Annotated in this window: 50 protein-coding genes and 1 tRNA gene (1 of these 51 running past the window's edge); 17 read left to right on the top strand and 34 right to left on the bottom strand. The window is 68.7% G+C overall.

The annotated features are described in order from the left end of the window. The 3 genes from MKP05_RS11555 to folE form a co-directional block, all read right to left on the bottom strand. On the bottom strand, positions 1-659 hold the beginning of the coding sequence (locus MKP05_RS11555) for an NAD-dependent succinate-semialdehyde dehydrogenase (protein ID WP_110283774.1). It extends 799 nt beyond the left edge of the window; the window shows 659 of its 1,458 coding nt (coding positions 1-659); its start codon is at positions 657-659; its stop codon lies off the left edge, out of view. Positions 660-774: 115 nt separating this feature from the next. Beyond that, positions 775-1,185, bottom strand: a complete 411-nt coding sequence (gene folX, locus MKP05_RS11550; RefSeq protein ID WP_110283773.1) for a dihydroneopterin triphosphate 2'-epimerase — start codon at positions 1,183-1,185, stop codon at positions 775-777. 25 nt (positions 1,186-1,210) lie between these two features. Beyond that, positions 1,211-1,768: a GTP cyclohydrolase I FolE gene (gene folE, locus MKP05_RS11545; RefSeq protein WP_110283772.1), complete on the bottom strand. Its 558-nt coding sequence runs from the start codon at positions 1,766-1,768 to the stop codon at positions 1,211-1,213. A gap of 317 nt (positions 1,769-2,085) precedes the next feature. Here folE and MKP05_RS11540 point away from each other — a divergent pair, with 317 nt between their 5' ends. Then, on the top strand, positions 2,086-2,634 hold the full coding sequence (locus tag MKP05_RS11540) for a hypothetical protein (RefSeq protein ID WP_240568415.1): 549 nt from the start codon (positions 2,086-2,088) through the stop codon (positions 2,632-2,634). A gap of 70 nt (positions 2,635-2,704) precedes the next feature. Here MKP05_RS11540 and MKP05_RS11535 read toward each other — a convergent pair whose 3' ends face one another. Both MKP05_RS11535 and MKP05_RS11530 read right to left on the bottom strand, forming a co-directional pair. Next, a complete protein-coding gene (locus tag MKP05_RS11535) occupies positions 2,705-3,691 on the bottom strand; it encodes a serine/threonine protein kinase (RefSeq protein WP_240568414.1) in 987 nt (328 codons plus the stop codon). 32 nt (positions 3,692-3,723) lie between these two features. Beyond that, positions 3,724-4,443, bottom strand: coding sequence for a ComFC family protein (locus MKP05_RS11530; RefSeq protein ID WP_240568413.1), 720 nt, complete (start codon positions 4,441-4,443; stop codon positions 3,724-3,726). 70 nt (positions 4,444-4,513) lie between these two features. Between MKP05_RS11530 and bioB the strand changes: the two genes are divergently transcribed. The 7 genes from bioB to bioA all read left to right on the top strand — a co-directional run bounded on the left by bioB (position 4,514) and on the right by bioA (position 10,594). Continuing rightward, complete coding sequence (bioB, locus tag MKP05_RS11525; RefSeq protein WP_240568412.1) at positions 4,514-5,662, top strand: biotin synthase BioB; 1,149 nt, start codon at positions 4,514-4,516, stop codon at positions 5,660-5,662. A 7-nt stretch (positions 5,663-5,669) separates the two neighbouring features. After that, on the top strand, positions 5,670-6,848 hold the full coding sequence (gene bioF, locus MKP05_RS11520; protein WP_240568411.1) for an 8-amino-7-oxononanoate synthase: 1,179 nt from the start codon (positions 5,670-5,672) through the stop codon (positions 6,846-6,848). Further along, a complete protein-coding gene (locus MKP05_RS11515) occupies positions 6,845-7,570 on the top strand; it encodes an alpha/beta fold hydrolase (RefSeq protein WP_240568410.1) in 726 nt (241 codons plus the stop codon). The genes bioF and MKP05_RS11515 overlap by 4 nt, the downstream gene beginning before the upstream one ends. Continuing rightward, the gene (locus tag MKP05_RS11510) at positions 7,567-8,364 is read left to right on the top strand and encodes a methyltransferase domain-containing protein (RefSeq protein ID WP_240568409.1); all 798 of its coding nucleotides are present in this window, start codon (positions 7,567-7,569) and stop codon (positions 8,362-8,364) included. Before MKP05_RS11515 ends, MKP05_RS11510 begins: the two co-directional genes overlap by 4 nt. Before the next feature lies 1 nt (position 8,365). Beyond that, entirely contained in the window at positions 8,366-9,067 is a 702-nt protein-coding gene (gene bioD, locus MKP05_RS11505) for a dethiobiotin synthase (protein ID WP_240568408.1), read from the top strand. A 44-nt stretch (positions 9,068-9,111) separates the two neighbouring features. Continuing rightward, positions 9,112-9,196, top strand: a tRNA-Leu gene (locus MKP05_RS11500). Positions 9,197-9,322: 126 nt separating this feature from the next. Continuing rightward, positions 9,323-10,594: an adenosylmethionine--8-amino-7-oxononanoate transaminase gene (gene bioA / locus MKP05_RS11495; protein WP_110283764.1), complete on the top strand. Its 1,272-nt coding sequence runs from the start codon at positions 9,323-9,325 to the stop codon at positions 10,592-10,594. A 9-nt stretch (positions 10,595-10,603) separates the two neighbouring features. Here bioA and MKP05_RS11490 read toward each other — a convergent pair whose 3' ends face one another. After that, on the bottom strand, positions 10,604-12,628 hold the full coding sequence (locus MKP05_RS11490; RefSeq protein ID WP_240568407.1) for a CocE/NonD family hydrolase: 2,025 nt from the start codon (positions 12,626-12,628) through the stop codon (positions 10,604-10,606). 52 nt (positions 12,629-12,680) lie between these two features. Continuing rightward, entirely contained in the window at positions 12,681-13,985 is a 1,305-nt protein-coding gene (locus MKP05_RS11485) for an ATP-grasp domain-containing protein (protein ID WP_240568406.1), read from the bottom strand. A gap of 229 nt (positions 13,986-14,214) precedes the next feature. Here MKP05_RS11485 and MKP05_RS11480 point away from each other — a divergent pair, with 229 nt between their 5' ends. Continuing rightward, on the top strand, positions 14,215-14,517 hold the full coding sequence (locus tag MKP05_RS11480; protein ID WP_240568405.1) for a winged helix-turn-helix domain-containing protein: 303 nt from the start codon (positions 14,215-14,217) through the stop codon (positions 14,515-14,517). A 13-nt stretch (positions 14,518-14,530) separates the two neighbouring features. On the opposite strand, the gene MKP05_RS11475 is transcribed toward MKP05_RS11480, so the two are convergent. Then, complete coding sequence (locus MKP05_RS11475; protein ID WP_110283760.1) at positions 14,531-14,791, bottom strand: hypothetical protein; 261 nt, start codon at positions 14,789-14,791, stop codon at positions 14,531-14,533. A gap of 229 nt (positions 14,792-15,020) precedes the next feature. Between MKP05_RS11475 and MKP05_RS11470 the strand changes: the two genes are divergently transcribed. Continuing rightward, complete coding sequence (locus tag MKP05_RS11470) at positions 15,021-15,575, top strand: thioredoxin family protein (protein ID WP_240568404.1); 555 nt, start codon at positions 15,021-15,023, stop codon at positions 15,573-15,575. A 75-nt stretch (positions 15,576-15,650) separates the two neighbouring features. On the opposite strand, the gene MKP05_RS11465 is transcribed toward MKP05_RS11470, so the two are convergent. Continuing rightward, positions 15,651-16,799, bottom strand: coding sequence for a hypothetical protein (locus tag MKP05_RS11465; protein WP_240568403.1), 1,149 nt, complete (start codon positions 16,797-16,799; stop codon positions 15,651-15,653). Further along, positions 16,796-17,638 (bottom strand): hypothetical protein, encoded by an 843-nt coding sequence (locus MKP05_RS11460; RefSeq protein WP_240568402.1) that lies wholly within the window; start codon positions 17,636-17,638, stop codon positions 16,796-16,798. The genes MKP05_RS11465 and MKP05_RS11460 overlap by 4 nt, the downstream gene beginning before the upstream one ends. A 230-nt stretch (positions 17,639-17,868) precedes the next feature. Between MKP05_RS11460 and MKP05_RS11455 the strand changes: the two genes are divergently transcribed. After that, positions 17,869-18,345: a nucleoside deaminase gene (locus MKP05_RS11455; RefSeq protein ID WP_110283756.1), complete on the top strand. Its 477-nt coding sequence runs from the start codon at positions 17,869-17,871 to the stop codon at positions 18,343-18,345. Between the two features lie 40 nt (positions 18,346-18,385). On the opposite strand, the gene MKP05_RS11450 is transcribed toward MKP05_RS11455, so the two are convergent. The 4 genes from MKP05_RS11450 to MKP05_RS11435 all read right to left on the bottom strand — a co-directional run bounded on the left by MKP05_RS11450 (position 18,386) and on the right by MKP05_RS11435 (position 23,722). Beyond that, on the bottom strand, positions 18,386-20,197 hold the full coding sequence (locus MKP05_RS11450) for an acyl-CoA dehydrogenase C-terminal domain-containing protein (RefSeq protein ID WP_240568401.1): 1,812 nt from the start codon (positions 20,195-20,197) through the stop codon (positions 18,386-18,388). Between the two features lie 249 nt (positions 20,198-20,446). Further along, positions 20,447-21,214: an SDR family NAD(P)-dependent oxidoreductase gene (locus MKP05_RS11445; RefSeq protein WP_240568400.1), complete on the bottom strand. Its 768-nt coding sequence runs from the start codon at positions 21,212-21,214 to the stop codon at positions 20,447-20,449. 19 nt (positions 21,215-21,233) lie between these two features. After that, positions 21,234-22,904, bottom strand: coding sequence for an AMP-binding protein (locus MKP05_RS11440; protein ID WP_240568399.1), 1,671 nt, complete (start codon positions 22,902-22,904; stop codon positions 21,234-21,236). A gap of 248 nt (positions 22,905-23,152) precedes the next feature. Further along, entirely contained in the window at positions 23,153-23,722 is a 570-nt protein-coding gene (locus MKP05_RS11435; RefSeq protein ID WP_240568398.1) for a TetR/AcrR family transcriptional regulator, read from the bottom strand. A gap of 249 nt (positions 23,723-23,971) precedes the next feature. On the opposite strand from MKP05_RS11435, the gene MKP05_RS11430 reads away from it, so the two are divergent. Further along, positions 23,972-25,159 carry an acetyl-CoA C-acyltransferase gene (locus MKP05_RS11430; protein WP_240568397.1) on the top strand — a complete coding sequence of 396 codons (1,188 nt, stop codon included), beginning with the start codon at positions 23,972-23,974 and terminating at the stop codon, positions 25,157-25,159. A gap of 60 nt (positions 25,160-25,219) precedes the next feature. Here the strand turns inward: MKP05_RS11430 and MKP05_RS11425 are convergent, their stop codons facing one another. After that, entirely contained in the window at positions 25,220-26,023 is an 804-nt protein-coding gene (locus MKP05_RS11425) for an ABC transporter permease (protein WP_240568396.1), read from the bottom strand. After that, positions 26,014-26,649: an ABC transporter ATP-binding protein gene (locus MKP05_RS11420; protein ID WP_240568395.1), complete on the bottom strand. Its 636-nt coding sequence runs from the start codon at positions 26,647-26,649 to the stop codon at positions 26,014-26,016. The genes MKP05_RS11425 and MKP05_RS11420 overlap by 10 nt, the downstream gene beginning before the upstream one ends. Before the next feature lie 149 nt (positions 26,650-26,798). Between MKP05_RS11420 and arsB the strand changes: the two genes are divergently transcribed. Together arsB and MKP05_RS11410 are read left to right on the top strand one after the other, a co-directional pair. Next, complete coding sequence (gene arsB, locus MKP05_RS11415) at positions 26,799-27,878, top strand: ACR3 family arsenite efflux transporter (protein ID WP_240568394.1); 1,080 nt, start codon at positions 26,799-26,801, stop codon at positions 27,876-27,878. Positions 27,879-27,941: 63 nt separating this feature from the next. Beyond that, on the top strand, positions 27,942-29,150 hold the full coding sequence (locus MKP05_RS11410) for an MFS transporter (protein WP_240568393.1): 1,209 nt from the start codon (positions 27,942-27,944) through the stop codon (positions 29,148-29,150). Between the two features lie 84 nt (positions 29,151-29,234). Here MKP05_RS11410 and MKP05_RS11405 read toward each other — a convergent pair whose 3' ends face one another. The 8 genes from MKP05_RS11405 to MKP05_RS11370 all read right to left on the bottom strand — a co-directional run bounded on the left by MKP05_RS11405 (position 29,235) and on the right by MKP05_RS11370 (position 38,054). Further along, positions 29,235-29,612 (bottom strand): metalloregulator ArsR/SmtB family transcription factor, encoded by a 378-nt coding sequence (locus tag MKP05_RS11405; RefSeq protein WP_240568392.1) that lies wholly within the window; start codon positions 29,610-29,612, stop codon positions 29,235-29,237. Between the two features lie 138 nt (positions 29,613-29,750). Further along, a complete protein-coding gene (arsJ, locus tag MKP05_RS11400; protein ID WP_240568391.1) occupies positions 29,751-30,980 on the bottom strand; it encodes an organoarsenical effux MFS transporter ArsJ in 1,230 nt (409 codons plus the stop codon). After that, positions 30,973-32,037, bottom strand: a complete 1,065-nt coding sequence (locus MKP05_RS11395; RefSeq protein ID WP_240568389.1) for an ArsJ-associated glyceraldehyde-3-phosphate dehydrogenase — start codon at positions 32,035-32,037, stop codon at positions 30,973-30,975. Before MKP05_RS11395 ends, arsJ begins: the two co-directional genes overlap by 8 nt. 144 nt (positions 32,038-32,181) lie before the next feature. Continuing rightward, positions 32,182-33,018, bottom strand: coding sequence for a phosphate ABC transporter ATP-binding protein PstB (gene pstB / locus MKP05_RS11390; protein WP_439108984.1), 837 nt, complete (start codon positions 33,016-33,018; stop codon positions 32,182-32,184). Positions 33,019-33,044: 26 nt separating this feature from the next. After that, entirely contained in the window at positions 33,045-34,211 is a 1,167-nt protein-coding gene (pstA, locus tag MKP05_RS11385; protein ID WP_240568388.1) for a phosphate ABC transporter permease PstA, read from the bottom strand. Positions 34,212-34,229: 18 nt separating this feature from the next. Next, a complete protein-coding gene (gene pstC, locus MKP05_RS11380; protein ID WP_240568387.1) occupies positions 34,230-35,486 on the bottom strand; it encodes a phosphate ABC transporter permease subunit PstC in 1,257 nt (418 codons plus the stop codon). 109 nt (positions 35,487-35,595) lie between these two features. Further along, a complete protein-coding gene (locus MKP05_RS11375) occupies positions 35,596-36,621 on the bottom strand; it encodes a substrate-binding domain-containing protein (protein ID WP_240568386.1) in 1,026 nt (341 codons plus the stop codon). Between the two features lie 248 nt (positions 36,622-36,869). Next, positions 36,870-38,054 carry a multidrug effflux MFS transporter gene (locus MKP05_RS11370; RefSeq protein ID WP_240568385.1) on the bottom strand — a complete coding sequence of 395 codons (1,185 nt, stop codon included), beginning with the start codon at positions 38,052-38,054 and terminating at the stop codon, positions 36,870-36,872. 140 nt (positions 38,055-38,194) lie between these two features. Here MKP05_RS11370 and tal point away from each other — a divergent pair, with 140 nt between their 5' ends. Further along, on the top strand, positions 38,195-39,139 hold the full coding sequence (gene tal, locus MKP05_RS11365) for a transaldolase (RefSeq protein ID WP_240568384.1): 945 nt from the start codon (positions 38,195-38,197) through the stop codon (positions 39,137-39,139). Positions 39,140-39,223: 84 nt separating this feature from the next. Here tal and MKP05_RS11360 read toward each other — a convergent pair whose 3' ends face one another. The 9 genes from MKP05_RS11360 to MKP05_RS11320 all read right to left on the bottom strand — a co-directional run bounded on the left by MKP05_RS11360 (position 39,224) and on the right by MKP05_RS11320 (position 52,042). Next, a complete protein-coding gene (locus tag MKP05_RS11360; protein WP_240568383.1) occupies positions 39,224-39,736 on the bottom strand; it encodes an STAS domain-containing protein in 513 nt (170 codons plus the stop codon). Beyond that, positions 39,723-40,937 (bottom strand): PP2C family protein-serine/threonine phosphatase, encoded by a 1,215-nt coding sequence (locus tag MKP05_RS11355; protein WP_240568382.1) that lies wholly within the window; start codon positions 40,935-40,937, stop codon positions 39,723-39,725. Before MKP05_RS11355 ends, MKP05_RS11360 begins: the two co-directional genes overlap by 14 nt. Positions 40,938-40,948: 11 nt before the next feature. Further along, complete coding sequence (locus MKP05_RS11350; protein ID WP_240568456.1) at positions 40,949-41,740, bottom strand: MlaA family lipoprotein; 792 nt, start codon at positions 41,738-41,740, stop codon at positions 40,949-40,951. Further along, the gene (locus MKP05_RS11345; protein WP_240568381.1) at positions 41,740-42,900 is read right to left on the bottom strand and encodes a beta-ketoacyl-ACP synthase III; all 1,161 of its coding nucleotides are present in this window, start codon (positions 42,898-42,900) and stop codon (positions 41,740-41,742) included. The genes MKP05_RS11350 and MKP05_RS11345 overlap by 1 nt, the downstream gene beginning before the upstream one ends. Then, positions 42,897-46,841, bottom strand: a complete 3,945-nt coding sequence (gene hrpA, locus MKP05_RS11340; protein WP_240568455.1) for an ATP-dependent RNA helicase HrpA — start codon at positions 46,839-46,841, stop codon at positions 42,897-42,899. Before hrpA ends, MKP05_RS11345 begins: the two co-directional genes overlap by 4 nt. 250 nt (positions 46,842-47,091) lie before the next feature. Further along, the gene (locus MKP05_RS11335; protein WP_240568380.1) at positions 47,092-48,768 is read right to left on the bottom strand and encodes an AMP-binding protein; all 1,677 of its coding nucleotides are present in this window, start codon (positions 48,766-48,768) and stop codon (positions 47,092-47,094) included. A gap of 186 nt (positions 48,769-48,954) precedes the next feature. Beyond that, on the bottom strand, positions 48,955-49,752 hold the full coding sequence (locus MKP05_RS11330) for a class II glutamine amidotransferase (RefSeq protein ID WP_240568379.1): 798 nt from the start codon (positions 49,750-49,752) through the stop codon (positions 48,955-48,957). Then, positions 49,745-51,598, bottom strand: a complete 1,854-nt coding sequence (locus MKP05_RS11325) for a vWA domain-containing protein (RefSeq protein ID WP_240568378.1) — start codon at positions 51,596-51,598, stop codon at positions 49,745-49,747. The genes MKP05_RS11330 and MKP05_RS11325 overlap by 8 nt, the downstream gene beginning before the upstream one ends. A gap of 9 nt (positions 51,599-51,607) precedes the next feature. Then, on the bottom strand, positions 51,608-52,042 hold the full coding sequence (locus MKP05_RS11320; protein WP_240568376.1) for a hypothetical protein: 435 nt from the start codon (positions 52,040-52,042) through the stop codon (positions 51,608-51,610). Positions 52,043-52,114: 72 nt separating this feature from the next. Here MKP05_RS11320 and MKP05_RS11315 point away from each other — a divergent pair, with 72 nt between their 5' ends. Continuing rightward, positions 52,115-54,223, top strand: a complete 2,109-nt coding sequence (locus MKP05_RS11315; RefSeq protein WP_240568375.1) for a S9 family peptidase — start codon at positions 52,115-52,117, stop codon at positions 54,221-54,223. 81 nt (positions 54,224-54,304) lie between these two features. Further along, positions 54,305-55,285, top strand: coding sequence for a cysteine synthase A (locus MKP05_RS11310; protein WP_240568374.1), 981 nt, complete (start codon positions 54,305-54,307; stop codon positions 55,283-55,285). Here MKP05_RS11310 and MKP05_RS11305 read toward each other — a convergent pair. Next, on the bottom strand, positions 55,282-55,731 hold the full coding sequence (locus tag MKP05_RS11305; protein ID WP_110283728.1) for a YcgN family cysteine cluster protein: 450 nt from the start codon (positions 55,729-55,731) through the stop codon (positions 55,282-55,284). The two genes, MKP05_RS11310 and MKP05_RS11305, sit on opposite strands and share 4 nt — an antisense overlap. Between the last annotated feature and the right edge of the window lie 386 nt (positions 55,732-56,117).

The raw sequence follows: 56,117 nt of genomic DNA, 5'->3' as shown, positions 1-56,117 counted from the left end.
GCGGCGGCGATCTCGCTGGCGCGCCCCGGCACCACGTTGAACACCCCGCGCGGCACGCCGGCGCGCTCGGCCAGCAATGCCAGGGCGGTGGCGGAGAACGGCGTCTGGCTGGCCGGCTTGGCCACCACGGTGCAGCCGGCGGCCAGGGCGGCACCGGCCTTGCGGGTGATCATCGCCGCCGGGAAGTTCCAGGGGGTAATGGCCCCCACCACGCCCACCGGCTGCTTGGTCACCACGATGCGCTGGTGGGGCTTGGCGGCGGGCACGGTCTCGCCGTAGACGCGCCGCGCCTCCTCGGCGAACCAGCGCAGGAAACTCGCCGCATAGGCGATCTCGCCGGCGGCTTCCTTGAGCGGCTTGCCCTGCTCATGGGTCATGATCATGGCCAGGTCGTCCTGATGCTCGAGCATCAGGTCGTGCCACTTCATCAGGATGTCGGCACGCTCCTGGGCGGTGAGCGCCTTCCAGGCCGGCCAGGCCGCATCGGCCGCGGCGATGGCGCGCTCTGTCTCGACCCGCCCCAGGCGCGGCACATTGCCCATGCTCTCGCCGGTGGCCGGGTTGAGCACGTCGATCTGCTCGCCGCTGTCGGCGGCGACCCAACTGCCATCGATATAGGCGAAGGGGCAATAGAGCTGCGTTTCCTTGAGGGCTTCCATGTTCGTCTCCTGCCGCGGTTGCGGCTCGTTGTCGGTTTGCCTTCATGCTAAGCGTAAAGGCCCCGGTGCACCAAGCACCGGGGCCACTCCATTTCGGCAGGGTAGCGCAGCGGGGTCAGCGCGGGCGTCGCGGCTCGCGGGACTCGGAGAGGGTGATGGAGACGGAGTCGGCGAAGCGCAGGGCATGGGGCTTGTCGATCTCGACCTGGGCGGTGAGGACCTGCTCGTGGGCCATGATCAGATCGAGCACCTCGCGGGTCATGCGCTCCAGCAGCAGGAAGCGGTTGTCCTCGACATGGGCGATCACCTGCTTGGTGATGGTGCGGTAGTTCAGCGCCTGCTCGATATGGTTGAAGGCCATCGCCTTGTCGGCGCGATAGCGGATCACCGCATTGATCACCACGTCCTGGCGATTGCGGATCTCGTCGTCCTTGATGCCGATATGGGTACGCAGCCGCAGGTTCTTGAGGCGGATGGTCGCCAGGTCATGGTCGAAGTGCTGATCGTCGATGGCGTGCAGCGTCATGGCAGGACTCCTTGCGTAGCGGGCCTCAGCGGCTGTTGACCAGGGTCAGGAATTCCTGGCGCGTTGGCTGATTGTCGCGGAAGGACCCCAGCATCACCGAGGAGGTCATGCTCGAGTTCTGCTTCTCCACGCCACGCATCATCATGCACAGGTGGCGGGCCTCGATCACCACCGCCACACCGCGGGCCCCGGTGACCTGCTGGACCGCCTCGGCGATCTGGCGGGTCAGGTTCTCCTGGATCTGCATGCGTCGGGCGTACATGTCGACGATGCGGGCGAACTTCGACAGGCCCAGTACACGTCCCTTGGGCAGGTAGGCGATATGGCACTTGCCGATGAAGGGCAGCAGGTGGTGCTCGCACATGGAGTAGAGCTCGATGTCCTTGACCAGCACCATCTCGTCGGTCTCCGACTCGAAGACGGCACCGTTGACGATCTCCTCGAGCGACTGGTTGTAGCCATGATTGAGAAACTGCATGGCCTTGGCGGCCCGCTTCGGGGTGTCGCGCAGGCCCTCCCGCTCGGGATCCTCCCCCAGTTCGAGGATGATCTGGCGATAGTGGTTGGCGAGTTCTTCGGTCATCGTCGGGCCCCGTGGCATTGTCGGTTGTCGTGGTGCACGCCGTCAGTGGTGATGGTCACCGGCCCCGCTGGAGGCCGGTAGCGTCATGCCATGCAGCAAGCCATGTACAAACTCTATACATAGCCAGTCGAGTGTACAATAACGGCACCCACGAACCCTGCATTCTAGCGCAAGGCACAGGCATGCGCAGGCCCCGGCGCCCCTCGGGGTGACAGTATGTCGCGCCGGGAGGGCGCGGCCCTGGCTGCTCGCCCCTGCCCGCTGTGGTAGCATATGCATTTCTTCATGCTGTGCCCCAGTCATCCTCGAGAGCCGACATGATCAAGACCCCCACCCTGCTGCTGGCCACGGCCCTGCTGATTCCCTCCCTGGCGCTCGGCGCCACCCTGGAGCTCCCTGGCGACGCCCGGGTCGAATTCCAGGTCATCGACTCACTGCACCTGAGCGAGGACGAGCCGCGTCACGACGACCTCGCGATGCGGCCGGTCGCCAACGGCAACGGCACCCACCAGTTGCCGGAGTACTGCGTGGCGATCGGCGATGCCCGCCTGGACGGTGAGCGCATCCGCGTCACCGCCAAGGCCCTGACCTGCATCGAGACCGACGGCAGCGACAGCGAGATCTACAGCGGCGAGATCTCGGCCGCCGCCTACGAGGATGACGGCAGCTACGGCGTGGCCGCCTGCGACGAGGGTCGCTGCGTGCTGGAGCCGTCCGAGGGCTTCCTGCTGCAGTTTGCCGAGGCGCTCGCCATCGAGCAGCAGGACAACCCCTCGGCGCAGATCAACGAGCAGCGCCGCCAGGCCGAAGGGGCCGGCGTGGCCAACCCGATTCCCGCCGAGTCGCCGGACCCCGACGACGACTGAGGCCGGCCCCCTCCGCGCCCCGCCACGACGCTCCCCTCGGGGAGCGTCGTGCGTACCGGTGCGGTGAGCGTCACGCCAGCCAGCGGGGCTTCTGCTCCAGCAATTGCCGCTGCTGCTCCAGCATGCGGATATGCCCGTCCCAGTAGCCGGCATCGGCCAGCCAGGGGAAGGCCGGCGGAAAGGCCGGATCATCCCAGCGCGCCACCAGCCAGGCGCTGTGGCGCAACAGGCGCAGGGTGCGAAGCGGCTCCACCAGCGCCAGCTCGCCACGGTCGAAGTCCAGGTGCTGCTCGTAACCCTCGATCACCTCGGAGAGCTGCATCTGGCGCTCCTCGTCGTGCTCGGCGGTGAACAGCATCCACAGGTCCTGTACCGCCGGCGCCATCAGGCAGTCATCGAAATCGACCAGGGCGAAGTGCTCGTCGCGCCCCAGGATATTGCCGATATGGCAGTCGCCATGGACACGGATCGCCCGCTCGGGCTCCCAGGCATGGGGCGCGAGGCGCCGGTGGAGCGCCTCGGTGATCCGCTCGTAGGCCCGGCGCTGACGGCGATCCAGCCAGGCGCTGCCCAGCACCCGCTCGCGGGCCTCGACCACCATGGCGTCCAGGTCCAGGGTCCGGCGGTGGGCGAAGGTCGAGCGCCGGCCCACCTCGTGGACGGCACCGATCAGCTCGCCCAGCACGAACAGGTGGGCGGGGTTCTCGAGCTCCGGGGCCTGACCCGGCAACTGGGGGTAGAGCGCGAAGCGGAAGCCCTCGGCCCGGTGCAGGCTCTCGCCCGCCTCGTTGCGCCAGGGGGCCGCCACCGCCACCCCCGCCGCCTCGAGCTCGGCCAGGAAGTCATGCTCCTCCTGGATCTGGGCATCGCTCCAGCGCTCGGGGCGATAGAACTTCACCACCCAGCGGCGCCGCTCCTCGTCGTGCACCAGGAAGACGCGGTTCTCGTAGCTGTTCAGCGCGAAGGGCTCGCCGGGCAGCCACAGGCCGAGCGACTCCACCGCCGCCACGATCCGGGCGGGCTCCAGGCGGGCGAAGGGATGTGGGATGGTTGCCATGGGCGCTCCGAAGGGGGAAAGAGTGCATCCTATCAGAGGTGGAGGTGCTTCGGGGTGCGGGCCACCGCCCACGCCTCCACCTCCTCGGCGCCGGCCTGGCGACAGGCCGCCGCCAGGGCATCCAGGGTCGCCCCGGTGGTCATGACGTCATCGACCAGCACCACTCGGGGTGGCAGCGCGGTCTCGACCCGGAAGGCGCCACGCAGGTTGGCCCGCCGCTCGCGGCGATCGAGCCCGCGCTGGCTGCGGGTGTCGCGCCGCCGCTCGGCTCGAATCAAGGGCCGCCCCAGCCGCCGCGCCAGGCGACGGGCCAGCCAGCCCGCCTGGTCGAAGCCCCGCTCCCGGGCTCGACGGGGATGCAGCGGCACCGGTATCACCGCCGCGGGCCAGTCCAGCGCCTCGGCCGGCAACCCGGCCGTCAGCAGGTCGAGCAGCACCGCGCCCGCTCGCGGCGAGGCGTGGAACTTGAAGCGCTGCACCAGGCCGGCGATCTCGCCTTCATAGCGCAGCGGGACCCGCGCCCGGTCGAAGGCCGGTGGCAGGCGCAGGCAGAGGCCGCAGCGGCGACCGGCCAGCTGCCCCGGCTGGGGCTCGGCGCAGCACGGGCAGGCCGGCAGGTTCCAGGGCAGGGACGCGAAGCAGGCCCCACACCAGGGGCGGTCACGGCTGTCCGGGGCCAGGCAGAAGGCGCAGCGGCCGGGCAGCGCCCGACGCAGGGCCTCGTCAACCAGGTCGACCCACGCGGTTGACAAGCCGCGTCGAGCCCGTAAGCTGTCCGTCAACCTGGTGATTCCGACAAAGTTGACCATAAGCGAGCCCGCCATGTCCTCCGTGCCGCACGACTCTTTCGCCGACACTCGCGCCGACACCCTGACCCTAGCCGCCCGCCCGGCGGTTCGCCACGATGCACCGCCGCGTCACGACTGGTCCATCGACGAGATCGAGGCGCTCTTCGCCCTGCCCTTCAATGACCTGCTGTTCCAAGCCCAGCAGGTGCACCGCGCCCACTTCGACGCCAACGCCGTGCAGGTCTCCACCCTGCTCTCCATCAAGACCGGCGCCTGCCCCGAGGACTGCAAGTACTGCCCGCAGTCCGGCCACTACAACACCGGGCTCGGCAAGGAGAAGCTGCTGGAGATCGAGAAGGTGGTGGAGCAGGCCCGGGCGGCGAAAGACGCCGGCGCCAGCCGCTTCTGCATGGGCGCGGCCTGGAAGAGCCCGCGCGAGCGCGACCTCGAGGTGGTGCTGGAGATGGTCGGCCGGGTCAAGGCGCTGGGGCTCGAGACCTGCATGACGCTGGGCATGGTCGACACCGACCAGGCCAGGCGCCTGTCCGAGGCCGGGCTCGACTACTACAACCACAACCTCGACACCTCGCCGGAGTACTACGGCGAGATCATCACCACCCGCACCTACGGCGACCGCCTGGAGACCCTGGCCAACGTGCGCGAGGCCGGCATGAAGGTCTGTTCCGGGGGCATCCTGGGCATGGGCGAGGCGCCCCGCGACCGTGCCGCCCTGCTCCAGCAACTGGTGAAGCTCGAGCCGCACCCCGAATCGGTGCCGATCAACATGCTGGTCAAGGTCCCCGGTACCCCGCTGGAGAATGCGGAGGATCTCGATCCCATCGACTTCATCCGCGCCATCGCCGTGGCCCGCATCCTGATGCCGAGGAGCCATGTGCGCCTCTCCGCCGGTCGCGAGCAGATGAACGAATCGACCCAGGCGCTGGCCTTCCTGGCCGGGGCCAACTCGATCTTCTACGGTGATCAGCTGCTGACCACGTCCAACCCCCAGGTGGAGCAGGACCGGGCGCTGTTCGCCAAACTCGGCCTCCACCCGGAACGCCGCGAGACCTGTGCCGACGACGACCGCCAGCGAGAAACGCTGGAGGCCGCCATGGCGCGCCAGGCCGGCCAGGCCCGGGCCGCCGCCCTGGCCTACGACGCCACTGCCACCCCCGAGGCCTGAGGTCCACATGGTGGCACCACGCAGCGACTGGACGACGTGGCTCGCCGAGCGGGCGGGCGAACGCCGGGCCCGCGGGCTGTGGCGCACGCGCCGCTGTCATGCCCTCGAGGGCGTCCTCGACTTCGCCGGCAACGACTACCTGGGCCTGGCCCGGGACCCGCGACTGGCGGAGGCCCAGGCCGCCGGTGCCCGCCGCTTCGGCGCCGGTGCCCGGGCCTCGCACCTGGTCAGCGGCCATCTCGAGGTGCACGAGGCCCTGGAGGAGCGCCTGGCGGCACTGACCGGCCGGCCGGCGGCGCTGCTCTTCTCCACCGGCTACATGGCCAACCTCGGTACCCTCCAGGCACTCTGCGACGGTCGGACCCAGGTCTTCCAGGACCGCCTCAACCACGCCTCGCTGCTCGACGGTGCCACCCTCGCCGGTGCCCGCTCGCGGCGCTTCCACCACCGCGACCTCGAGGATCTCGAACGCCTGCTGGCCCGCGCCCCCGAAGAGGCGCTCCGGCTGGTGGTCAGCGACGGGGTGTTCAGCATGGATGGCGACGTGGCCGACATCGCCGGCCTGGCCGCAACCAGCGAGCGCCACGGCGCCTGGCTGATGATCGACGATGCCCACGGCCTCGGCGTGCTCGGCAGCCACGGCGACGGCTGCGTGGGCCGCGCCCACGGCATCGACCGGGTACCGGTGCTGATCGGCACCCTGGGCAAGGCGCTGGGCACCGGCGGCGCCTTCGTGGCCGGCAGCCGCGAGCTGGTCGCGCACCTGACCCAGTTCGCCCGGCCCTATGTGTACACCACCGCCCAGCCGCCCGGGGTCGCTGCGGCGACGCTCGAGGCGCTCGACATCCTCGCCGCCGAACCCGAGCGCCGCACCCGGCTCGTAGCCCTGGTCGAACGCTTCCGCCGCGAGGCCGGCCGGCTCGGCCTGCCGCTGGCCGACTCCGACACGCCGATCCAGCCGCTGGTACTGGGCGACAGCGAGCGCGTCATGCGCTGGGCCGGGCGCTTGAGCGAGCGCGGACTGCTGGTCGGCGCCATCCGCGAGCCCACCGTCCCCCGCGGCCAGGCGCGGCTGCGCATCACTCTCAGCGCCGCCCACACGGATGCCGACCTCGACGCCCTGCTCGAGGCGCTGGCCGCGCTCCAGGCGGACGCTGACGGCGGCCGGGACGGGGTCGCCCCATGAGCCGCCTGGTGCTGCTCTCCGGCTGGGGCATCGACGCCCGCATCTGGCGCCCGCTCGAGGCCCACTGGCCGGCCGGCCTCGAGGTGACCACCCCCGACTGGCCCGGCTATGGCGCACGCCCGAGCCTCGACGATCCCGCCGACCTCGCCGCCCTGGCCGCGGCCATGGCCGGCGATCTGCCGGCGAATGCCGTCTGGGTCGGCTGGTCGCTGGGCGGCCTGCTCGCCGCCGCCCTCCTCGACCACCTGCCCGCGCCCCGGGCGCTGGTGCAGCTCGGCATGGGGCCGCGCTTCTGCGCCGAGGGCGGCATCCCGCCACGGGAGCTCGCCGCCTTCCGGCGCGCCTTCGCCCGCGACGGCGAGGCCACCCGACAGCACTTCCTGCGCTGGCAGCTGCAGGGCGAGCCTGCCCCGCGAGCCGCCCATCGCCGCCTGCTCGACCTGATCGGTCGGGGGCCGGGGGGCGAGGCCGCCACCCTGGCCGTCGGCCTCGAGCAACTCACCACCCTGGATGTCTCGGCCCGGCTGAACGCCCCGCCATGCCCGGTACGACGTACCGCCGGCGAACGGGACCCGCTGCTCGCTCCTGCGCTGCGGCAGTCCGCCGATCATCGGCTAGCCGGCGCCGGCCACTGCCCGATGGTGTCTCGCCCCGACGCCCTGGCGGCCTGTCTCGCCCGTATCGTCCGGCAGCCGGCCCCGACCGAGGAGCGCCCGTCATGACCGCCTCGACCGCCCGTACTGCGCCGCCCCCGCCCCCGGACTGGCAACGCCGGGTGGCGCACGCCTTCTCCCGCGCCGCCGACCGCTACGAGCGCCTCGCCCACGCCCAGCAGGCCATGGGCGAGGCGCTCTGGGCCCGGCTGCCGGCCCGGGCCGAGCGCGTGCTCGACCTGGGCTGCGGGCCGGGCCACTGGAGCGCCCGCCTGGCGGATCGCTATGGCCCCGACTGCCGGGTGACCGGGCTCGACCTGGCGCCCGGCATGCTCGAGGTAGCCAGGGCTCGCCACGCGGCGAGGGCCCGCTGGCTGTGTGCCGATGCCGCCGCCCTGCCGCTGCCCGCTGCCAGCCTGGACCTGGTGTTCTCCAACCTGGCGATCCAGTGGTGCCCGGACCTGGAAGCCGTGCTCGCCGAACTCCGCCGGGTACTGCGCCCGGGCGGGCGGGCGCTGATCAACACCCTGGGGCCGGGCACCCTGGCCGAGGTGAACGAGGCCTGGTCGCGCCCCGCGCAGCCCGCTGCCCTGCTGGCGTTCCGCTCCCGCGAGCGCCACCTGGCGGCGGCCCGGCTGGCGGACTTTGCCGGCGTCACGGTGGAAGCCGCCACCCGGCGCTTCCACTACCCGGACCTGGCCGCGGTGATGGCCTCGATCAAGGGCGTCGGCGCCCAGCCCCCCCGCGGCGAGCGGCTCACCCGCGCCGACCTCGCCCGCGCCCGGCGACGCTACGAGGCCCTGCGCGAGCCCGATGGCCTGCCCGTTTCCTACCGGCTGCTGACCCTGGTGCTGGAGCGCTGAGATGCCCGCGTATTTCGTCACCGGTACCGACACCGATGCCGGCAAGACCCTGGTCACCGCCGGCCTGCTCGCCCTGGCACGCCGCCGCGGCCTGAGCACCCTGGGGCTCAAGCCCATCGCCTCGGGCTGTGAACGCACCGCGGCGGGGCTGCGCAACGCCGATGCCCTGGCGCTGCAGGCCCAATGTGCGCCGGCCCAGTCCTACGCGGCGATCAACCCCTTCGCCTTCGCCCCTCCCATCGCCCCGCACCTGGCCGCCCGCCGGGCGGGCGTGAGCCTCGGCCTCGACGACCTGATTGCCCCTCTCCGGCCGATGCTCGCCCTCGAGCGCGGCATGACGCTGGTCGAGGGCGCCGGCGGCTGGCGGGTCCCCCTCAACGACCATGAGGATCTCGCGGGCCTCGCCGGGCGTCTCGGGCTGCCGGTGATCCTGGTGGTGGGGCTCAAGCTCGGCTGTCTCAGCCACGCCCGCCTCACGGCCGAGGCGATCGTCGCCGACGGCCTGCCGCTCGCCGGCTGGGTGGGCAACCTGCTCGATCCGGCCTTCGCCGAGGACCCGCCCCTCTACGAGGCCAACCTGGCGACCCTGACGCACCGGCTGCCCGGCCCCTGCCTGGGCGTGATACCACGCCTCGCGGCGCCAGGCCCCGAGACGCTGGCCGAAGCCGCCGCCGACCACCTGGTGCTGCCCGATGGCGATTGACTTGCGAAGGCCCGTCCGTACAATGTGGACGCCTGCCCGACCGTGCGGATGTGGTGGAATTGGTAGACACGCCAGATTTAGGTTCTGGTGCCTTCGGGCGTGGGAGTTCAAGTCTCCCCATCCGCACCATTTCAGTTCCTCGATTTCAAGCACGAATTTCCGACTTCCCCCGCGGAAGCACGGCGCCTTCGCGTGCCCGTCGTTTCGCCCGGCTCACCCGCTCCGCCCCGTCACCATCCTTCCACGGAGGCCCTTATGACGTCCCCCGTCTGGCACCCCTATGCCCATCTCAAGACCCAGCCACCGGCGCCCAAGGTGGTCGGCGGCGAGGGGCCGCGCTTCACCCTGGAGGGAGGCGAGTCGCTGCTCGACGCCACCTGCTCCTGGTGGTGCATGATCCACGGTTACGCCCACCCGCGGCTGGTGGCGGCGATCCGCGAGCAGGCCGGCGAGCTGTGCCACGTGATGCTCGGCGGCCTGACCCACGAGCCCGCCGACCGCCTGGCCCGGGAACTGGTCAGGATCACCCCGGCGGGGCTGAACCACGTCTTCTACTCCGACAGCGGCTCGGTGGGCATGGAAGTGGCGATGAAGATGGCGGTGCAGTACCACCAGCTGCGCGGCAGACCCGGCAAGCACCGCCTGCTCTCGCTGATGAAGGCCTACCACGGCGATACTGCCGGCTGCATGGCGGTGTGCGACCCCGAGGAGGGCATGCACTCGCTGTTTGCCGGCTACCTGCCGAGGCACCACTTCGCCCCGGCGCCCACCGCTCCGTTCGATGCCGAACCGGAAGCGGTCCGGGCCGATCTCGACGCCCTGCGCGCGGTGCTCGAGACTCACCACCACGAGATCGCCGCCCTGCTGATGGAGCCGCTGCTGCAGGCCGCCGGCGGGCTCAACATGACCTCGCCCCACTACCTCAGGGGCGCCCGCGAGCTGTGCGACGAGTTCGACGTGCTGCTGGTGTTCGACGAGGTGGCCACCGGCTTCGGCCGCACGGGGAAGGTGTTCGCCGCCGACCATGCCGACGTGACGCCGGACATCATGGTGCTCTCCAAGGGGCTCACCGGCGGCTATCTCGGCCATGCCGCGACCCTGGCCACGGACCGGGTGCATGACGCCTTCGTCGGTGACAGCCCCGAACACGCCTTTATGCATGGCCCGACCTTCATGGGCAATCCGCTGGCCTGTCGGGTGGCGCTGGAGAGCCTCGCGGTATTCGAGGAGGAAGGCTATCTCGGCCGGATCGCCGGGCTCAATCGCGTGCTGCGCGATGAGCTGCTCGAGGACGCGGCACTCGCCGCACACCCCGCGGTCGAGGACGTGCGGGTGCTCGGCGCCACCGCGGTGATCGAGACCCGCGACGCCGCGGACCTGGCCGGCGTGGGTGACTGGGCGCGGGGACAAGGCGTCTGGTTGCGCCCCATCGGCCGCTGGCTCTACACCATGCCGGCCTATATCACCGACGATACCGACATGCGGCGCATCACCGACGTCATGAAGGGCTGGTTCCTGACACGCTGACCCCGGTCGCTATACCAGCCGGCGCGGGATGGTGACATCCCAGCTGCGGCAGTAGATCCGTCGCTCGCCCTCGTAGGCATCGAGGGTAGCATGGAGCAGGAACTCCCGGGCGTTCGAGGTCAGCACGGTGCGCGTCACCGTGCTGACTTCCCAATCCCCCCGCTTCAGGGAGCGGTCCCAGCGCGTCTCGCCACTGATGGACCCGAAGTCGTCGGCCCAGGAGCGATAGCGCTCCACCGCCCGGGTCTGCACCTCGAGGCCGGAATCCTCCAGCCGCACCCGGCCATTGTCGTTGATCACCTCGAGGGTCGACAGATCCTCGGCCAGGTCACGATGCACATACCAGTTGTGATGCCCGGGCTCGAGACGCGTGGTGGCGATGGTCGGGGCCGCCTCCGGCTCAGCGAACGGGACCAGGCGGGCATCCTCGCCACGCGGCGGGCGCACCGGCAGGTGCAGGGCGCTGCCCTTGTCGAAGATCGTCAACCGCACGCGCTCGGGTGGCGGCCAGGCCAGTGGCCAGTAGGAGGTGGAGATCGACAGGCGCAGCCGATGACCACGGGGGAACACCTGTGCCACGTCGTTGAACGCCACCCTGACGCGGTAGCGGCGACCGGGCTCCAGCGGTGACGGCTCCTCGTGCCCGTCGCGGTGGGTCAGGTTGAGCAGACCGTAGGTCACCCGGGTGGCCTTGTCGTCCGGCGCCACGTCGGAAAGCCGCACCGCCACCATGGCCACGGGTCGATCGGTGGAACACTCCAGCTCCAGTTGTGGTGCCCCCATGATCTCCAGGGTGTCGTCCAGCGGTGGGCTGTCGAAGGTCAGGGCGCCACCGTCTTCCTGGCGCTGGTCGTGGGCCAGGTCGGGCCCCGCGGCATAGGAGCACCACTTGCCGGCGAAGAGGCCGCAGGTCAACGGCGACTGCAGGGTCAGCGCGGTTTCGTCGCCGCGGTCCTTGCCATCGAGCATCAATCGCCCCGGGGCCAGGGGCAGCCGCCAGGGAGTGACATTGGGTGACGGCCAGCATGGCTCCGCCACCCAGCGGCCGGGGCGGTGACCATAGCGGGTGGTCGGTGGCATGCTGTCCTGCATCCAGACGCGGATCGCCGGATCCCCGGCCACCCCCCGCTCCTCACCCCTGAGCCACTGATCCCACCAGCGCAGACACTCCTGCAGGAAGCCGATGGCCGGGCCGGGCTCGCCCAGGTGCGGATACTTGTGGCTCCAGGGGCCGATCAACCCCTTGCAGAGGCCGGGCAGGTTCTCCACCAACCGCTTGACCGCGTTGGAGTAGCCATCCGCCCAGCCACTGGCGGCCAGCACGGGCACCTCCACCCGCGAGAACTCCTCGCAGATGGAGCCGTGCTGCCAGTAGGCATCGCGATGCTGATGTTCGAGCCAGGTCGCCAGCCACAGTCCGCTGCCCTCCAGCCGCTCTTGCCACATCTCGCGCCAGGCATCGCCGACCACCGCCGGATCGGGGGGCAGGGAGTTGTAGGCAAACATGGTGGACGCCCAGGAGAGGTTATCCCCCAGCAGGCAGCCGCCCATGTAGTGAACATCGTCGGCGTAGCGATCATCGGTGGAGCAGACGCTGACCACGGCCTTCAGCTCGGGGGGCCGCCGGGCGGCCAGTTGCAGGCCGTTGAAGCCTCCCCAGGAGATGCCGATCATGCCGATACGGCCGTCGCACCAGGGCTGCGCGGCGAGCCAGCGCAGTATCGCCTCACCATCCGCCAGTTCCTGCTCCAGGTACTCGTCGGTCAGCACGCCGCCGGAATCGCCGCTGCCGCGCAGATCGACACGCACCGCCGCATAGCCGTACCCGGCGAAGTAGTGATGGTGCCTGGCGTCGCGCCGCGCGGAGCCATCCCGCAGCCGGTAGGGAATGTACTCGAGGATGGCCGGTACCGGATGGTCGCTGGCCCCCTCGGGCAACCAGACACGTGCATTGAGCCGAATGCCGTCCGGCATGGGGATCCAGACCGGATCGAGGCACTCGACGCGATGGGGAAAATCGGTCACGACTCTCATCAGGCCCCTCCATCAACCCGGGTGGCTGGCCGCCCCGACACCCCTCGCCGGCTCAGCTCACCTCCTCGTCGGAAAGCGGCGCGATGTCGAACGGCAGCATCTCCACGCACCGCGCGATCCGGGCAAGCAGTTCGTCATGGGTGTCGGCCCCGGTGAACAGCACCCCGAGCTCCCAGGAAAAGGAGTCCTGGTGGAGCAGTTCCGACAACCGCATCCCCTCGCGGACGTTGATCTCGACCGTCGTTCCCGGAAAGACCCGCTCGACGCGCCGGATATCCTCCACCGATGGCACGCGGCATACGATGCCGTCCTCGAAGACACGCAGCATCTGCTTGGCAGCGACGGCGTAAGGCCCCTCCCGATGCGGCATTCGCGGGGCGATCCCCAGTGCCACGTCGACCATCACCTGGAATTGGGGAGCCCCGTCGACCAGCTGGAAGAGCGCCGCATGGGAGCGCGAAATCCGGGTATTGATCTCCAGCAGCCAGAGGCGGTCGCTCTGGGTATCATGATAGAACTCGATGTTGAACGGCGCATCGTCGTAGCCGATCTGCGCGATGATGCGCCGGGTAATGGCAAGCATGTCCTGCTGCACCGGGTCGGGCAGCCGCGAGGGATACTCGTAGCGCAGCAGGACCGAGCGATGCCACGCGTCGCGTATGCTGTCCACCACACCGGTGAGATGGACCTCGCCGTGCTGGACATAGCCCTCCAGGGTGCACTGGCGGCCGGAAGAGATGATGGACTCGGCGATGCAGTGATGGCCGCTCACCGCGGCAATCTCCTCGGGCAGGTCGGCATGCGCCGTGACCTCATCGAAGGGGTTGCCGAAGCGGCCGATTCCCGCGCGGATCAGCGGCAATACCTCCTGCAGTTGCCGGGCATCCTCGACATGGAAGCCGAGGTGGGAAGAGTGGGCCTTCACCGGCTTGATCCAGAAGGGATAGTCGATATGGATCGTCTCGACGGCATGCTCGTCGAAGGGGTCGAACGCCTGGAAGAGCGGAACGCACTCGGGGACCGACTTCTTCTGCTCGAGGCGGCTCCAGTACTTGTGCTCGCACTTCAGAACGGCCTCCAGGGAAGGACCTCGCAGCCCGAGCCGCTGCTGCAACACCGGCACCAGCGCGCTGGTGGGGAAGTCCCAGTAACCGACGATGGCATCCACCGAACCGGGAAACCGCCGGAGCTCCGCCAGGGCGTCTGCCACCAGGCGATCGAACCGGAACTCGTCGGCCTGCACGACCTCATCGAGCGACAGCAAGGCGTGGAACGCATAGTCCTCGGCGTGCTCCAGGTGCCGCAGCAGCCGCCTGCTCAGCTCATCGAACCCGATCACGAACACGTTCCAGGTCATCGCTACACTCCCCCGCCCTCATGAAGCCGGCGACGGGGCGGCCCCCTTCTCGCCACCCCCCGACGCAGCCCCTCACCACAGCATGGTAGCTTCTCGGGGGGAAGGCCTTGATCTCCGACAAGGGGAGATGGCAACGTCGCTGCCGATCGCGCCCTGTTGCCGGTGCACCTCGGCTCGACTACTCTTGCAGGCCCGTCTTCGAGTGACCCGCGACAGCCAGGGGCCGACCATGCCACTCAGCAAGACCCAGTCCAGCTTCTACCGACGCCTCTACGTCGCCCACCTGGTCGACAGCGGCATCACCAGCGTGCCGGCGATCATGGCCGCCACCGGCATGCCACGACGCACGGCCCAGGACACCCTGGGGGCCCTGGCCGAGCTGGACATCGTCTGCGAATTCGAGAAGGACGCCGGCGAGCGGCACAACATCGGCCGCTACGTGATTCGCGACTGGGGGCCCTTCGACCCGAGCTGGATCTCGGCCCACGCCGCTCGTCTCGGCGCCGAACTCGGCTACCCGCCGGCCCCCTGAGCCAGCCGTCGGCTCACCGCCACCGATAGGTGACGCCGCCGATCTCGACTTCCATGATCTCGCCGAACGAGACCATGAAGCCGTTGATGTCACCGGGCGCGCCGTGACTGCCCTGCAGCGCCGTCTCGGGAATGACCTTCACCCCGGTGGCACCGACATGCTGTACCCGAGCCGGGAAACGCCGGCCCTCGTGCTCGACCACCAGCCGCTCGCCGGCCATGCAGCGCTCGACTCGGGCCAGCAGTTCCGCTTCGGTTACCTGCTGCACGCTCATCCGTCACCTCCTCCCTGTCTCGCCCCGTCGCTCGTCATCATCCGATGGACCAGCGAAAGGCCCATGAATTCAACTTTCCTGCCATCCGCCCGGCAGGCGCCATGGCGCCTCTCGCCCCGGCGACCGGCACTGGCCCGATCCAGTGTAGACAGGCCCGGCCGGCCGACTCCAGCGGCGCCATCTGTTACCCTGAGGCTATCCTTCAAGCGACACCCAGGAGGTCTTCCCCATGTCCCTGACCCCCTCGAACATGGCCGAACTCGGCAGCCCCCTGCCGGCCTTTCGCCTTCCCGACCCGCGCGGCGAAGAGGTGGACAGCGCCGACTTCCAGGGCCGGCCCCTGCTGGTGGCCTTCATCTGCAACCACTGCCCCTTCGTCAAGCACGTTGCCGATGCCTTCGCCGACTTCGCCCGGGAGTATGGCGAGCGCGGCCTCGCGGTGGTCGCCATCAACAGCAACGATTTCCACAGCCATCCCGACGACAGCCCCGCGCGCATGATCGAGGAGGCCCGCTCGCGGGGCTACGACTTCCCCTACCTGGTGGACGAGAGCCAGGACGTGGCCCGCGCCTTCGAGGCCGCCTGCACGCCGGACTTCTTCCTCTACGACCGCGACCATCGGCTCGTCTACCGCGGCCAGTTCGACGACAGCCGCCCGGGCAAGGACACCCCGGTGACCGGGACCGACCTGCGTGCCGCCGCCGATGCGGTGCTGGCCGGTCAGGCGCCGGACGCGAGCCAGCAGCCGTCGATGGGCTGCAACATCAAATGGAAGACGGCATGACCCGCAGCCGGCTCCGCAGGTCCGGCCGCGCCCCGTCGCTCGCTCCAGGTGTCAGGGTCAGGCGCGAGGCGCCTGTCAATCGCCCCGGCGGCCGAAGATCCGGTACTCCTCGGGCGTCTGCGTACCCTGCTCGGCCTGGCCGGCATGGTGTTCCATTCGCGAGGCCAAGGTCATGGCGCTGCCCGCGGCCACGCCTTCGAGCGACCGGGCCAGCTCCTCCCTGGCCCGGTCGATTTCCTCATGCAGCTCGGCTTCCATCCCGGGCCGGTAATGGGCCTCCTGGAGCTTGAGCAGCGCGTATTCGCTGCCGACGAACCCCGCGAGGGAGACCGCGGCGGTGGCCGTGCCGATCAGCATGGCCCCGGGGCCGGAGGGCGCCGTGGCCGCGGCCGCCGCGCCGCCCGATGCCAGCGAGCGGGCGGTATTGGCACCGAGCCGGGCCAGCAGGCTGCGCACCGCCATCCGGCTGCCCTGCAGGGCGGCTCCGCTCCCCAGCCGCTGAGCCAGGGCGCGGCCCGCCACCAGGCCGATGCCGGCACCGCCCAGGGTGGCGGTGCCCCAGCGCGAGGCGTCCAGGCTGTCATCAAAGGCCTGCCGTAGCACCAGGTCGAGATCGAGGGCATGGACGGGGCCTTCACCCTCCTCCGCCGGCGCCACCTGCCGCGGCGCGTACTCCCGGTACAGGCGCTGGGCGACGCCCTGCATCAGCCCCTCTTGCACCCGGGCCAGGCGTTGCGGGTAGTCCGCCTCCAGCTCGGCCAGGGCCTGCTCGACCCCGCTGGCGGCGACCAGGCGCTCGTGGCGCTGCGTATCCAGCCAACCGTCCTGCTCGCCGGCCACCGCCATCCCCAGCCGCAGGTAGCTGCCGGACAGCGAGTAGTACCAGTCGAGATAGCCCGGCACCGCCGCCTCGAGCGGCGCGAAGGCCGCCTCCAGTCGCTTGTCGACCCAGGGCCGCATCCCGGCCGCCACGTCCTGCTGCAGTCGTGCGGCGAGCCGGTCCAGGTCCCGGCCGAACTCGGCGTGGGTCTCGGCATCGAGCAGCAGGGACTCGCCGTTCACCACCACCCGGAACAGCGGTGCGTCGGCACGGTCCTGCAACAGGCGGTGGCCGAGGTCGAGCAGCAGCATCAGAGCCACGACCGCCAGCAGGGAGGCGGCCCAGCGTCGCCAGCCGCTCGGCGACGGCCGGGCCGTGACTGGCGTGTACCGGGTAGGGTTCACGATGACTCCCCCTCGCCACGCGAACGCGACGCCACTGGAGCGGACCGGCGGCCCTCCCGGCGCAGCGCATCGGCGCCGATCAGCAGGCGGACATAGGCCCAGGCGAAGGCGCTCTGGGTCAGCAGCAACAGCAGCCAGCCCAGCAGCGCCAGGGGCGCGCCGAGCCGCAGGCTCTCCACGGCGTTCTGCATGGCCCAGTACTGGGTGATCTCCACCGCACTGCCCAATCGCTCGAAGAAGCCGAGCAGCGAGGCCGCGTCGCGCCCCTGCAGGTGCCGCAGCAGCGCCTCTTCCCAGCCCAGGCCGATCAGGTAGGGCTGGGGCAGCCAGAGGGCCGCGACCACCAGCGCCAGGCCCAGCAGGCCGGCCGCGGGCACCACCACCAGGCGCCGGGTCACCGCCGGGAGATGGTCGCCGATGACATGCCGCGCCAGGCGGCGACGCAGGCCATTGCGCAGCACCACCAGCCCGACCACCGCGAGCAGCAGCAGCGGCCAGTCGACCCAGGCCAGCAGGCGCATCTTCACCAGCAGCAGCAGTGCCAGGCAGGCGCCCAGCAACTGGTGACGGGCCACCATCAGCGCCCCGCCGCGCAGCCAGCGGTGCCAGGGCGAATCGTCACGCAGGTACTGGTCCAGCCAGGCACGGCGACGCAGCCGGGCGGCCTCCAGGCTGCCGGCGGCGATCAGCTGGGTGACCAGCACCCAGGCCGGCAGGAACAGCAGACCGGCGAGCCGGTCCCCCAGCAGCGACCAGAACAGCACCACCAGCACCGCCAGGGCCAGATGTGCGTGGCTCCACGCGAGCGCTCTCCACCCCCTGCTCTGCCCTTCAGGCATCGACGGGCCTCCACCCACGGCTCACCAAAGGATTCCGGCAGACGGCGCGGCAACGTCAACACCGCATGCGCGCCTGCTCCCCCTTCGAACCTACCACGGCATCGGCGTGCCATCACCGGGAGATGGCGATGTGTCCCGCTTCCCTGCGGCGCAGGCTATAGTGCAGCTCGGAGGCGGGCACATTTGCCTGCCTAGCAGCGCGGACAGGCAATAGCACGGAGGAGAGCCGAATGATCGACGAGACGGACATGCAGCACCTGAGGCACTGCGTGGCCCTGGCGGAAGAGGCCCTGGAGACCGGGGACGAGCCCTTCGGCTCGGTGCTGGTCGGCGCCGACGGCACGGTGCTGGCCGAGGACCACAATCGTACCGCCAGCGGCGACAGCACCCGCCACCCGGAATTCGCCCTGGCCCGCTGGGCCGCCGAGCACCTCACCCCCGAGCAGCGAGCCGCCGCCACCGTCTACACCTCCGGCGAGCACTGCCCGATGTGCGCCGCCGCACATGGCTGGGTCGGCCTGGGCCGCATCGTCTACGCCAGCTCGGCGGCACAGTTCGTCGGCTGGCTGGAGGAGTTCGGCACGCCCCCGCCGCCGGTACGCCCCCTGCCGATCCGGGAGGTCGTTCCCGGCCTGGAGGTCGAGGGACCGGTGCCCGGGCTGGACCAGCAGGTGCGCGAGCTCCATCGGCGCAAGTACGCTGCGTGACGGGACGCGCACCGCAGTCAGTCGTCGTGTCGACGCACGGTCAGATCTCGAAGCCGCGGCCGAAGTCTTCGCTGGAGAGCGCCATCAACGAGCCGGCGCCGGCCTGGATCATGGCGGCGTGGGCGCGGGTGCGCGGCAGCAGGCGCTGGAAGTAGAAGCGCACGGTGTCGAGCTTGGCCCGGTAGAAGTCGGCATCGTCGCTGCCGGCGGCGAGCGCCTCCCTGGCCTGCTTCGCCGCCCGGGCGAACAGGTAGGCCAGGATCACGTAGCCGGCGTACATCAGGTAGTCGACGCTGGCCGCACCCACTTCCTCGCGATCCTGGATCGCCTTCATGCCCACCCCCATGGTCAGCTCGCCCCACTCGGCGTTGAGCACCGCCAGCGGCTTCACGAACTCGGCCAGCTCGCCATTGTCCTCCTCGGCCTGGCAGAACTTGTGTATCTCCCGGGTGAAGAGCTTGAGGCTCTCGCCCTGGCTCATCAGTACCTTGCGGCCCAGCAGGTCGAGGGCCTGGATGCCGGTGGTGCCCTCGTAGAGGCGGGTGATGCGCGCATCGCGCACCAGCTGCTCCATGCCCCACTCCTGGATGAAGCCGTGCCCACCAAAGACTTGAACACCTTCATTCGTCGCCTCGAAGCCGACCTCGGTGAGGAAGGCCTTGACGATGGGGGTCAGCAGGCCCAGCAGGGTCTCGGCCCGTTCGCGCTCGGCGGCGTCCTGGCCATGCTCGACGATGTCCAGCATCTGGGCGGTGTAGAGCACCAGCATCCGGCCGCCCTCGGCGAAGGCCTTCTGGGTCAGCAGCATGCGGCGCACGTCCGGGTGGACGATGATCGGGTCGGCGGGCTTCTCGGGGGCCTGGGGGCCATCCAGCGCGCGCATCTGCAACCGGTCGCGGGCATAGGCCAGGGCGTTCTGGAAGCTCGCCTCGGCCAGGCCCAGGCCCTGGATGCCGACGCCCAGGCGGGCGGCGTTCATCATGGTGAACATGCAGGCCAGGCCCTTGTTGGGCGGGCCGACCAGGAACCCCCTGGCGGCGTCGAAGTTCATCACGCAGGTGGCGTTGCCGTGGATGCCCATCTTGTGCTCCAGCGAGCCGCAGGCCACGCCGTTGCGCTCGCCGGGCTCACCCGTCTCGGTCGGCAGATATTTGGGCACCACGAATAGCGAGATGCCCTTCGAGCCCTCCGGGGCGTCCGGCAGCTTGGCCAGCACCAGGTGGATGATGTTCTCGGCCAGGTCGTGCTCGCCGGCGGAGATAAAGATCTTCGTCCCGGTCACGGCATGGCTGCCGTCGTCACTGGGCACCGCACGGGTCTTGATCAGGCCCAGGTCGGTGCCGCAGTGTGGCTCGGTCAGGCACATGGTGCCGGTCCACACGCCTTCCACCAGCTTGGTCAGGTAGGTGGCCCGCTGCTCCTCGGTACCGTGGTGGCGCAGGGCATCGGCGGCGCCGTGGGAGAGCCCCGGGTACATCCCCCATGCGAGGTTGGTGGCGCAGATCATCTCCGAGAGCACCATGGCCAGCGAGTGCGGCAGCCCCTGCCCGCCGTGCTCGGGGTCGGCGGCCAGGCTCGGCCAGCCGCCCTCCACGTACTGCTGGTACGCCTCCCTGAAGCCCTTGGGCGCCTTGACCTCGCCACCCTCCAGCTGGCAACCCTCCCGGTCACCGCTCTGGTTCAGCGGCAGCAGCACTTCGCGGGCGAAGCGCGCGCCCTCCTCGAGGATGGCGGCGACCACGTCGGGCGAGGCCTCCTCGCCGCCGGGCAGGCGGGCGTAGTGGGCCGGGTAGTCCAGCATCTCGTCCATCACGAAGCGCAGGTCGCGCAGGGGGGCCTGATAGTCGGGCATCTCTACTCTCCACAAAAGGTCGCCTGGAGTCGGGTGAGTGAGAGCGGCGCCGGCCGCTTTCAAACATGTGTTTGAAATTACGCCCACGGAGCAAGCTAGTCAAGCGTTCGTTTCAGTGTCGAGACGAAAGAAGGAAGAGCGGCGCTTCGCGGCTGGAAGAGGGAAGAAGAACCCCTATCCTCACCTCCCTCTTCCCTCTTCCCTCTTAAAGCTTACAGCCTAAGGTTTCTAGCTCCCGGTGGAGCCGGGTCATTGCATGCGAATGCCGCCGTCCAGGCGGATCACCTCGCCGTTGAGCATGGGGTTGGTGACGATCTGTTCGGCCAGGCGGGCGAACTCGTCGGGCTTGCCCAACCGCTTGGGGAAGGGCACGGCGGCGGCCAGGGCCTGGGCGGCCTCGTCGGGAATCTCGCTCATCATCGGCGTCTCGAACACCCCGGGGGCGATGGCCATCACCCGGATGCCATGGCGCGAGAGTTCCCGGGCCGCTGGCAGGCTCATGCCCACCACCCCGGCCTTGGAGGCGCTGTAGGCGCACTGCCCCACCTGGCCATCGAAGGCGGCAATCGAGGCGGTGTTGACGATCACCCCGCGCTCGCCGTCCTCGCCGGGGGCATTCTTCGCCATGGCCGCGGCGGCCAGGCGCATCACGTTGAAGGTGCCCACCAGGTTGATCTGGATGGTGTGGGCGTAGGCATCGAGGTCGGCGGGATTGCCCTCGCGGTCGACCAGCTTGGCCACGCTGACCACGCCGGCGCAGTGGATCACCCCGGCGAGGCCGCGGCCGCCGCTCAGTGCGACCGCGACATCGATGGCCGCCTGGATGTCGTCGCCCGAGGTGACGTCGCCGCGCACCGCCCGGGCGGCGTCGCCGAGCGTCGCGGCGTGGGCCTCGACGGCGTCGCTCAGGTCGCAGAGCACCACTCGAGCGCCACCGGCGACCAGGCGCTCGGCGGTGGCCGCCCCCAGCCCGGAGGCGGCACCGGTGATCAGGAAGGTGTTGTCCTTCACTTGCATGTTGATGTCCTCAGGGTCGTCATTTGGCTGGGGCCGCTTCCGCCTTCGCGGCGGCGTCGGCGCGCAGCTTGAAGCGCTGGATCTTGCCGCTGGGCGTCTTGGGCAGCGCATCGACGAACTCGATCACCCGCGGGAAGGCGTGGGTCGAGAGGCGCTCGCGTACCTGCTGGCGGATCTCGTCGGCCAGCTCGTCGCTGGCCTCGAAGCCCTCGCGCAGCACCACGTAGGACTTGATGATCTCGCCGCGGATCTCGTCAGGCTGGCCCACGGCGGCGGATTCCGCCACCGCCGGGTGGGTCATCACCGAGTTTTCCACGTCGGTGGGCCCGACCCGGTAGCCGGCGGTGGTGATGATGTCGTCGTCGCGGCCGGCGAACTGGAAGGTGCCGTCCTCGTTGCGGATCACCACGTCACCGGTCAGGTAGTAGCCCGCGGCGAAGGGGTGCTTCTCCTGCCAGGTGTAGCCGGCGAAGAAGTGCGCCGGGGAATGGGCGATATCCACCGCCAGCACGCCCGGCTCGCCCGGGGGCAGCTCGTGGTACTCGGCATCGAGGGTCGCCAGGCGGTAGCCGGGCATCGGCACGCCCATGGCCCCGACATGCTTGGGGTGGTTGAGGGCATGGTGATTGTTGCAGGTCATGCCGGTCTCGGTCTGGCCGTAGTGGTCCATCACCGGGCAGCCCAGGGATCGCTCGACCCAGGTCACCACCTCGGTGTTGAGCGGCTCGCCGGCGGAGCTCGCCACGCGAAGCTCGAGGGTCTCGTGGGCGTCGTCGAACAGCCCCGAGGCCTTCATCAGGCGATAGGCGGTGGGAGCGGCGGCGAAGTTGGTGATGCGATGGCGCTTCATGAAGGCCAGCGCCCCTTCGGCGCTGAAGCCCGCCTCGCAGAAGTGGGTGGTCACGCCCAGCAGCAGCGGCCCGGCGATGGCGTAGTAGAGGCCATAGGCCCAGCCCGGGTCGGCCATGTTCCAGAACCGGTCCTCCTCGCGCAGGTCGATGGCCAGTTCCATGTAGAGCGCGAAGGCCGGCATGCCGGCCAGTGGCACCGCCACGCCCTTGGGCTTGCCCACGGTGCCGGAGGTGAACATCTGGAGGAAGGGGGCATCGGGCGCCAGGCGTGGCGGCGTCGCCTCGATCGGCGCCTGGGCGAGCGCCTCGGCCCAGTCCAGGTCATCGCCGTGCTCGGCGCTCGGGCCGCCCACGGCGAGCACCGGCGGGCACCGGGTCAGGCCGTCGAACTTGAAGCGATTGGCGTGATCGGTGATCACCAGTTGGGTGTCGGCACGCCCCAGGCGGTAGTCCACGGCGTCGGGGCCGAAGGCGGTGAACAGCGGCTGGTAGACGGCCCCGATGCGCCAGGTGGCGAGCACCGCCACCAGCAGCTGCGGCGAGCGCGGCAGCATGCAGGCGATGCGGTCGCCCACGCCCAGGCCACGCGCGGCGAACCAGCCGGCCAGCCGGGCACTCTCGGCCTCCAGCTCGGCGTAGGTCAGCTTGTTGACCCGGCCCTCGGTGTCCTCGTGCACCAGGGCCAGGACATCGCCGCGGCCGGCACGCAGGTGGCGCCCACAGCAGGACTCGAAGGCGTTGAACTTGCCGTCGCGATGATCGTCCAGCCGCGCGATGACGTCATCCACGCTGAAGGTCTCGAGATAGGTCCGGTACTCGGGAGTCGTCGCTGTGCTCATGTCATGCCCTCACGGATGCTTGTGCTTGTTGTCGGCTGAGAATGTCGGCGAACGGGTGAAGCCTTGGTCGTGATCCCGTGGCGCTGGCGTGCACGCCAACTTTCTGGTTATATGCAGTTGACGTAAGCGTCAACCTAGCAAGCGCTAGGTACAAGCTAGAGGCTCTCGTGAATGGGGGCAACCCCTGAACGGGAAGAAGGGACTAGACGATGGTCGAGCGTGGCGAACCGCCAGGCCCGCCCGGGACATCAAGCGGTGGGAGAAGAGATCATGGCGACCAGCTCGCGGGCCAGGTCCTCCGGCGAGCGAGGCCCCGAGGGGTCGTACCAGCGCACCGTCCAGTTGAGCGCGCCCATGACGAAGCGCGACACCAGGAAACGATCGCCATGGATCAGCCCGGCGGCCAGGGCCTCGTCGATGACCTGCTCCCACAGTGCCTCGTAGGCGTCACGCAGGTGGCTCAGGTGGTCCCTGGCCGCGGTGTCGAGGCGACGCCACTCGTAGAGTGCCACCACATGGGCATTGCGGTCGGTGAGCAGGGTCTCGAGGTGCGCGCGGGCCATCGCATGCAACCGCGCCTCGGGCGTGCTGTCGCACTGTTGAAGGGTCTCGCGTGCGATGGCCAGGGCGTTCTGGGTGCCCTCCTCGATCACCGCGGCGAGGATCTCCTGCTTGTCGCGGAAATGATGGAAGAGGCTGCCGGACTTGATGCCCATCTCCTGGGCCAGCATGCGCACCGTGGTCCGGTCGAAGCCCTCCTGGACGAACAGCTGGGCGGCCTGGCGAGTGAGTTCCTTGCGGCGCGGGGAGTCATTCATTACATTCATCGACGTTTACACTAGCGCTTGCTTGGTTGACCCTGAGAAAACCACAGCCCCGGCGGCAGGTCAACGCGCCCTGCCCCACGGGCAGGGCAATCGCCGTTACCCAAAGCGAGAGGCGCCGGGGACAGGTCGGCGGAACAGCCTCAAGCGTTACCGCCATCCGCGATAGCCTTGGCCCCACGGGCCGGCAACTCGTATAACGATAATCGCACCACTCGCACTGCTACTCCGGGAGTACCCACCATGAGCCAGTCCAACGATATCGTCTTCCTCTCCGCCGCCCGCACCCCCATGGGCGGGATGCTGGGCAGCCTCGCCAGCCTCACCGCCCCGCAGTTGGGGGCCGCCGCCATCCGCGCCGCCATCGAGCGCGCCGGCATCGCACCCGATGTCATCGACGAGGGCATCCTGGGCTGCGTGCTGCCGGCCGGCGTCAAGCAGGGCCCAGCCCGCCAGGCCATGCGTCAGGCCGGCATCGCCGATGGCATCGGCGCCACCACCATCAACAAGCTGTGCGGCTCGGGCATGAAGGCCACCATGCTGGCCCACGACCTGATCCGCGCCGGCAGCGGCGAGATCCTGCTGGCCGGCGGCATGGAGTCCATGTCCAACGCCCCCCATGTACTGACCAGGGCCCGTACCGGCTATCGCCTGGGCCATGGGGAACTGAAGGACCATATGTTCCTCGACGGCCTGGAGGACGCCGAGACCGGCAAGCTGATGGGGGTCTTCGCCCAGGAGGTCGCCAGCGCCCGCGACTACAGCCGCGAGCGGCTGGACGACTTCGCCATCGCCTCGCTGGAGCGCGCCATGGCGGCCACCAACGCCGGCCACCTGGACGCCGAAATGGTCCCGGTCACGGTCACCGGCCGCCAGGGCGAGAGCGTGGTGAATCACGACGAACAGCCCTTCCAGGCCAAGCTCGACATGGTACGCTCGCTGCGCCCGGCCTTCGCCAAGGAGGGCACCATCACTGCCGCCAACTCCAGCTCGATCTCCGACGGTGCCTCGGCGCTGATCCTGGCCAGCCAGGCGGCGGCGGACCGGCATGGCGCCAGGCCCATCGCGCGGATGCTCGGCCACAGCACCCACTCCCAGCACCCCAGCGAGTTCACCATCGCCCCGGTGGGGGCCATCGACAAGCTGCTGAAGAAGCTCGACTGGAGCGTGAAGGACGTCGACCTGTTCGAGATCAACGAGGCCTTTGCCGTGGTCACCCTGCTGGCCATGGACGGGCTCGACATCCCCCACGACAAGGTCAACGTCTTCGGTGGCGCCTGCGCCCAGGGTCACCCCATCGGCTCCACCGGCTCGCGGATCATTGCCACCCTGATCCATGCCCTGCGCACCAGGGGCGGCAAGCGTGGCATCGCCAGCCTGTGCATCGGCGGCGGCGAGGCCACCGCGGTGGCGGTCGAGCTGGTCGACTGATCCCTCGAGCACTGCCGGCAATGACGGCGCCCGCCTCCCCTGGCAGGGAGGCGGACGCACCTATTGGCGCGGCACGGCCAGGCGTTCCAGTCGCAGCCGCTCACGCCCGTCGAACAGCCGGCGGCTGCCCGCCGCCACCGCCGCCAGGGTGCCGAAGCCGGTGCCCAGGGTGATGGTGAACATGATCAGGATCTGGTACTTCACCGCCAGCGCCGGTGGGCTGCCGGCGAGTATCTGGCCGGTCATCATCCCTGGCAGGCTGACCACCCCGGCAGCGGCCATGGCGTTGATCATCGGCATCAGGCCGCTGCGCATCGCCTCGCGGCGGATGTCACCGATCGCCTCCTGCCAGCGCTGGCCGAGCATCAGGCGGTTCTCGATCACCGCGCGCTGACGCCAGGCGGTATCGGTGAGACGATCGAGCGCCAGCGCCACTCCCGTCATGGTGTTGCCGAGCATCATGCCCAGCAGCGGGATGGCGTACTGGGGCCGGTACCAGGGCTCGGGGCCGATGATCACCGTCAGGGTCAGCACGGTGACGGTGAACGATGACAGGAACATCGCCACCGCGCCGATGCCGAAGGCCCAGCCGCCGAGCAGCCGGCGCTTCTGTCGTGCCATTACCTCGCGCCCGGCGATCAGCAGCATGGCCAGTGCCATCAACGCCACCCAGTGCAGCCGCTCTGCCGCGAACAGCGCCTCGAGCACCAGGCCGACCAGCGCCAGCTGGATCACGGTGCGCGCCGCGGCGACGAGCAGGCTGCGGCTCATGCCCAGTCGCGCCACCGCCGTGCAGGCGGCCAGCGCCACCACCATCAGCGCCGCCAGGGCCAGTTGCCACCAGGAGAGCGCGATCACGTCCATGCGGCCTGCTCCTCTTCCACCAGCCGGCCGTCGAGGATCCGCAGGTGACGCTTCGCCACCCGGCCGATCTGTGCGCGGTCGTGGGCGACCCAGATCACCGGCCAGCCCCGCTCGTGGACCCGCTCCACCAGCCAGGTCTCGACACGGCGACTGGTGGCGTCATCGAGATTGGCGGTGGGCTCGTCGAGCAGCAGCGCCGACGGCTCGCAACACAGCGCCCGCAGCAGAGCCAGGCGCTGCTTCTCGCCCGACGAGAGCCGGCTCACCTGCCACTCCAGCACCTCCCGGTCGAACCCCAGGGCCTCGAGATCGCGGACATCGGGCTCGGCAAGGTGCTCACCGACGCGGTCGGCCCACCAGTGGCTCTCCGCCGGCACCAGCATCACCCGCCGGCGCCAGCGGTGGCCCGGCACCGCCGACTGGGCCAGCTCGCCCAGCCACACCTCGCCCCGGTGAGGCTCCAGGTCGGCGACGGCGCGCAGCAGGCGGCTCTTGCCCGAGCCGCTGGCCCCGGAGAGGCAGAGTATCTCGCCGGGCTCGACGGCCAGGTCGACACCCTCAAGCTCACCGACCCCCAGTCGAGCGAGTCGCAGGAGACCGGTGACGGACGAGTCGTTGACGGACAAGGAGCCTCCCGATGACGGCGACGTGGCATGCCTGACCGATCATAGCAGCGGCCTGCGATCGATGTAGCACGACGGACCGATCGATTGAAGACATATGGAAAAACATATATTCTGATCGCACTTCTTTCCGACGACCGCCGGAAACTCCCATGACGACCCGCTCCAGCACGACAGCGCCGAGTTCCGCCGAGGGCATGGGCCTGTTCGAACGCTTTCTCTCCCTCTGGGTGGCGTTGGCCATCGTCGCCGGCGTGCTGCTCGGCCAGTTCGCCCCAGCGATTCCCGAGACCCTGTCGCGCTTCGAGGTCGCCCAGGTGTCGATCCCGGTGGCGGTGCTGATCTGGGCGATGATCTTCCCGATGATGGCGCAGATCGACTTCGCCGCCGTGCTCGGCGTGCGCCGCCAACCGAAGGGGCTGATCATCACCACCACGGTGAACTGGCTGATCAAGCCCTTCACCATGTTCGCCATCGCCTGGCTGTTCCTGATGGTGATCTTTCGCCCGTTCATTCCACCGGAACTGGCCAGCCAGTACCTGGCCGGCGCCATCCTGCTCGGCGCGGCGCCCTGCACCGCCATGGTCTTCGTGTGGAGCTTCCTGACCCGTGGCGATGCCGCCTACACCCTGGTGCAGGTAGCGCTCAACGACCTGATCATGCTGTTCGCCTTCGCCCCCATCGTGGTCTTCCTGCTCGGCGTGTCGAACATCCAGGTGCCCTGGGACACGGTCGCCCTGTCGGTAGTGCTCTACATCGTGATTCCCTTGGCCGCCGGCTACCTGACCCGCCGCACTCTGATCGCCCGCCACGGCCCCGAATGGTACGACAACGTCTTCATGAAGCGGGTGGGCCCGATCACGCCGATCGGCCTGATCATCACCCTGGTGCTGCTGTTCGCCTTTCAGGGAGAGGTGATCCTCGAGGCGCCGCTGCATATCGTGCTGATTGCCATCCCGCTGATCCTCCAGACCTTCCTGATCTTCTTCATCGCCTATGGCTGGGCCAGGGCCTGGAAGGTGCCCCACAACGTCGCCGCCCCCGGGGCGATGATCGGCGCCAGCAACTTCTTCGAGCTGGCAGTGGCCGCCGCCATCGCGCTGTTCGGCCTGCAGTCCGGCGCGGCGCTGGCGACGGTGGTGGGCGTACTGGTGGAGGTGCCGCTGATGCTGGCGCTGGTGCGGATCGCCAACGCCACCCGCCACCGCTTTCCCGCCCCGGCGGAGACCTGATCGGGCCGCGCTACGGCTTTCGTCGCCTTGCCCCTGCCGACGCCCACGGTCAAGGATGCACGAATGAATGCTTCCTGGTGGCAACGCCATCCCCTCCTCATCATCGTCCTCGCCCAGCTCTGCGGCACCTCGCTGTGGTTCAGCGTCAACGGCGTGGGGCTATCGCTGTCGCGTGACCTGGGGTTGTCCGAGGCCGACCTGGGCCGACTGACCCTGACCGTGCAGGCGGGCTTCATCGCCGGCACCCTGTTCATCGCCGCCACCGGGCTCGCCGACCGCTTCCGCGCCAGCCGCATCTTCGCCGCCTCCTGCCTGGCCGGCGCCCTGGCCAATGGCGGTTTCGTGCTGGTGGCGGCCCATCCCCCCCTCGACCTGCTGCTGCGCTTCGCGACCGGCCTCTGCCTGGCCGGTATCTACCCGCTGGGCATGAAGCTGGTGATCGGCTGGACGCCAAGGCACACCGGCGCGGCACTGGCCTGGCTGGTGGGCATGCTGACCCTGGGCACCGCCCTGCCCCACCTGCTGCGGGGCTCCACCCTGAGCCTGCCCTGGGAGTGGCCGCTGCTCGGCGCCTCGACCCTGGCCCTGGTGGGCGGTGCGATGATCCTCGCCCTGGGCGACGGCCCCCACCTGCCCCCGCCGGGCGGCAAGGTTCGACTGCTCGATGGTCTCGCCGCCCTGCGCGAGCGGCGCTTTCGTGCCGTGGCCGGCGGCTACTTCGGCCACTGCTGGGAGCTCTACGCCTTCTGGACGCTGACGCCCTTCCTGGTCGCCAGGGAAGTGACTCGGCTTGACGCACCGGATGCGTGGATTCCCTGGCTGTCGTTCAGCGTCATCGCCCTGGGGCTCATCGGCTGCGTGGGCGGCGGGAGGCTGAGCCGTCGGCTGGGCAGCCTCTGGGTGGCACGTCGGGCCCTGGCCACCTCCGGGCTGATCTGCCTGGCCTACCCGCTGCTGCCCTGGGCCCCGCCCGGGCTGCTGCTGGTGCTGCTCGCCCTCTGGGGGCTGACCGTGATCGCCGACTCGCCGCAGTTCTCGGCCCTGGCTGCGGCCACCGCCCCACGCGAGCACATCGGCTCGACCCTGGCAGTGATGAACGCAGTGGGCTTCGCCCTGACCATCCCCGCCATCTCGCTGACCAGCTCGCTCTGGAACCTGCAGGGCAGCTGGGTGGTGTGGTGGCTGCTCCCGGGGCCGCTCCTCGGGCTCCTGGCCCTGCGCGGCCTCCTGGAGCTCGAGACCCACCGCGAGCCCGGCCCCCCCGCACGCTGAGACGGGTGGTCGGGGTCACCGCTGTCCGAGCCGATGCCCGGGGAACAGCACGAGGCGAACGACGCAGCCCCATGACGCCATCGCTCAGCACATGACCTGGCACCGCTCGGGCCGGTTGCCCATGGTATTGAGGCGTGTCTGTAGCAGATCGAGCCTTTCCACCTCGCCCTGCAAGGCAGCATCCAGGATCGCCAGCACCCAGTCGGGCAGGTCCGGCTCGAGGCCATAATAGACCCATTGCCCCTCGCGGCGGTCATTGAGCAGGCCGCAGCTGCGCAGTTGCGCCAGATGCCGCGACACCTTGGGCTGGGATTGAGCCAGGGCATGGGTCAACTCGCAGACGCACAGCTCCCCCTCACGGAGGATGAGCAGCGCGAGCATCAGCCGGGTCTCTTCCCCCAGGCACTTGAAGACGCGAACGGCATCCAGCGGGATCAAGAGCCTCTCCAGCTTGGTTAACATTAATTGAGCCACATTCTACTCCACGGTCCTGGCCGGCACACCTGGGCACCAGTCTCCAAGGCTATAGCGGATAAGCTTGGCTACTTGGCCTGCGCCGTCGACAGGTCCCACTGCGCGATGCCCGGCGCCGGACCCACCTCACAGACTCTGCCGCGGCAGTGCCAGGGCCATGGCGGCGCTCGCCGCCACCAGGGCCGCCGAGACCCACAGGCAGGCGGCCAGCCCCTGGCTCTGGTAGAGCCAGCCGGAGAGCAACGTGCCCAACAGCCGGCCCATGGCGTTGGCCATGTAGTAGAAGCCCACGTCCATGGAGACGCCGTCGGCACGGGCATAGTGGACGATCAAGTAGCTGTGCCAGCTGGAGTTGATGGCGAACAGCACACCGAAGGCGAGCAGCCCCGCCACCAGGGCGCCCACCTCCGCCAACGGCAGCAGGGCGAGCAGCGCCGGCAGCCCGGCGAGCGCCAGGGCCCAGAACGCCGTGACACCCCGCACCCCGCCCTTGACCAGGCCGGTGAGCCGCGGCGCCTGGGTCTGCACGCCCCCATAGCCGATCACCCAGACCGCCAGCAGGCCCCCCACCGTCCAGTGGCTCCAGCCGTGCTGGTCATAGAGGAACACCGGCAGCGCCACCACGAACCAGACGTCCCGCGAGGCGAACAGGCACAGCCTGGCCGCCGAGAGCACGTTGATCGCCCGGGACTTGGAGAAGGCTTCGGAGAACTTCGGCTTGCGCTTCTGGCGGCCCAGGTCGGCCTTCAAGCGCACCAGGGAGAGCGCCAGCACCGCCGCCAGCATCACCGCCATGCCGATCACCGCGCCGCGGAAGCCGATGAGGGTCAGCAGTAGCCCGCCCAGGAAGAAGCCGGCCCCCTTGAGGGCGTTCTTCGAGCCGGTGAGGATCGCTACCCAGCGATAGAGGGCGCTTCGGGCGCCGGGGCTGTCCTTGGGCACCAGCACCTTGACCGCACTCTTGGCGCTCATCTTGTTGAGGTCCTTGGCGATCCCCGACAGCGCCTGGGCCGCCATGACCCAGGGCACGGTGAGCGCCGCGGCGGGCACCATCAGCATGGCCAGGGCGACGATCTGCAGGGCCAGGCCGGCGTTCATGGTGCGGTTGAGCCCCAGCCGGGCACCCAGCCAGCCGCCCACCAGGTTGGTGACCACACCGAAGGCCTCGTAGAAGAGGAACAGCAGGGCCACTTCCAGCGGCGAGTAGCCGAGCTGGTGGAAGTAGAGCACCACCAGCATGCGCAGGGCGCCGTCGGTGAGGGTGAAGGCCCAGTAGTTGCCGGTGATCAGCAGGTACTGGCGCACCTCGAAGGGCAACGCCTTCAAGCGTCTCGCGAGCCCTCCTGCGTCAGGCATTTCCCACCTGCATCCCTTCTTCCCGTCCCCGCCCCACCTTCAGGGCCAGCTCGGCGGTGCGGTTGGCGTAGCCCCACTCGTTGTCGTACCAGGCGTAGAGCTTGAGCTGGGTACCGTTCACCACCATGGTGGAAAGGGCATCGATGATCGAGCTACGCGGGTCGGTGCGGTAGTCGATGGACACCAGCGGGCGCTCTTCAAAGCCCAGGATGCCGGACAGTTCGCCCTCGGCGGCGGCCTTGAGCGCCGCATTGACCTCCTCCACCGTGACCTCGCGCGCGAGCTCGAAGACCATGTCGGTGAGCGAGGCGTTGGCCAGGGGCACGCGGATGGCATGGCCGTTCAGCTTGCCGGTCAGCTCCGGAAAGATGGCGGTGATCGCCTTGGCCGACCCGGTGGTGGTGGGAATCAGGCTCATGCCGCAGGCCCGTGAACGGCGCAGGTCCGGCTTTTGTGGAGAGCTCGGGGCATCCAGAATCGTCTGGGTGTTGGTGATGTCGTGTACCGTGGTCATGGAGCCATGGCGGATGCCGAATGTCTCGTGGATCACCTTGACCGCCGGGGCCAGGCAGTTGGTGGTGCAGCTCGCCGCGGTGACGATGCGATGCGCCGCGGGGTCATACAGGTCGTCGTTGACGCCCATCACCACGTTGAGCACGCCCTCCTCCTTGACCGGCGCACTGACCACCACCCGGCCCACGCCCTGGTCCAGGTAGGCCTGCAGCTTCTCGCGGGTCTTGATCTTGCCGGAGCACTCGATAACGACATCGCAGCCCGACCAGTCGCTGTCGGTGGTGGCAACGTTGGCGCTGAAACCGATCCGCTTGCCGTCGATGACAATGGCGTCCTCCTCGGCGGCGATGCCCTGCCCCGGCGACCAGCGGCCGTGCACCGAGTCGAATTCGAGCAGGTGGGCGAAGGTGGCGGCATCGCCGCCCGGGTCGTTGATGCGCACCACCTCGACCTCGCCCGACGCGACACGGGGCCAGAGGCCGCGCAGGGTCAGACGGCCGATGCGCCCGAAGCCGTTGATACCGATGCTCAGTGGCTGAGACATGAATCCTCTCCAAGATCATATATGGTGTTCCATATATACTATCAGCACGTGTCCGTTGCGTGACAGCCTGATCCATGCAGCGTCGCCTACTTCGGCCGGGACACGACACCATGGCGTCCCGGCATTTCACTCACGGTCAGGTCTTTATCCGTAGCGGCCGGTGATGTAGTCCTCGGCCTTCTTGGTGGCCGGGTTGGAGAACATCGTCCTGGTGTCGTTGTATTCGATGATCTCGCCCAGGTGGAAGAAGGCGGTGTAGTCCGCCACCCGCGCGGCCTGCTGCATGTTGTGGGTCACGGTGACGATGGTGAACTGCTGCTTGAGCTTGTCCATCAGGTCCTCGATGGTCGCCGTGGAGATCGGGTCGAGTGCCGAGGTGGGCTCGTCCATCAGGATGACGTCGGGCTGCACGGCGATGGCGCGGGCGATGCACAGGCGCTGCTGCTGGCCACCCGAGAGCGAGGTGCCCGGCTGGTGCAGCTTGTCCTTCACCTCCTCCCACAGGCCGGCATCGCGCAGGGCCTTCTCCACCAGTTCATCCTGCTCGGCCTTGCGGCTGACCAGGTCGTGCATGCGCGGCGCGTAGGCGACGTTCTCGTAGATCGACTTGGGGAAGGGGTTGGGCTTCTGGAACACCATGCCCACCCGGCGACGCAGGGCCACCTCGTCCATCCTGGCGGTGTTGACGTCGTGACCGTCCATCTCCACCAGCCCCTCGATACGCACCCCGGGGATGAGGTCGTTCATGCGGTTGAGGCAGCGCAGGAAGGTCGACTTGCCACAGCCCGAGGGACCGATCAGCGCCGTGACATTCTTCTCGAAGATATCGATGTCGAGGCCCTTCAGGGCCTGGCTCTGGCCGTACCAGAGGCTGAGATCGCGGACCCGGATGCTCAGGTCGTGGCTGGCCTCTTCATTGCGGGTATGCGGTTGTCCGACCTCGGGAGTCTGGCCATGGCGGGGAGCGGTTTGCATGTTCATGTCGATGTCCTCTGTGACGCGCTGGCTCACCAGCGACGCTCGAATTTCTTGCGCAGTACCACGGCGGTGGCATTCAGGAAGATCAGTATCGAGAGCAGCACCAGGATGCCGCCGGCGGTCTTCTCGACGAAGGCGCGGTCGGGCTCGCCCGCCCAGGTGAAGATCTGTGCCGGCAGCACCGTGGCGGCCTGGGTGAACGACGCCGACACATCGGGAATGAAGGCCACCATCCCGACGATGATCAGTGGCGCGGTCTCCCCCATGGCCTGGGCCAGGCCGATGATCGAACCGGTCATGATGCCGGGCATGGCCAGGGGGAGCACATGGTCGCGCACCACCTGCCAGCGCGAGCAGCCCACCCCGAAGGCGGCGTGGCGGATCGAGTCGGGCACGCTGCGCAGCGCCGTGCGGGTGGCGATGATGATCACCGGCAACGTCATCAGCGCCAGCGTCATGCCGCCCACCAGCGGGGAGGAGCGCGGCACCCCGAAGAAGTTGATGAAGATCGCCAGGCCCAGCAGGCCGAACAGGATCGAGGGGATCGCCGCCAGGTTGTTGATGTTGATCTCGATGATCTGGGTCAGGCGGTTGTCCGGGGCAAACTCCTCCAGATAGACCGCCGTCATCACGCCGATGGGAAAGGCGATGGCCAGGGTCACCAGCATGGTCATGACGGTGCCCACCGCGGCAGCCAGGATGCCCGAGCTCTCGGCCATCTTGGAGTCGCCACGCGAGAAGAAGGTGGTGTTGAACTTCAACGTCACCTGGCCGCTCTCGGCCAGCTCGTCGACCACCTCACGCTCCGCCTCGCTGAGCTTGTTGCGGTGTCCCTTCAGGTACTGGTCGACCTCGCTGTTGGCCAGTACCCAGCGCTGCTCGCGGGTGCCGAGCAGGTCGGGGTCGTCGCGCAGCATCCCCGGGATCAGACGTTCGAAGCTGCGGCTGACGATCCGCGAGACCTCGGGATCCAGGGCCGCGCGCCCCATGCGGGTGGCATCCTCGTTGTAGTCCAGCTCCACCTGCACGTAGGCCTGCTGGAAGGCGGGAAGGCCCTTGCTGAGCATGTCGGCGAAGAAGAGCACCAGGAACAGGCCGGCCAGCCCCAGCGCCCCCATGGAGATCCACTTCAGCCGCGCCGACTTGCGGTGGCGCCGCTTGAGCTGGGCACTGATGTCGTCGAAGGATTGACTCATCTGGGCGATTCCTCGGCGTTACAGGTTGTTGACGCGGTACTTCTCGCGGAAGCGGCGGATCATGAGCATCGACACCAGGTTCAGGCTCAGGGTGACGCCGAACAGCACCAGCCCCAGGGCGAAGGCGGACAGCGTCTCGGCACTCTCGAACTCCAGGTCACCGGTGAGTGCGGCGACGATGCGCACCGTCACCGTGGTCATGTCTTCCAGCGGGTTGGCGGTGAGGTTGGGCCGCATGCCGGCCGCCATCACCACGATCATGGTTTCGCCCAGGGCCCTGGAAACCGCCAGCAACGAGGCGGAGATGATGCCGGGCAGTGCCGCCGGGATGACCACGTCGCGAATCGTCTCGCCCTTGGTCATGCCCAGCGCCAGGGAGCCCTGACGCATGCTGTCGGGCACCGAATTGATGACGTCGTCGGAGAGCGAGGAAATGAACGGGATGATCATGATGCCCATCACCACCCCCGGTGCCACGGCGTTGTTGAACGACGCCTCCAGCCCCAGCGCATTGGCGACGTTGACGATGATCGGCGCCACCGTGATGGCGGCGAAGAAGCCGTAGACCACGGTGGGGATACCCGCCAACACCTCGAGGGTGGGCTTGGCCAGGGTACGCACCCGCTTGGGGGCGAACTCGGCCATGTAGATGGCCGCCAGCAGCCCGATGGGGATCGCCACCAGCATGGCGATGGCGGTGATCATGAAGGTGCCGGCGAACAGCGGCACCGAACCGAACTGGGCGGCACTTCCCCCTTCATCGGCGCGGCCGGCTGCCGCCAGGAAGCTGGCGCCGGGGTTCCAGACGGTGCCGGTGATGAAGTCCCAGAAGCTGTGCATCTGGAAGAAGCGCAGGGCCTCGAAGACGATGGAGAAGAGGATCCCGAAGGTGGTGAAGATCGAGATCAGCGCGGCACCGATCAGGATCCAGCGGATCACCCGCTCGATGGCCTGCCGGGCGTGGAAGTCCGGATGCACCCGGTTCATGCCCACCATCAGGCCCACTGCGGCCACCACCAGGCTGCCGGCCAGCAGGTAGGGAGTCGGGATCTCGGCACCCAACAGCAGCATCGCGAAGGCACCGATGAGGCTCACCGCGACGGCCGGCCCGGCGGTAGCCAGCACGGCGAACCAGGCGTACTGGTCGGGCTGGGCATACATGGCCGTGCCGGTGGCGCGCACCCGCATGGCCTTGGCACGCCCCAGGAAGAAGGCTATCAGACCCAGCAGCAGCAGAGCGCCGCTGAACAGTGCCAGGAGTTGGTTGGTCTGCATAGGATTCTCTCGATGGAAAGACAACGGCAGGCAGACTGCCGTAACGTGCGACGGCCGGCAGCCTTGGGCTGCCGGCCAGGTCAGGCCTCCTTGCCAGACGACTTCCGGGTTACAGGTCCGAGACCTGCAGGGTAGCGCGCTCCTCGACCTTCTTGCGAGTCTGCTCGCGTTCGGCCTCGGGCAGCGGGATCAGGCCGAGGTCCATCAGGTAGCCCCCCTCGCCGATCATGGTCTCGGAGACGAACATCTCGACGTAGTCGTACAGCGGCGGCACCTCCTCGGCATGCTGGTTCTTCACGTAGAAGAACAGCGAGCGGGCCACCGGATAGTCGCCGGCACTGATCGCCTCGGCGGTGGGCTCGATGCCGCCGATGGCGGTGCCGATCAGGGTGTCGGGGTTCTCGACCAGGAAGGAGTAACCGAATATCCCGAAGGCGTTGGTGTCCTCGCTCAGGCGCTGGACGATCAGGTTGTCGTTCTCGCCGGCGTCGATGTAGGCACCATCGGCACGGACCTCGGTGTAGGCCTCGCCGCCGTAGGCTGCCATGTCCTCGGAGGCGACCTCCATCACCAGTTCCTCGAAGGCGTCGCGAGTCCCGGAGGTGCTGGGCGGGCCATAGATGGAGATGTCACGCTCCGGCAGCTCGGAATCGATGTCGCTCCACTGCTCGTAGGGGTTGTCGACCAGTTCGCCATCCACCGGCACCTGGGCGGCCACGGCCAGGAAGAGCTGCTCGAGGGTCAGGTCGAGCTCGTCGTTGCTGCTGGACTGGGCCAGCACGATGCCGTCGGAACCGATCTTCACCTCGGTGACATCGGTCACGCCATTCTCCGCGCAGCGCTCGAGCTCGGAGGCCTTGATGCGACGCGAGGCGTTGGAGATGTCCGGCGTCCCCTCGCCGACACCGTTGCAGAACAGGCGGATACCGCCACCGGATCCCGTGGACTCGATGACCGGGGTCGGGTATTCAGTGATGGCACCGAACTCCTCGGTCACATAGCTGGCAAACGGGTAGACGGTGCTGGAGCCGACGATACGGATCTGATCGCGGGCCTGGGCGACACCGGCCACGCCCATGACGGTGGCAGCGATGACCGTGGTCTTGAAGGCACGGCTCTTGAGGATGCGGTTCATGCGAGTCACTCCTGTCTCTGGAAAGGTGTCTGGCCTTTGCACGGCATACATTGCCGGAGCCGCATGACAGCTTCATGACAGGGTGACAAGAGTGTGAAGGGATGTCGTCTGGACCGCCGCTTCAGACCAGCAGCCCCAGTGCCGCGAGGGTGCAGAGGGCAAGCGAGCAGCCCTGCAGCACAGGGCTATCGCAGATGGCGGTAACGCTCGAGGCTGTTCCGGGGCTCATATCGCGCCAGGCCAGTGCCTCAGGCATGCGCCGGCCTGCCTGCCAGGGTCCGTAGCCCCCAGTTGCCGACCAGCGACGCCGCCAGCATGGTCAGCACCATGGGCCAGAGGCTTTCGATCTCGAAGGCGCCCACCATCACCCCCGCCAGGGCGGCCGAGCCGAACTTGATGCCACCCATCAGCGCCGTGGCCGTGGCGCTCATGTGGCCGAAGTGGTCGAGCAGGGCCGACATGGCGTTGGGGGTGATCAGGCCGATCATGCCGGCATAGACCATGATCAGCATCACCACCACGGGCAGCGAAGCGACCCCTGCCGCCGCCGCCAGCGCCAGGGCGGTGGCAGCCGCCAGTTGCACGGTGAGGCCCAGATGCAGGTTCTGCTGTGGTGAGCGACGCTTCAGCAAATGAATGTTGAGGCGGTTGGACAGGGCGATCACCACCACATTGACGCCGAATATTAGCGGGTACATGGCCGGCGAGAGGCCGAAGTGTTGCAGATAGAGGTAGGGCGAGGCGGTGATGAAGGCAAACAGGCCGCCAAAGGAGGCCGCCACGGCGCAGATGTAGCCCATGCCCTCGCGATGGCGAAAGACGCTGGCGTAGTTGCGCAATACCTGACGCGGCGAGGCGGCCGGCAGGTTCGGATCACGGGTCTCGGGCAGCCGGGTGCTCATCAGCCACAGCAGGAAGGCGGCATAGACGGCCAGGAAGACGAAGATCAGCCACCAGTCCGCCAGGTAGAGAAGCCCGCTGCCCACCATCGGTGCCACCAGCGGAGCCAGCATCATGATCATGACCATGGTCGACATCACGCTTGCCGCCTCGCGACCGCTGAAACAGTCGCGCACGATGGCCGCCGAGTTGACCACGCAGGCGCCGCCCCCCAGTGCCTGGACGAAGCGCCAGATGAGCAGTTCGGACAGCGAGCCGATGGTGGTGATGGCCAGGCTCGCCAGCAGGAACACCACCAGCCCACCGAGCAGCACCGGCTTGCGCCCCAGTCGGTCGGAGAGCGGGCCGAAGAGCAGTTGGCCGATGGCGAAACCGGCCAGGAAGACACTGATCGACAGCTCGGCATGATGGATGCTGGCCCCCACGCTGGCGGCCAGTGCTGCCATGGCGGGCAGATAGGCATCGATGGCGAAGGGGGCCAGTGCCGTGTTGGCCGCCACCAGCAGCGCCACGCGTCGCGCATTGAGGCTCAAGGGATCTCCTTTCCGCAAGCATAAGCGAGTTTTTTGATAGGAAGCTAATGATACCCCATCGAGGTGTCGCCTGTCGGCGTCTGTTCCCCGTCACACGGCCTTGTTAAAGTGGAATCATCTTCACCAAGGAGCCAGGCCCAATGGCAGACGACCTGCTTTCGCAACTCAAGAGCATGACCACCGTAGTGGCCGACACCGGCGACATCGAGGCCATTCGGCGCTTCCATCCCACCGATGCAACGACCAACCCCTCGCTGATCCTCCAGGCCGCCCAGCAGGAGGCGCGCCGCACACGACTGCGGGAGATCGCCCGTCAGGCCATCGATATCGACGACGCCCTGGACGCGGTGGCCGTCGAGATCGGCAGCGAAATCAGCGAGCTGGTGCCGGGCTATGTCTCCACCGAAGTCAGCGCCCGGCTCTCCTTCGACACCGAAGCCACCCTGGTCCGGGCCCGCTCGCTGATCGAGCGCTACGACCGCCACGGCGTCGGCCCCGAGCGCATCCTGATCAAGGTCGCCTCCACCTGGGAGGGCATCCGCGCCGCGCGCCAGCTCGAACGCGAGGGCATCCATACCAATCTCACCCTGCTGTTCAGCTTCGCCCAGGCCCAGGTCTGCGCCGATGCCGGGGTAACCCTGGTCTCCCCCTTCGTCGGTCGCATCTTCGACTGGCACAGGGCCCGCGAGCCCGACGCGGACTTCGCCGGCGATCGCGACCCGGGCGTGCGGTCGGTCAAGGACATCTACGAGCACTACAAGGGCCACGGCTACGATACCGTGGTGATGGGCGCGAGCTTCCGCAATGCCGGCGAGATCCTGGCCCTGGCCGGCTGTGACCGCCTGACCATCTCCCCTTCCCTGCTCGGCGAACTGACCGAGACCCGGGGCACCCTGGAGCGCCGCCTCTCGCCGCTGGATGCCGAGACGCAGACGCCGGAGCCGTTGGACGAGTCCGAGTTCCGCTGGGCACTGAACGAGGATGCCATGGCCACCGAGAAGCTGGCCGAGGGCATCCGCAAGTTCATGGCTGACCAGCGCAAGCTCGAGGCCCTGCTGGGCGAGCTGAGAAAAGGGACCCGCTAGTTGGAGACGCGCCGGTAGACGTTTGCCAACGCTGGGAGGCGCCATCTTCTTCGAACGCGCTGGCATCATCGAGATATTCGCGGCTCAATGGTGGTGGTGCGACGAGGCCTCCTGGGCCTCGAGCATCTCCACGAGGGACTGGAACTCCTCGCGGTTGTGCTCGTTCATGTGCATCAGGATGCGGTGCGCCTCGAGGATGCGATGGCGCAGCCCCTCCTCGTCGGCGGGCACCTCGGGGAGGTCGCTGAGCTCGCAGGGCTCGGTGATCGGCGCCTCCACCAGGGTGAAATAGCGCGAGAAGCCCATGACGTCGAGCATGCGCTGGACATCGGGATTGTCGGCGACGATGGTCGGCGGCTGCTCGAGCTTGCCCTGTACCGCCATGGCGACCTTGGCCAGGAAACCCAGTGCCGTGGAGTCCACGTTGGTGGTCTCGCGCAGGTCGATCATGACCGCCCGGAGTCCCGGGGTCCTGGAGAGCTGCTGCGCCTGGCTGTCCAGGGTGGCACACAGCGTCAGGCGCACGTCACCGCAGAGCTTGAGTACGAAGACCCCGGAGTCGAACGCCGCCTTGATGCGGCCTTCATGCATCATCATCGCCAAATCCGCTCAACATCATGATCGTCAGGTCGTCAGGCAGTTTTTCCAGCCCCGGGCCGTCCTCGACGACGGCCTCATCGTCGGCGGGTACGTCTCCCAGGGCCAGACTGTCCCGCAGGTCCTCCAGCGTCTCGCTGGTCTGTACCCGCTGCTCGAGCTCCCTGAGCCGCGTGTCGAGCGTCTCGCCCGGCAGGCACTCCAGTATTCCATCGGAACACAGCCACAGGCGGAAGTTCTCCGGGAGCGGACACCCCAGAGGGGGGTATTCGACGCCCGGGAACAGCCCCACCGGCATGCCCACGCCGGCCAGCTGATGGACCTCGCCATTCGCCACCATCAACGGCATGGGCAGCTGTGCGCCCAGCGAATAGTGCAGATAGCGGCGCTCCAGGTCAATCACCCCGACGAACAGGGTGGCGTGCTTGCCGATGCCGGTATCCAGCAATTCCCGGTTGAGCTCCGCCAACCAGCGCGGCGCCAGCTCCTCCGGCCGGGTGCCGTCCCATTCACCCTGCCAGCGATTGGAGAGGTACTTCAACAGCACCGTGACGAAGGCCGACGAGGCGCCATGGCCCGATACGTCGGCGAAGTAGAAGAGGATGAAGCGGTCATTGAAACGCTGGAAATCGAGAAAGTCGCCCGACAGATAGAGCGATGGCGCCAACCAGTAGTCGCAGGACACCCCAGCGACCGTCTGGGGCCTCGGCGGCAGCAGCTTGCGCTGGATCTGGCCGCCGGCCTGCTGGTCCAGGCGCAACATCGCCAGGTGGGTCTCCAGGCTCTCGTTGAGCTCTTCCAGGTGCTCGTTGAGCTGGGCCAGACGCTCCCGGTCCTGGGCGCGCTCCTGGGCCAGCCGGTGCAGCTCGATCGCCTTGCGGATCATCCGCCGCAGCAGCTGTCCATGACGAAGCGGCTCGACGATGTAGTCGACCAGCCCCGCATCCACCGCCTTGAGCAGGTCCGCATCCAGCCGCCTGTCGGTGACCACCAGGGTCGGCAGATGAGCGCTCAGGCGTGCCCAGTCACGACTGGGTACCGCTCGGGCATGCGCCACCACCAGCGCCGTCTCCGGTGGCAGGTCATCCATGCTGTCGGCGGCGAACACCGCCAACCCATCCCGGGCAATGGTCTCGGCCAGGGCATCCCTGGCCTCGCCCGGGACATCGATCACTCCAATCAGCTGCTTGGGACGGTCCATGCCGGGGTTCCTCAATCGGCGAAATCGCCGTCGTCGAAATCCGTATCATCGAACTCGAAGTCGAACTCGTCAGTGGCGAAGGGATCTTCGCCCAGTTCGCCGTCGCTGACCTCGAAACGCCGCCGCTGCAGCCAGGCATCGCGGATGAAGCTATAGCGATCGCCACGGATCAGCTCTTCCTGATCCAGCAGGCCGGCCCGTGTGTCCACCACCCTCAATCCGGTCAGCCCGAAGCGCACCTTGTCGTCCTCCACATAGGCGAGGGGATAAGTGTACGTGTCCAGCGGCAGACCGGCAGTGTCCCGCACGGTACTCGGCCCGAGGAGGGGCAGCACCAGATAGGCCCCTTCGCCCAGGCCCCAGACCCCGAGGGTCTGGCCGAAGTCCTCCTCGCGGCCGGTGATCTCCATCTGGGTGGCGTAGTCCCACAGGCCGCCGATGCCCAGGGTGGTGTTGATCAGGAAGCGCGAGGAGGCGATGCCGGCATTGCCCGGCTTGCCCTGCAGCACACTGTTGAGGGCGGTGCGGATCTCGCCGAGGTTGGAGAAGAAGTTGCCCACCCCCGTCTGTAGCGGCTCTGGCGTCACGGTGCGATAACCCCGTGCCACCGGCTTCAGCACCGCCCGGTCCAGGGCGTCGTTGAAGGCGAACACCCGGCGATTGAACCCCTCCCAGGGGTCATCGGGATGGCGCTCCTCCACCGCAGCGGTGCTGGCACACCCGGTCAGCAGCGCCACCGCCAGCAGCGCCGCCAGGCCGCGCCCCACTGTGCCCACTCGCCGCGTTCTCTCCGCGTAGCGCATCACCTGCTCCCTCCCTGGCCGTGCCGTTGCTCGATCACCCCATGCCCTCTTTGGCGACGCACCACCACGCTGCCGGCACTGTAGCCCGCGCCAAAGGAGCAGACCACACCGACGGCGCCAGGGGCAAGATCCTGGCGATGCAGGTGGAAGGCGATGATGGAGCCAGCCGAGCTGGTGTTGGCATAGCGGTCGAGAATGATCGGGGCCTGCCCGGGCCCCGGATCGTGGCCGAGCACGCGCCGGGCGATCAGGTCGTTCATGTGGCGGTTGGCCTGGTGCAGCCACAGCCGCGCCAGGTCGTCATCCGCGAGTTCGAGACTTGCCAGGTGGTCGGTGATCAGGGCCGCCACCAGGGGGCAGACCTCCTTGAACACCCGCCTGCCCTCCTGGATGAACAGCTTGTCCGGCGCCTGGGGATCGCTGTCGGTGACCCGATCGAGGAAACCGGCGTTGTTGCGGATGGCATTGGAAAAGCGCGTCACCAGACGGGTGCCGAGGATCTCGAAGCCGCTCTCGGCGGTGGCCAGCTCGTCACTCTCCAGCACGATGGCGGTGCAGGCATCGCCGAAGATGAAGTGGCTGTCGCGGTCGCGGAAGTTGAGGTGCGCCGAGCAGATCTCCGGGCTGACCACCAGGGCCCGGCTCGCGTTGCCGACACGGATCGCATTGGCCGCGGTCTCGATGGCGAAGGTCGCCGAACTGCAGGCCACGTTCATGTCGAAGGCGTAGCCTCCGGCACCGAGCGCCGCCTGCAACTCCACCGACACCGCCGGATAGGGGCGCTCGAGGTTCGAGCAGGCGACGATCACCAGGTCGATGTCGGCGGCGGCAACGCCAGCCGCTTCCAGCGCCTCGCCGGCGGCCGCGACGCCCATCTCGCCCTGGATCGAGAGCTCGTCGTTGCTGCGCCGGGGCAGGCGCGGGCGCATCCGCTCGGGATCGAGGATGCCCTCGGCATCGAGCACGTAGCGATTGAGAATGCCCGACGCCTTGACGATGAAGTCGCTGCTCGAATAGTCGAGGCGCTCTTCGACGCCCGCCTCGGCCCGGCGGGCGTTCTCCGCCTCCACCCACGCATTGAACGCGGCCACCAGGGCATCATTGTCGACGGCATGCTCCGGTGTGAAGAGGCCGGTGCCGGTGATCACCACCTGGGTCATGCTGTTCTCCCTGTGAGTTCCGCCCAGCGCTTCTCGAGACGCTTGACCGAGACCGGAAACTTCGTGCCCAGCTGCTGGGCGAAGAGCGAGACCCGCAGCTCCTCGATCCACCAGCCGAACTCCACCAGTGCCGGGTTATCGATGCCGCCGCGGCGCTCGCTCTCGCGGCGGGCGGCCAGGCGCTGTTCGAGTGCCTGGAGCTCCTGCATGTGCATCTGGTCGCGCATGCGTTCCCGGGGGGCCTTCTCCAGACGGATCAACGCCGCCTCCATGTAGCGAGGATACTCCTCGAGCCACTCCCCCGCCTCGCCGACGAAACCGGGATGCACCAGCCGCTGCATCTGTGCCTTGAGATCACTGTATACCAGCGCCAGTGCCAGGTTCAGGTTGCCCTTCAACGCCTTGGTCACCGCCAGATGCCCCTTCAGCGCCGCCTCCAGCGTGGCCAGTCGCGCCTCGGCCCGGGGCAGCAGTTCGTCCCGGGTCTCGTCGAGGCGTGCCTCGAGCTCGGCCGCCGAGCGCGGCAGCGGCGCCACCGCCACCACCTGGCGGAACACCGCCGTGACGACGTCCTCGCTGAGCTGACGCTTGCTGCCCACCTTGGCGAACAGCAGCGCACAGGTATCGAGGCCCTTGAGCCGCTCGATGGCGCGCGCCTGGTCGGGCAGGCGGCGCATCGCCAGGCGCACCACGCCAGCGCGGTGGGCCTCCTCGGCCTTGTCGGGGTGGTCGAAGAGCTCGACCCGGAAACGCTCGCCGTCGGGCACCAGGGCCGGGTAGGCCTCGACGCGAATGCCGGCCTGGGTGGTGACCCGGGACTCGGGCAGCGCCGCCTCGGGCAGCTCGTCGACCGGCGCCTCGAGCCTGGCTTCCTCGGTCAGCGCCCGGGCGCCCTGCCCCGCCGCCTCCTCGAAGCGCCGCTCCAGCGCCCGGGCATCGCGCCCCTGGCCGAGCTCGCGTCCCTCGTGGTCGACCACCCGGAGGTTCATCACCAGGTGCGGCTCCAGGGCATCGAGCTGCCAGTCATCGGGATGCACGCGCACCCCGGTACGGCGGCGCAGGAACTCGCCCAGGGCCTCGGTGAGCGGCGCGTCATCGGGAACGAGGGTCTCGAGGGCCGCATCGACCCAGTCGGGGATCGGCACCACCTGGCGGCGAACCGCCTTGGGCAACGACTTCATCAGCGCGATGCACTTCTCGCGCAGCAGGCCCGGCACCAGCCACTCGAGGCGTGCCAGCGGCAGCTGGGGCAGCATCGCCGCCGGCACGGTCAGCGTCACGCCATCGTCGGGAGCGCCGGGCTCGAAGTGATAGGAGAGCGGATAGCGCACCCCGTTGAGCGACAGTTCATCGGGATACTGCGCCTCGGTGACCTCCTCGGCCTCGCGGGCCAGCAGGGCGGCGCGGTCGAACTTGAGGATATCGGGATCGTCGGCCTCGGCCCGCTTGCGCCAGGCCTCGAAGCCCTTGCCGTTGTGGATGTCCTCCGGGATGCGCTCGTCATAGAAGGCGAACAGCGTCTCCTCGTCGACCAGGATGTCGCGGCGCCTGGCACGGTCCTCGAGGTCCTCGACCTCCTCGACCAGGGCCCGGTTATGGGCGAAAAACTCGCCGCGGGTGCGGAACTCGCCCTCGACCAGCGCCCGACGGATGAAGAGCTCCCGTGACTCCTGCGGGGCGATGGGCCCGTAGTGCACCTTGCGCCCGGCGACGATGGGCAGGCCGAACAGGGTCACCTGCTCGCTGGCCACCACCTGGGCCCGCTTCATCTCCCAACGGGGCTCGCTGTAGGAGCGCTTGACCAGGTGGCCGGCCAGCGGCTCGATCCACCGGGGGTCGATCCTCGCCACGGTGCGGGCGAAGAGCTTGGAGGTCTCGACCAGCTCGAAGGCCATCAACCACTTGGGCGACTTCTTCGCCAGGCCCGACCCCGGATGGATGAAGAACTTGCGGTTGCGGGCGCCCAGGTACTCGCGATTCTCCGTGAGCAGCCCCAGGTGCGAGAGCAGCCCGGTCAGCAGCGCCTGGTGCATCCGCACGGCGCTCTCGCGGTGGGCCTGGCGTACCGCCTGCTCGTCCTCGTCCCCGCTGCCGGACTCGGGGCGGGGCGCCGGCGGCGGCACCTCGATCTCCATGTCGCGCAGCAGCTGGCGCAGCTGGCGGAAGGTGTCGTGCCACTCGCGCAGGCGCAGGTAGTTGAGGTAGTGGTCGCGGCACCAGCGCCGCAGGCGGTTGCCGGAGAGTTCGTCGCGGGCGGCCTCGAAGCCGTGCCAGAGGTTGAGCAGGGCGACGAAGTCGGAGTCGGGATCGTGCCAGCGGCGGTGCGCCTGGTCGGCGGCCTCACGTTTGTCCGCCGGGCGGTCGCGGGGGTCCTGCACCGCCAGCGCCGAGACCACGATCAGTACCTCGCGCAGGCCGCCCTGCTCGGCCCCGGCCAGCACCATGCGCGCCAGGCGCGGGTCGATGGGCAGCCGGGCCAGCTTGCGGCCGATCGGGGTCAGGCGATTGCCGGCGTCCACCGCCCCGAGTTCGAACAGCAGGCGGAAGCCGTCGGTGACGAAGCGCGAGTCGGGCGGGTCGACGAAGGGAAAGTCCTCGATGTCGCCGAGCCGGAGCGACAGCATCGACAGGATCACCGACGCCAGGTTGGTGCGGCGAATCTCGGGGTCGGTGAACGCGGGCCGGGCAAGAAAGTCCTCCTCGTCATAGAGGCGAATGCACACCCCCTCGGCGATGCGCCCGCAGCGCCCCTTGCGCTGGTCGGCACTGGCCTGGCTGACCGCTTCCACCGGCAGGCGCTGGATCTTGGCGCGGTAGCTGTAGCGGCTGATGCGCACCAGGCCCGGGTCGATGACGTAGCGGATGCCGGGCACGGTGAGCGAGGTCTCGGCCACGTTGGTGGCCAGCACGATGCGCCGGCCGGCATGGGGCGCGAAGACGCGGTTCTGCTCGGCGTTGGAGAGCCGCGCATAGAGCGGCAGGATCTCGGTGCCCTTGAGGTCGGCACGGCGCAGGGTGTCGGCGGTCTCGCGAATCTCGCGCTCGCCGGGCAGGAACACCAGGATGTCCCGCGGGCCGTGGAACCAGCGCTTCTCGCGCTCGACGGCCGCGATCTCCTCCACGGCGTGGAGGATGCCCTCCTGCAGGGTGCGGTCCTCCTCGTCGTCGGCCTCGCGCACCAGCGGACGATAGCGCACCTCCACCGGCCAGGTGCGTCCGGAGACCTCCACCACCGGCGCCGGCCGCGGCGTGCCGTCGGCCCCCGGCAGGGCGAAGTGCGCGGAGAAACGCTCCACGTCGATGGTCGCCGAGGTGATGATCACCTTGAGGTCGGGGCGGCGCACCAGCAGCCGCTTGAGGTAGCCGAGCAGGAAATCGATGTTGAGGCTGCGCTCGTGGGCCTCGTCGATGATGAGCGTGTCGTAGCGGCGCAGGTCCGGGTCGTGGCGGGTCTCCGCCAGCAGGATGCCGTCGGTCATCAGCTTGACCAGGGTGTCGTCGCCGGTCTGGTCGGTGAAACGCACCTGGTAGCCCACCTGCTCGCCCAGCGACACCCGCATCTCCTCGGCCAGGCGCGCGGCCACCGAGCGGGCCGCCAGGCGCCGGGGCTGGGTGTGGCCGATCAGCCCGCGCCGCCCCAGGCCCAGCTCCAGGCAGAGCTTGGGCAGCTGGGTGGTCTTGCCCGAGCCGGTCTCGCCGGCCACCACCACCACCTGGTGGTCACGCAGCGCCGCGAGGATCTCGTCGCGGCGCTCGGCCACCGGCAGCGCCTCGGGGTACTCGAGGGTCACCGGGATGGTGGCGCGGCGGGCCGCCGTCCGCTGCGAGCGCTCCAGCGCCTCGCGCACCTGGCCGAGCCCGCGGTCTACCGGCTTGCCCTCCTTCAGCCGTCGGGCGAGGCCGTGCAGGCGCTTGTCCAGGGAGGGAACATCGCGCAGCATGGCGTCATCGAGCCCCCGGCGCAGGGCCTGGAGTTCATCGGTGGCGGAGCGTGTCGCGGGGTCTAGCGGACGGATAGCGGTGGTCACGTTGGGCTCGATCGACTCCGATAAGAGAGAGCATAGACACTGCCCGCTCCGGCAGCCGGAACGGGCAGTTCATTGTAACGCCGTGTACCACGCGACGCCTAATCCGGGCCATTGGTATTGGCTATGGGGTCGCCACCGTCAGCCTATCGATGCGGCCGACGACTCAGGAGGGGGTGCGGTTCTGGCCCTCGTCACGCAACTGGCGGCGCAGCACCTTGCCCACATTGGTTTTCGGCAGCTCGTCGCGGAACGCCACGAATTTCGGCACCTTGTAGCCGGCGAGCTCCTTCTTGCACCAGGCTCGCAGGGACTCGGCGTCCAGGTCCTTGTCCCTGGCCACCACGAACAACTTGATCGCCTCGCCACTCGCCTCGTCGGGCACGCCCACGGCGGCGGACTCGACCACCCCCGGATGGGCGGCCACGACGTCCTCGATCTCGTTGGGATAGACGTTGAAGCCGGAGACCAGGATCATGTCCTTCTTGCGGTCGACGATACGGATGTAGCCGTCCTCCTGGAGCACGGCGATGTCCCCGGTATGGAACCAGCCCTCGGCGTCGATCGCCTTGGCGGTCTCGTCGTCACGATTCCAGTAGCCCTTCATCACCTGGGGGCCCTTGACGCAGAGCTCGCCGGGCTCGCCCAGCGGCAGGTCGTTGCCGTCGGCATCGGTCACCTTCACCGAGGTGCCGGCCACCGGCTTGCCGATGGTGCCGAGCTGGATGGCGTCGACGGGATTGAAGCTGACGATCGGCGAGGTCTCGGTGAGCCCGTAGCCCTCGGCGATGGCGCAGCCGGTGGTCTCCTCCCAGCGCTGCGCCACCGCCTTGGTCAACGCCATGCCCCCGGAGATGGTCAGGTGCAGCTGCGAGAAGTCGAGGCCGCGGAAGTCCTCGCGGTTGCACAGGGCGTTGAACAGGGTGTTCAGGCCGATGAAGCCGGTGAAGGGGAGACCCTTGAGCTCCTTGACGAAGTTGTCGAGGTCGCGGGGGTTGGTGATGAGCACGGAGTGGTTGCCGGTCTCCACCATGAACAGGCAGTTCACCGTGAAGGTGTAGATATGATAGACCGGCAGCGGCGCGATGATGGTCTCGGCGCCATCGGTCAGGGCGGGGCCGATCGCCTGGCGTGCCTGGAGCATGTTGGCGATCAGGTTGCGGTGCGTGAGCATGGTGCCCTTGGCCAGCCCCGTGGTACCGCCGGTGTACTGCAGCGCGGCGATGTCGTCGGCCCGGCGAGCGACTTCCGTGTGGCTGTGCCCGGCCCCGGCCTTGAGCGCCTGGCGGAAGGGCGTGGCGCCGGGCAGCGAGAAGCGGGGCACCATCTTCTTGACGTACTTGACCACGGCATTGATCAGCTGCCGCTTGGGGAAGCCGTGCAGGTCGCCGAGCTCGGTGACCAGCACATGCTGGATATCGGTACGGTCGAGGATCTTCTCGAGCTTGTCGGCCATGTTGGCCAGGATCAGGATGGCCTTGGCACCGGCGTCCTTGAACTGGTGTGCCATCTCGCGCTCGGTGTAGAGCGGGTTGGTGTTGACCACCACCAGGCCGGCTCGCAGGGCGCCGAACACCGCCACCGGGAACTGCAGCACGTTGGGCAACTGGATGGCGATGCGGTCGCCCGGCTGCAGCCCGGTCTCGTGCTGCAGCCAGGCGGCGAAATCAGCGGAGAGGCGATCGAGTTCCGCGTAGCTGAGGGTCTGCCCCATGCAGCTGAAGGCCGGCTTGTCGGCGAAGCGCCTGACCGAGGCGTGGAAGACATCCATCACCGAGTCGTAGTGGTCAAGCCCTTCCAGCTCGGGGCCGATCAGGATCGGGGCAGCGGCGTGCTCGTTCATGGACGCGATCTCCTCGTATCGTCGACGGCGTGCGACGGTTGTTGTTTTCCTACGATATACCGCCACGGCATCGCTGTAAAACGAGCGATTGAAACTATCGTTTGCTCGCGACACGCCGTCCTGCAAGGCGCCCTCTCACAGGCTTCAAGCTGGCCCAGGCTCTTACGCCTGGCAAGTCGCGGCTTTTCACGCTGGCCCCGGGCCATGACGGGCCACGATCTCGCCGTCCTTCCACACCAGCAGCTCGCCGGGGACCATGCGCACCCAGTCCTCGTTGTCGGTCAAGGGCTCGGTGGCGAGCACCGAGACGACGTCGTCGGGCGTGGTGTGTTCGGCGAAGTTCACCGTCAGTTCGGCATCCGAGAGGTTGGCCCGGCCGAAGGGCGCGCGCCGGGTGATATGGGCCAGCCTGGTCGAGCAGAAGGCGTAGAGATAGTCGCCGTCGGCCAGCAGCAGGTTGAAGACGCCGAGTCCGCGCAACCGCTCGCAGAGCCGGTGGAGCAGGCGCCACAACCCCCGGCGCTGCTCGTCATCGGCCGGCAGCTCGGGAAAGCGGCGACGCAGTTCGCCCAGCAGCCAGCAGAAGGCGTGTTCGCTGTCGGTGTCACCCACCGGATGATAGAAACCCAGCGGCAGCGTCTGCCAGCCGGTGAGCTGGCCATTGTGGGCATAGCACCAGGGCCGCCCCCACATCTCGCGTACGAAGGGGTGGGTGTTGGCCAGGCGCACCTGGCCCACGTTGGCCTGGCGGATATGGCTGATGACGATGGTCGACTTGATCGGGTAATCACAGATCAGCCGGGCGATGGGCGAACGAACCGACGGGTGAGGGTCGCGGAAATCGCGGTATCCGCCCTCCTCGTAGAAGGCGATGCCCCAACCGTCGCGGTGCGGTCCGGTGCCACCACCACGATGCAGGAAGCCGGTGAAGCTGAAGCAGATGTCGGTGGGTACATTGGCACTCATGCCCAGCAGCTCACACATGAGGCTCCTCCCGATGCACGACCCGCCGCCACCGCCGGCGACGCCTGATCAGCAGCACCACCAGCAACAGCACCACGGCCAGCGCCACCCCCACCCAGAGCCGCGGGTCGCGTCCATGGGACTCGGCCAGTCGCTCCAGCCCCGGACGGCCTTCCTGCCACAGTTCCATGGCACGGCGCGGCAGGGCATTGACCAGCGCCACGAAGCGGTCGGCGGCAGCGAGCGACTCCTCCTCGCCCCCCCTCTCCAGGTCGGGGTCGAGATTCTCGTCGAAGCGTTCGCCGGCCAGCGTCGGGCCGGCCATGTCCGCCAGGTCGAGGCCGGTGCTGGCGTCGGGGTTGAGCAGCAGCCGCGGCAGACGGATCTCCCGGGTCTCGCCGTCCAGGGTGACCCGCGCCGTCAGCAGCAGCGGGCGGCTGATGGCGTCGTCCAGTTCGGGTAGCGGGAGATGCCAGCGCCGAGGCGCCACGGCCTCGGCTTCGAGCGTCTCGCCCTGTAGCTCGCCCGAGAGCTCGGTGTTGTCACGATCGAGACGCGGATGCTCGGCGGCCAGCACCACGCGGTCGGCCCGGGGGTCGTGCCTCGCGCCGATGGCGGGCAGCACGTTGACCGCCTGGATGCGCTGGCGATGGAAGTCTTCGCCCTCGGCATGCAGCTCCAGCCGAGCGTTGCCGGTCAGGGCCGGGGCCGGCAGCACCCCGACGAAGCGGCCATCCCGCTCCTCCAGGCGCACGGCGGCCTGGACACTGCCCTCCGCATCGTACAGCTGCACGTCCATGACGATCTCGTCGACCCCCTCGACGAGCGGTTCGCCATCGCGTTCGAGCCAGACCTCCAGCGGCAGCGGGAAACCGAGGTAGAGGGTCGCCGGCAGGCTGCCGGTATGCAGGGTCAGCGGCGCGACCACACTGATCCGGCTGTCGCCGCCCGCCTCCCCCTCCAGGCGCCACTCGCCGGGCTGGGGGTCGGGGATGCGAATCAGGTCGAAGCGCGGCTCCACCTGCCAGTGGCTGCCCTCCGGGCGGTCGTCGGCGCGATAGACGGTGCCGTCGGGGGCGATCAGGCTCAACGGCTCGCCGTCGGGGTCATGGAACAGCAGTGCCGAAAAGGACTCGACGTCCGGATCGATGATGAAGCGCCCCTGCTCGAATGGCACCTGGTCGGTGGGAAAGATGCGCTCGAAGATGTCGAGGAAGGCCCCGAGCAGGCTCTCGGGGGTCTCGACCATTGCCGGCAGGCCGCCGGTGAGCTGGGAGAGGCGCTCCACCAGCGCCAGGTCGGCTTCCTCGGAAAAGGCGACGCCGTGTACCGCCACTCCCTCGCTGGCCAGCCGAGGCGCCAGGTCGTCGAGCAACGCCAGCCGCGAGGCACGATCCACGCCGGGCTTGGCCCCGCGGGCCGGCGGCAGGTCGATCATGCCATCGGTGAGCAGTACCAGATGGCGCCCGCCGTTGGGGTCGGGGGTCGCCGCCTCGCGCAATGCGGCCTCGATGTCGGTGAACTGCTGGTACTCCACCAGCGCCGGCGCCAGGGCCAGGGCCTGGCGGCGCCATTCGGCATCCACGCGGCCCAGCGGCAGGGGGTTGTCGACCCGCTCGCCGAAGGTCCAGACACCGGCACTGACGCCCCCCGGCAGCAGCGACACCAGCAGCTCCAGGGCGCTGGTGCCGAGCTGGTTGGGATCGTGCTCCTTCATGCTGCCCGAGACATCGATGATCACCCGGATGTCCGGCTGTTCCTCGACCTCCTGGGCCAGGCCTGGCCCCGCCGCCAGCCACAGCAGGCTGGCCGCCACCAGCAGCCCGCGGACTCGATGTCCGCGCCTGCCCACCATCCACCAAGCCATCGTGGCTCCTTAGCCGATCATCGGCTCCCGGCGCTCCCCGGCGCTATCGCGGCGGGGGGGCATGGGCTCGTCATCCTCGTCCATGTCGACGTAGTCGTGACGATGACGCCCCCGCCACCAGAGCAGCAGCCCGAGCCCGGCCCCGGCCAGACCGCCCGCGACCAGCAGCAGCAGCGCCGGCACCATCACCGAGGCGTTGCGTTCCAGGAACGCCACGGCGGCGACCATCACCGCCGGCGCGAAGCCGGTATAGACCTCGCCCTCCTCGAGCAGCGGCAAGCGGAAGCGCGCCGGCATCCAGATCACCCCGGCCACCAGCCAGGTGATCACCAGCCGTGGCAAGCGCGGCAGGAAACCCAGCCCCAGGTAACCGGTCAACACCACCACCAGCGACAAAAACCCGTAGCTCAGCCATAGTAGGGAGATCGAATCTGTTATCGGCATCGATACCTCGCAGCCCGTGCGTCCCGCGACGCACCGTCTTGAAAATGTTCTAAGTATGGTACATCCCGCGCAATGAAAGCACAGCCGCCCCGTGACAATTCCCAGCACCCCGACGACACCCCCGTGGCCCGCTTCCGCCGCGCCGACGATCCCGAGTGGCACTGGCTGGAGAATCGAGACGACCCGGAGGTGACCGCCTTCCTCGAGGCGGCCAACCGCGAGTCCGCGGACTGGTTCGCCCCGCTGGACGACCTGGTGGAGCGACTCTATCACGGCCACCTGGCACGCCGTGAGCTTGCCGTGCATGGCCTGCGCACGCCGCTGGACCACTACACCTACTGGAGCGAAACGGCGGTGGATGCCGACTACCCGGTGTGGTGGCGCCATCCCAACGGTCGCGACGACGCGGCCGAGATATTCCTCGACCTGCAGGCCCGCGCCGCGCCCCACCACTATCTGGAGTTGGGCGACATGGCGCTGTCGCCGGACGAAGCCTGGCTGGCCTGGACCGAGGACGCCCGCGGCGACGAGACCTTCGAGCTCTACCTCAAGCGACTGCCGGACGGCGAACCGGTGAAACTGCTTGAGGAGATCGGCCCCGAGCTCAGCTGGGCCGAGGACAACCGCACCCTGCTGTTCACCCGCTACGACGCCACCCAACGCCCGGAGAGCATCTGGCGACTGCCGCTGGCGGAAGGGGCGACCGGCATGCCGGAGGCGGGCGAGCCCACCCTGGTACTGCGCGAGGAAGACCCCGAGTTCTGGCTGGGGCTGGGCAAGACCCGCTCCCGGGAGTGGCTGGTGCTGGAGAGTGCTTCGAAGGATACCAGCGAGTGCCACCTGATTCCGGCCCGGCAACCGGCGACGGCACCACGCTGCTTTCGCCCCCGTGAAAGTGGCGTCGAGTACGCCCTCGACCACCGTCCCGGCCACTTCTATGTGCTGCACAACCGCGAGGCCCCCCACTTCCGCCTCGACCGGGTGGATGAGGGCACCGTCGTCGCCGGATCCACCCGGGCGCTCCCCTGGCAACCGCTGCTCGCCCATTGCCAGCACGAGACCCTGGAGGGCGTCGATGCCTTCGACTGGGGGCTGGTGATCACCGCGCGCGACCATCACGAAGCGCAGGTGTATCTGCGCATTCTCGAGCTGGACGGCGCCCATGCCATTACCCGCGACGAGCGCCTGCCGCTACCGGAGACACCCTGCAGCCTGGCCCTGGGCGACTCGCCCCACTTCGATGCACGGCGCCTGCGGCTGCGTGAGGAGTCCTTCACCCTGCCGGTGACCTGGCTGGAGCACGACTTGGACAGCGGCGAACGCCGCCTGCTCAAGCAACAGCCGATCCACGGCGACCTCACGCCGGCGCAGCTAGTCTGCGAGCGACTCTGGGCCACGTCCCACGATGGTGAGCGGATCCCCGTCTCCGTGGTGATGCGTGCCGACCTCACCGGGCATCCGCTGCCGACCCTGCTTTATGGCTACGGGGCCTATGGCGAGGTGCTCGATCCCTGGTTCTCGGTGGCCCGGCTGGAACTGCTCGCCCGCGGCATGGCCTTCGCCGTGGCCCACGTCCGCGGCGGTGGCGATCGTGGCGAACCCTGGTACCTGGCCGGCAAGCTGGAGCACAAGGAGAACAGCTTCCGCGACTTCCTGGCCGCCCGCGATGCCCTGGTCGCGAAGGGCATCAGCGATGGCGAGCGCATCGCCGCCTACGGGGCCAGCGCCGGCGGCCTGCTGGTCGGCGCCAGCCTCAACCTGGCGCCCGAGTCCTTCTGTGCCGCGGTGCTCGACGTGCCCTTCGTCGACGTACTGCGCACCATGGAAAACCCCGACCTGCCGCTAACCACCGCCGAGTACACCGAGTGGGGCAATCCCGGCGAGCCCGATGCCCGCCGGCGTATCCTCGCCTACTCGCCGCTGGACAACCTCTCGGCCCGGCCCTGGCCCACGGTGTTCCTGCAGGGCAGCTGGCACGATACCCGGGTGCCCTACTGGGAGCCCGCCAAGCTCTACGCCCGGCTGACCGAGCTGGGCACCGCCCGCGGCCCCGTCCTGATGCGCACCGACATGGCCGCCGGCCACGGCGGTGCCTCCGGCCGCTTCAAGGCCTGGCACGACAATGCCCGCCAGGATGCCTTCATCCTCTGGGCACTGGGACTGGAAGAGCGGGAAGGCTGAAGATACCGGCGGCTTGTCGTCGACCGGCTCCGAGGGTCCATACTGCACTCAGCGATATCGTCAGGATCGGGGAGGTCCACGATGGATGACCGTATCTGCGCAGGCTTCGCCGGGGCGGTGGGCCGCACGCCGCTGATCCGCCTCGCAGGGTTTTCCGAGGAGAGCGGTTGCGACATCCTCGGCAAGGCCGAATTCATGAACCCCGGGGGCTCGGTCAAGGACCGCGCCGCACTCTACATGGTCCTCGACGCCGAACGGCGCGGATTGCTCGGCCCCGGTGGCACCGTGGTGGAGGGCACGGCCGGCAACACCGGCATCGGCCTGGCGCATATCTGCAATGCCCGTGGCTACCGCTGCGTGATCGTGATTCCCGAGACCCAGACCCGGGAAAAGATCGACCTGCTGCGCACCCTCGGGGCCGAGGTGCATACCGTGCCGGCCAAGCCCTACCGCGACCCCGACAACTACCAGAAGATCGCCGGACGCATGGCGGCGGACATGGACAACACCATCTGGGCCAACCAGTTCGACAACACCGCCAACCGTCAGGCCCACTACGAGACGACCGGGCCGGAGCTCTGGGAACAGACCGGGGGACGTATCGATGCCTTCGTCGCGGCCACCGGCACCGGCGGCACCCTGGCCGGGGTCAGCCGCTACCTCAAGGAGCAGCGTCGCGATGTCCGCTGCATTCTCGCCGACCCCAGCGGCAGCGGCCTGTACCGTTACGTCACCACCGGCCATCCGGAGGTGGTGGGCGGCAACTCCATCACCGAGGGGATCGGCAGCACCCGGGTGACCGCCAACCTGGAGGGTTCGCCGCTCGATGACGCCTTGATGATCCCGGACCAGGAGGCCGTCACCACCGTCTACCGCCTGCTCCATGCGGAGGGGCTCTTCCTGGGCAGTTCCTCGGGGATCAACGTGGCCGCCGCCATGCACGTCGCCCGGCAGCTGGGGCCGGGCCACACCATCGTCACGGTGCTGTGCGACGGCGGGGGGCGCTATTACTCGCGGCTGTTCAATGCCGAGTGGCTGGCCGGCAAGGGGTTACACGCCTAGCCATCGATGGGCAGGATGGCGATGATGTGGTCCTCGAGCTCCTCTTCGGGGACCTCGCTCTGGGAGACGGCGAAGCTGCGCACGCTGATGCCCTTGCGGTGGACCCGCTCCGGGTCCCCCGAGATCAGCGGGTGCCAGCCGGCGAGCTTGCGCCCCTCGGCGAGGCGGCGATAGGCGCAGGACTTCGGCAGCCAGCGGAACTCCTCGATGCGCGCGGGGGTGAGCTGGGCGCAGTCGGGCACCTTCGCGAAGCGGTTCTCGTAGTCGCCACAGCGGCAGCCGTGGATGTCGAGCAGCCCGCAGGCGACATTGAGCACCGCGAGATCACCGCTCTCCTCGTCCTGGAACTTGAGCAGGCAGCACTGGCCGCAGCCGTCGCACAGGGCCTCCCACTCCTCGGGGGTCAGCTCCTCGAGGTCGAAGCGCTCCCAGAATCGCTCTCTCATACTTTCTCCTTCACGCCTTGCGGCAGCACTTCGGGGCTGATCCGGAGGCTGGCCTGCGAGGAGGCGCTGTGAATACATCCTTGTACGCTACCGATTCCTTCCCTGGAATCGGACCTCCTCTTCGGCCTGCCTCCGGCGCCCCTGACCCTGGGCAACCAGGATTACCCTCCCGGGCGTGGGTCCCTATGGGGTCAGACCCCGGCGGCGTCGAATCCGCTCGCTCAGTGCACAGTGACGGGCCGTAACTCGGCCGGGGTCTGACCCGAATGGCACTTACTTAAGACGCTGACCGACGCCTAGTCGGTTGATTTACAAGAAAACGGACGATGGAATGCGGTATTGTGTAAGTCGCGAAACCACACACAAACCGCAAACCCATCGCCCGC

The sequence above is a fragment of the Halomonas flagellata genome (assembly GCF_022487945.1).
GTDB lineage: Bacteria > Pseudomonadota > Gammaproteobacteria > Pseudomonadales > Halomonadaceae > Halomonas > Halomonas flagellata.
Note: the sequence above shows the minus strand (reverse complement) of the source record. Positions and strands in the feature narration are given on the sequence as shown.

What these genes read in the sequence shown, in the direction of transcription:
- folX (WP_110283773.1), bottom strand. Translation starts at nt 1,185, where the DNA reads ATGACGCTGCACGCCATCGACGATCAGCACTTCGACCATGACCTGGCG.
- folE (WP_110283772.1), bottom strand. Translation starts at nt 1,768, where the DNA reads ATGACCGAAGAACTCGCCAACCACTATCGCCAGATCATCCTCGAACTG.
- MKP05_RS11540 (WP_240568415.1), top strand. Translation starts at nt 2,086, where the DNA reads ATGATCAAGACCCCCACCCTGCTGCTGGCCACGGCCCTGCTGATTCCC.
- MKP05_RS11535 (WP_240568414.1), bottom strand. Translation starts at nt 3,691, where the DNA reads ATGGCAACCATCCCACATCCCTTCGCCCGCCTGGAGCCCGCCCGGATC.
- bioB (WP_240568412.1), top strand. Translation starts at nt 4,514, where the DNA reads ATGTCCTCCGTGCCGCACGACTCTTTCGCCGACACTCGCGCCGACACC.
- bioF (WP_240568411.1), top strand. Translation starts at nt 5,670, where the DNA reads ATGGTGGCACCACGCAGCGACTGGACGACGTGGCTCGCCGAGCGGGCG.
- MKP05_RS11515 (WP_240568410.1), top strand. Translation starts at nt 6,845, where the DNA reads ATGAGCCGCCTGGTGCTGCTCTCCGGCTGGGGCATCGACGCCCGCATC.
- MKP05_RS11510 (WP_240568409.1), top strand. Translation starts at nt 7,567, where the DNA reads ATGACCGCCTCGACCGCCCGTACTGCGCCGCCCCCGCCCCCGGACTGG.
- bioD (WP_240568408.1), top strand. Translation starts at nt 8,366, where the DNA reads ATGCCCGCGTATTTCGTCACCGGTACCGACACCGATGCCGGCAAGACC.
- bioA (WP_110283764.1), top strand. Translation starts at nt 9,323, where the DNA reads ATGACGTCCCCCGTCTGGCACCCCTATGCCCATCTCAAGACCCAGCCA.
- MKP05_RS11490 (WP_240568407.1), bottom strand. Translation starts at nt 12,628, where the DNA reads ATGAGAGTCGTGACCGATTTTCCCCATCGCGTCGAGTGCCTCGATCCG.
- MKP05_RS11485 (WP_240568406.1), bottom strand. Translation starts at nt 13,985, where the DNA reads ATGACCTGGAACGTGTTCGTGATCGGGTTCGATGAGCTGAGCAGGCGG.
- MKP05_RS11480 (WP_240568405.1), top strand. Translation starts at nt 14,215, where the DNA reads ATGCCACTCAGCAAGACCCAGTCCAGCTTCTACCGACGCCTCTACGTC.
- MKP05_RS11475 (WP_110283760.1), bottom strand. Translation starts at nt 14,791, where the DNA reads ATGAGCGTGCAGCAGGTAACCGAAGCGGAACTGCTGGCCCGAGTCGAG.
- MKP05_RS11470 (WP_240568404.1), top strand. Translation starts at nt 15,021, where the DNA reads ATGTCCCTGACCCCCTCGAACATGGCCGAACTCGGCAGCCCCCTGCCG.
- MKP05_RS11460 (WP_240568402.1), bottom strand. Translation starts at nt 17,638, where the DNA reads ATGCCTGAAGGGCAGAGCAGGGGGTGGAGAGCGCTCGCGTGGAGCCAC.
- MKP05_RS11455 (WP_110283756.1), top strand. Translation starts at nt 17,869, where the DNA reads ATGATCGACGAGACGGACATGCAGCACCTGAGGCACTGCGTGGCCCTG.
- MKP05_RS11450 (WP_240568401.1), bottom strand. Translation starts at nt 20,197, where the DNA reads ATGCCCGACTATCAGGCCCCCCTGCGCGACCTGCGCTTCGTGATGGAC.
- MKP05_RS11445 (WP_240568400.1), bottom strand. Translation starts at nt 21,214, where the DNA reads ATGCAAGTGAAGGACAACACCTTCCTGATCACCGGTGCCGCCTCCGGG.
- MKP05_RS11440 (WP_240568399.1), bottom strand. Translation starts at nt 22,904, where the DNA reads ATGAGCACAGCGACGACTCCCGAGTACCGGACCTATCTCGAGACCTTC.
- MKP05_RS11435 (WP_240568398.1), bottom strand. Translation starts at nt 23,722, where the DNA reads ATGAATGACTCCCCGCGCCGCAAGGAACTCACTCGCCAGGCCGCCCAG.
- MKP05_RS11430 (WP_240568397.1), top strand. Translation starts at nt 23,972, where the DNA reads ATGAGCCAGTCCAACGATATCGTCTTCCTCTCCGCCGCCCGCACCCCC.
- MKP05_RS11425 (WP_240568396.1), bottom strand. Translation starts at nt 26,023, where the DNA reads ATGGACGTGATCGCGCTCTCCTGGTGGCAACTGGCCCTGGCGGCGCTG.
- arsB (WP_240568394.1), top strand. Translation starts at nt 26,799, where the DNA reads ATGACGACCCGCTCCAGCACGACAGCGCCGAGTTCCGCCGAGGGCATG.
- MKP05_RS11410 (WP_240568393.1), top strand. Translation starts at nt 27,942, where the DNA reads ATGAATGCTTCCTGGTGGCAACGCCATCCCCTCCTCATCATCGTCCTC.
- MKP05_RS11405 (WP_240568392.1), bottom strand. Translation starts at nt 29,612, where the DNA reads ATGTTAACCAAGCTGGAGAGGCTCTTGATCCCGCTGGATGCCGTTCGC.
- arsJ (WP_240568391.1), bottom strand. Translation starts at nt 30,980, where the DNA reads ATGCCTGACGCAGGAGGGCTCGCGAGACGCTTGAAGGCGTTGCCCTTC.
- MKP05_RS11395 (WP_240568389.1), bottom strand. Translation starts at nt 32,037, where the DNA reads ATGTCTCAGCCACTGAGCATCGGTATCAACGGCTTCGGGCGCATCGGC.
- pstB (WP_439108984.1), bottom strand. Translation starts at nt 33,018, where the DNA reads ATGAACATGCAAACCGCTCCCCGCCATGGCCAGACTCCCGAGGTCGGA.
- pstA (WP_240568388.1), bottom strand. Translation starts at nt 34,211, where the DNA reads ATGAGTCAATCCTTCGACGACATCAGTGCCCAGCTCAAGCGGCGCCAC.
- pstC (WP_240568387.1), bottom strand. Translation starts at nt 35,486, where the DNA reads ATGCAGACCAACCAACTCCTGGCACTGTTCAGCGGCGCTCTGCTGCTG.
- MKP05_RS11375 (WP_240568386.1), bottom strand. Translation starts at nt 36,621, where the DNA reads ATGAACCGCATCCTCAAGAGCCGTGCCTTCAAGACCACGGTCATCGCT.
- tal (WP_240568384.1), top strand. Translation starts at nt 38,195, where the DNA reads ATGGCAGACGACCTGCTTTCGCAACTCAAGAGCATGACCACCGTAGTG.
- MKP05_RS11360 (WP_240568383.1), bottom strand. Translation starts at nt 39,736, where the DNA reads ATGATGATGCATGAAGGCCGCATCAAGGCGGCGTTCGACTCCGGGGTC.
- MKP05_RS11355 (WP_240568382.1), bottom strand. Translation starts at nt 40,937, where the DNA reads ATGGACCGTCCCAAGCAGCTGATTGGAGTGATCGATGTCCCGGGCGAG.
- MKP05_RS11350 (WP_240568456.1), bottom strand. Translation starts at nt 41,740, where the DNA reads ATGCGCTACGCGGAGAGAACGCGGCGAGTGGGCACAGTGGGGCGCGGC.
- MKP05_RS11345 (WP_240568381.1), bottom strand. Translation starts at nt 42,900, where the DNA reads ATGACCCAGGTGGTGATCACCGGCACCGGCCTCTTCACACCGGAGCAT.
- hrpA (WP_240568455.1), bottom strand. Translation starts at nt 46,841, where the DNA reads ATGCTGCGCGATGTTCCCTCCCTGGACAAGCGCCTGCACGGCCTCGCC.
- MKP05_RS11335 (WP_240568380.1), bottom strand. Translation starts at nt 48,768, where the DNA reads ATGAACGAGCACGCCGCTGCCCCGATCCTGATCGGCCCCGAGCTGGAA.
- MKP05_RS11330 (WP_240568379.1), bottom strand. Translation starts at nt 49,752, where the DNA reads ATGTGTGAGCTGCTGGGCATGAGTGCCAATGTACCCACCGACATCTGC.
- MKP05_RS11325 (WP_240568378.1), bottom strand. Translation starts at nt 51,598, where the DNA reads ATGGCTTGGTGGATGGTGGGCAGGCGCGGACATCGAGTCCGCGGGCTG.
- MKP05_RS11320 (WP_240568376.1), bottom strand. Translation starts at nt 52,042, where the DNA reads ATGCCGATAACAGATTCGATCTCCCTACTATGGCTGAGCTACGGGTTT.
- MKP05_RS11315 (WP_240568375.1), top strand. Translation starts at nt 52,115, where the DNA reads ATGAAAGCACAGCCGCCCCGTGACAATTCCCAGCACCCCGACGACACC.
- MKP05_RS11310 (WP_240568374.1), top strand. Translation starts at nt 54,305, where the DNA reads ATGGATGACCGTATCTGCGCAGGCTTCGCCGGGGCGGTGGGCCGCACG.
- MKP05_RS11305 (WP_110283728.1), bottom strand. Translation starts at nt 55,731, where the DNA reads ATGAGAGAGCGATTCTGGGAGCGCTTCGACCTCGAGGAGCTGACCCCC.